The 56372-nt window shown below is 66.4% G+C and carries 49 protein-coding genes, 3 rRNA genes and 2 pseudogenes (1 of these 54 running past the window's edge); 30 read left to right on the top strand and 24 right to left on the bottom strand.

Annotation, left to right across the window (positions count from 1 at the left end; translation table 11 throughout):
• A protein-coding gene (locus tag NKT36_RS15450; protein WP_327053674.1) for a hypothetical protein crosses the window boundary here: on the bottom strand, positions 1-32 show its start. Its footprint begins 250 nt before the window's first position; only the first 32 of its 282 coding nucleotides appear in the window; its start codon is at positions 30-32; its stop codon lies off the left edge, out of view.
• Between the two features lie 66 nt (positions 33-98).
• A complete protein-coding gene (locus tag NKT36_RS15445) occupies positions 99-392 on the bottom strand; it encodes a winged helix-turn-helix transcriptional regulator (protein ID WP_407652247.1) in 294 nt (97 codons plus the stop codon).
• Positions 393-631: 239 nt separating this feature from the next.
• Between NKT36_RS15445 and NKT36_RS15440 the strand changes: the two genes are divergently transcribed.
• On the top strand, positions 632-1654 hold the full coding sequence (locus tag NKT36_RS15440) for an NAD(P)/FAD-dependent oxidoreductase (protein WP_327053673.1): 1023 nt from the start codon (positions 632-634) through the stop codon (positions 1652-1654).
• 6 nt (positions 1655-1660) lie between these two features.
• On the opposite strand, the gene NKT36_RS15435 is transcribed toward NKT36_RS15440, so the two are convergent.
• The 3 genes from NKT36_RS15435 to NKT36_RS15425 all read right to left on the bottom strand — a co-directional run bounded on the left by NKT36_RS15435 (position 1661) and on the right by NKT36_RS15425 (position 5089).
• Positions 1661-2239: a cysteine hydrolase family protein gene (locus tag NKT36_RS15435; RefSeq protein WP_327053672.1), complete on the bottom strand. Its 579-nt coding sequence runs from the start codon at positions 2237-2239 to the stop codon at positions 1661-1663.
• 130 nt (positions 2240-2369) lie between these two features.
• Positions 2370-4580: an LUD domain-containing protein gene (locus NKT36_RS15430; RefSeq protein ID WP_327053671.1), complete on the bottom strand. Its 2211-nt coding sequence runs from the start codon at positions 4578-4580 to the stop codon at positions 2370-2372.
• Positions 4580-5089, bottom strand: coding sequence for a LutC/YkgG family protein (locus NKT36_RS15425; protein WP_327053670.1), 510 nt, complete (start codon positions 5087-5089; stop codon positions 4580-4582). Before NKT36_RS15425 ends, NKT36_RS15430 begins: the two co-directional genes overlap by 1 nt.
• Positions 5090-5471: 382 nt before the next feature.
• Between NKT36_RS15425 and NKT36_RS15420 the strand changes: the two genes are divergently transcribed.
• Positions 5472-6035, top strand: a complete 564-nt coding sequence (locus tag NKT36_RS15420) for a HalX domain-containing protein (RefSeq protein ID WP_327053669.1) — start codon at positions 5472-5474, stop codon at positions 6033-6035.
• A gap of 61 nt (positions 6036-6096) precedes the next feature.
• On the top strand, positions 6097-6729 hold the full coding sequence (locus NKT36_RS15415; protein ID WP_327053668.1) for a hypothetical protein: 633 nt from the start codon (positions 6097-6099) through the stop codon (positions 6727-6729).
• A gap of 110 nt (positions 6730-6839) precedes the next feature.
• Here NKT36_RS15415 and NKT36_RS15410 read toward each other — a convergent pair whose 3' ends face one another.
• The 4 genes from NKT36_RS15410 to NKT36_RS15395 all read right to left on the bottom strand — a co-directional run bounded on the left by NKT36_RS15410 (position 6840) and on the right by NKT36_RS15395 (position 9244).
• A complete protein-coding gene (locus tag NKT36_RS15410) occupies positions 6840-7553 on the bottom strand; it encodes a hypothetical protein (RefSeq protein WP_327053667.1) in 714 nt (237 codons plus the stop codon).
• 34 nt (positions 7554-7587) lie between these two features.
• Positions 7588-8088 carry a GNAT family N-acetyltransferase gene (locus NKT36_RS15405; RefSeq protein WP_327053666.1) on the bottom strand — a complete coding sequence of 167 codons (501 nt, stop codon included), beginning with the start codon at positions 8086-8088 and terminating at the stop codon, positions 7588-7590.
• Between the two features lie 65 nt (positions 8089-8153).
• Positions 8154-8696 (bottom strand): DUF192 domain-containing protein, encoded by a 543-nt coding sequence (locus NKT36_RS15400; protein ID WP_327053665.1) that lies wholly within the window; start codon positions 8694-8696, stop codon positions 8154-8156.
• A 71-nt stretch (positions 8697-8767) separates the two neighbouring features.
• Positions 8768-9244: a DUF456 domain-containing protein gene (locus NKT36_RS15395; protein WP_327053664.1), complete on the bottom strand. Its 477-nt coding sequence runs from the start codon at positions 9242-9244 to the stop codon at positions 8768-8770.
• Between the two features lie 135 nt (positions 9245-9379).
• On the opposite strand from NKT36_RS15395, the gene NKT36_RS15390 reads away from it, so the two are divergent.
• The 3 genes from NKT36_RS15390 to NKT36_RS15380 are packed head-to-tail and all read left to right on the top strand — an operon-like array spanning position 9380 to position 11380.
• The gene (locus tag NKT36_RS15390) at positions 9380-10258 is read left to right on the top strand and encodes an NAD(P)H-binding protein (protein ID WP_327053663.1); all 879 of its coding nucleotides are present in this window, start codon (positions 9380-9382) and stop codon (positions 10256-10258) included.
• Positions 10255-10956, top strand: coding sequence for a DUF7530 family protein (locus NKT36_RS15385; protein ID WP_327053662.1), 702 nt, complete (start codon positions 10255-10257; stop codon positions 10954-10956). The genes NKT36_RS15390 and NKT36_RS15385 overlap by 4 nt, the downstream gene beginning before the upstream one ends.
• Before the next feature lie 37 nt (positions 10957-10993).
• Entirely contained in the window at positions 10994-11380 is a 387-nt protein-coding gene (locus tag NKT36_RS15380) for a hypothetical protein (RefSeq protein WP_327053661.1), read from the top strand.
• Positions 11381-11409: 29 nt separating this feature from the next.
• Here the strand turns inward: NKT36_RS15380 and NKT36_RS15375 are convergent, their stop codons facing one another.
• A complete protein-coding gene (locus NKT36_RS15375) occupies positions 11410-12354 on the bottom strand; it encodes a universal stress protein (RefSeq protein ID WP_327053660.1) in 945 nt (314 codons plus the stop codon).
• Between the two features lie 256 nt (positions 12355-12610).
• Here NKT36_RS15375 and NKT36_RS15370 point away from each other — a divergent pair, with 256 nt between their 5' ends.
• The 4 genes from NKT36_RS15370 to NKT36_RS15355 all read left to right on the top strand — a co-directional run bounded on the left by NKT36_RS15370 (position 12611) and on the right by NKT36_RS15355 (position 18087).
• On the top strand, positions 12611-13537 hold the full coding sequence (locus NKT36_RS15370) for a hypothetical protein (protein ID WP_327053659.1): 927 nt from the start codon (positions 12611-12613) through the stop codon (positions 13535-13537).
• A 113-nt stretch (positions 13538-13650) separates the two neighbouring features.
• Positions 13651-16467 (top strand): cation-translocating P-type ATPase, encoded by a 2817-nt coding sequence (locus NKT36_RS15365; protein WP_327053658.1) that lies wholly within the window; start codon positions 13651-13653, stop codon positions 16465-16467.
• A 101-nt stretch (positions 16468-16568) separates the two neighbouring features.
• Positions 16569-17252 carry an MBL fold metallo-hydrolase gene (locus tag NKT36_RS15360; RefSeq protein ID WP_327053657.1) on the top strand — a complete coding sequence of 228 codons (684 nt, stop codon included), beginning with the start codon at positions 16569-16571 and terminating at the stop codon, positions 17250-17252.
• 121 nt (positions 17253-17373) lie between these two features.
• Entirely contained in the window at positions 17374-18087 is a 714-nt protein-coding gene (locus tag NKT36_RS15355; protein ID WP_327053656.1) for a CPBP family intramembrane glutamic endopeptidase, read from the top strand.
• A 23-nt stretch (positions 18088-18110) separates the two neighbouring features.
• Here the strand turns inward: NKT36_RS15355 and NKT36_RS15350 are convergent, their stop codons facing one another.
• Positions 18111-18389 (bottom strand): hypothetical protein, encoded by a 279-nt coding sequence (locus NKT36_RS15350; RefSeq protein ID WP_327053655.1) that lies wholly within the window; start codon positions 18387-18389, stop codon positions 18111-18113.
• A 55-nt stretch (positions 18390-18444) separates the two neighbouring features.
• Here NKT36_RS15350 and NKT36_RS15345 point away from each other — a divergent pair, with 55 nt between their 5' ends.
• Positions 18445-18711: a hypothetical protein gene (locus NKT36_RS15345; RefSeq protein ID WP_327053654.1), complete on the top strand. Its 267-nt coding sequence runs from the start codon at positions 18445-18447 to the stop codon at positions 18709-18711.
• A 60-nt stretch (positions 18712-18771) separates the two neighbouring features.
• Here NKT36_RS15345 and NKT36_RS15340 read toward each other — a convergent pair whose 3' ends face one another.
• Positions 18772-19398 carry a universal stress protein gene (locus NKT36_RS15340; RefSeq protein WP_327053653.1) on the bottom strand — a complete coding sequence of 209 codons (627 nt, stop codon included), beginning with the start codon at positions 19396-19398 and terminating at the stop codon, positions 18772-18774.
• Between NKT36_RS15340 and NKT36_RS15335 the strand changes: the two genes are divergently transcribed.
• The 4 genes from NKT36_RS15335 to NKT36_RS15320 all read left to right on the top strand — a co-directional run bounded on the left by NKT36_RS15335 (position 19397) and on the right by NKT36_RS15320 (position 21818).
• Positions 19397-19573 (top strand): hypothetical protein, encoded by a 177-nt coding sequence (locus tag NKT36_RS15335; protein ID WP_327053652.1) that lies wholly within the window; start codon positions 19397-19399, stop codon positions 19571-19573. The two genes, NKT36_RS15340 and NKT36_RS15335, sit on opposite strands and share 2 nt — an antisense overlap.
• A 66-nt stretch (positions 19574-19639) precedes the next feature.
• Positions 19640-20752: a M24 family metallopeptidase gene (locus NKT36_RS15330; RefSeq protein WP_327053651.1), complete on the top strand. Its 1113-nt coding sequence runs from the start codon at positions 19640-19642 to the stop codon at positions 20750-20752.
• 45 nt (positions 20753-20797) lie between these two features.
• Positions 20798-21415 carry a molybdenum cofactor guanylyltransferase gene (locus tag NKT36_RS15325; RefSeq protein WP_327053650.1) on the top strand — a complete coding sequence of 206 codons (618 nt, stop codon included), beginning with the start codon at positions 20798-20800 and terminating at the stop codon, positions 21413-21415.
• Between the two features lie 25 nt (positions 21416-21440).
• Positions 21441-21818 carry a hypothetical protein gene (locus NKT36_RS15320; protein WP_327053649.1) on the top strand — a complete coding sequence of 126 codons (378 nt, stop codon included), beginning with the start codon at positions 21441-21443 and terminating at the stop codon, positions 21816-21818.
• Here NKT36_RS15320 and NKT36_RS15315 read toward each other — a convergent pair.
• Complete coding sequence (locus tag NKT36_RS15315) at positions 21796-23193, bottom strand: FAD-binding oxidoreductase (protein WP_327053648.1); 1398 nt, start codon at positions 23191-23193, stop codon at positions 21796-21798. The genes NKT36_RS15320 and NKT36_RS15315 overlap by 23 nt on opposite strands.
• A 185-nt stretch (positions 23194-23378) precedes the next feature.
• Between NKT36_RS15315 and NKT36_RS15310 the strand changes: the two genes are divergently transcribed.
• A complete protein-coding gene (locus NKT36_RS15310; RefSeq protein WP_327053647.1) occupies positions 23379-23798 on the top strand; it encodes a CBS domain-containing protein in 420 nt (139 codons plus the stop codon).
• A gap of 72 nt (positions 23799-23870) precedes the next feature.
• Here NKT36_RS15310 and NKT36_RS15305 read toward each other — a convergent pair whose 3' ends face one another.
• Positions 23871-24407 (bottom strand): Ntn hydrolase family protein, encoded by a 537-nt coding sequence (locus tag NKT36_RS15305; protein ID WP_327053646.1) that lies wholly within the window; start codon positions 24405-24407, stop codon positions 23871-23873.
• 175 nt (positions 24408-24582) lie between these two features.
• Between NKT36_RS15305 and NKT36_RS15300 the strand changes: the two genes are divergently transcribed.
• Positions 24583-25674: a S1C family serine protease gene (locus NKT36_RS15300; protein WP_327053645.1), complete on the top strand. Its 1092-nt coding sequence runs from the start codon at positions 24583-24585 to the stop codon at positions 25672-25674.
• Here the strand turns inward: NKT36_RS15300 and NKT36_RS15295 are convergent.
• Positions 25652-26518, bottom strand: a complete 867-nt coding sequence (locus NKT36_RS15295) for a S1 family peptidase (protein WP_327053644.1) — start codon at positions 26516-26518, stop codon at positions 25652-25654. The two genes, NKT36_RS15300 and NKT36_RS15295, sit on opposite strands and share 23 nt — an antisense overlap.
• A gap of 177 nt (positions 26519-26695) precedes the next feature.
• Here NKT36_RS15295 and NKT36_RS15290 point away from each other — a divergent pair, with 177 nt between their 5' ends.
• Positions 26696-28000 carry a TIGR00341 family protein gene (locus tag NKT36_RS15290; RefSeq protein ID WP_327053643.1) on the top strand — a complete coding sequence of 435 codons (1305 nt, stop codon included), beginning with the start codon at positions 26696-26698 and terminating at the stop codon, positions 27998-28000.
• A 118-nt stretch (positions 28001-28118) separates the two neighbouring features.
• Positions 28119-29369, top strand: a complete 1251-nt coding sequence (locus tag NKT36_RS15285) for an FG-GAP-like repeat-containing protein (RefSeq protein WP_327053642.1) — start codon at positions 28119-28121, stop codon at positions 29367-29369.
• Positions 29370-29394: 25 nt separating this feature from the next.
• On the opposite strand, the gene NKT36_RS15280 is transcribed toward NKT36_RS15285, so the two are convergent.
• Complete coding sequence (locus NKT36_RS15280; RefSeq protein ID WP_327053641.1) at positions 29395-30627, bottom strand: MFS transporter; 1233 nt, start codon at positions 30625-30627, stop codon at positions 29395-29397.
• A complete protein-coding gene (locus NKT36_RS15275) occupies positions 30624-31709 on the bottom strand; it encodes a class I SAM-dependent methyltransferase (protein ID WP_327053640.1) in 1086 nt (361 codons plus the stop codon). Before NKT36_RS15275 ends, NKT36_RS15280 begins: the two co-directional genes overlap by 4 nt.
• Before the next feature lie 229 nt (positions 31710-31938).
• Between NKT36_RS15275 and NKT36_RS15270 the strand changes: the two genes are divergently transcribed.
• The 4 genes from NKT36_RS15270 (at position 31939) to NKT36_RS15255 (ending at position 36832) form a co-directional block, all read left to right on the top strand.
• On the top strand, positions 31939-32913 hold the full coding sequence (locus NKT36_RS15270; protein ID WP_327053639.1) for a DMT family transporter: 975 nt from the start codon (positions 31939-31941) through the stop codon (positions 32911-32913).
• A 161-nt stretch (positions 32914-33074) separates the two neighbouring features.
• Entirely contained in the window at positions 33075-33938 is an 864-nt protein-coding gene (locus tag NKT36_RS15265) for a helix-turn-helix transcriptional regulator (RefSeq protein ID WP_327053638.1), read from the top strand.
• 440 nt (positions 33939-34378) lie between these two features.
• The gene (locus NKT36_RS15260; RefSeq protein WP_327053637.1) at positions 34379-35767 is read left to right on the top strand and encodes a hemolysin family protein; all 1389 of its coding nucleotides are present in this window, start codon (positions 34379-34381) and stop codon (positions 35765-35767) included.
• Between the two features lie 195 nt (positions 35768-35962).
• A complete protein-coding gene (locus NKT36_RS15255) occupies positions 35963-36832 on the top strand; it encodes a universal stress protein (protein ID WP_327053636.1) in 870 nt (289 codons plus the stop codon).
• Positions 36833-36965: 133 nt separating this feature from the next.
• Here the strand turns inward: NKT36_RS15255 and NKT36_RS15250 are convergent, their stop codons facing one another.
• Complete coding sequence (locus NKT36_RS15250) at positions 36966-38048, bottom strand: hemolysin family protein (RefSeq protein ID WP_327053635.1); 1083 nt, start codon at positions 38046-38048, stop codon at positions 36966-36968.
• 414 nt (positions 38049-38462) lie between these two features.
• Positions 38463-40250 carry an ABC transporter ATP-binding protein gene (locus tag NKT36_RS15245; RefSeq protein ID WP_327053634.1) on the bottom strand — a complete coding sequence of 596 codons (1788 nt, stop codon included), beginning with the start codon at positions 40248-40250 and terminating at the stop codon, positions 38463-38465.
• A gap of 165 nt (positions 40251-40415) precedes the next feature.
• Between NKT36_RS15245 and NKT36_RS19280 the strand changes: the two genes are divergently transcribed.
• Positions 40416-40652 (top strand): glycosyltransferase, encoded by a 237-nt coding sequence (locus tag NKT36_RS19280; RefSeq protein WP_407652242.1) that lies wholly within the window; start codon positions 40416-40418, stop codon positions 40650-40652.
• 199 nt (positions 40653-40851) lie between these two features.
• On the opposite strand, the gene NKT36_RS15240 is transcribed toward NKT36_RS19280, so the two are convergent.
• From NKT36_RS15240 to aglF, 3 genes and pseudogenes are all read right to left on the bottom strand, one after another.
• On the bottom strand, positions 40852-41811 hold the full coding sequence (locus NKT36_RS15240; protein WP_327053633.1) for a glycosyltransferase family 2 protein: 960 nt from the start codon (positions 41809-41811) through the stop codon (positions 40852-40854).
• An 81-nt stretch (positions 41812-41892) separates the two neighbouring features.
• Positions 41893-42533: pseudogene (locus NKT36_RS15235) on the bottom strand (IS6 family transposase).
• 99 nt (positions 42534-42632) lie between these two features.
• The gene (gene aglF / locus NKT36_RS15230) at positions 42633-43394 is read right to left on the bottom strand and encodes a UTP--glucose-1-phosphate uridylyltransferase AglF (protein WP_327053632.1); all 762 of its coding nucleotides are present in this window, start codon (positions 43392-43394) and stop codon (positions 42633-42635) included.
• Between the two features lie 115 nt (positions 43395-43509).
• Between aglF and aglM the strand changes: the two genes are divergently transcribed.
• Entirely contained in the window at positions 43510-44814 is a 1305-nt protein-coding gene (gene aglM / locus NKT36_RS15225) for a UDP-glucose 6-dehydrogenase AglM (protein ID WP_327053631.1), read from the top strand.
• 305 nt (positions 44815-45119) lie between these two features.
• Here the strand turns inward: aglM and NKT36_RS15220 are convergent, their stop codons facing one another.
• Together NKT36_RS15220 and NKT36_RS15215 are read right to left on the bottom strand one after the other, a co-directional pair.
• On the bottom strand, positions 45120-48074 hold the full coding sequence (locus NKT36_RS15220) for an ice-binding family protein (RefSeq protein WP_327053630.1): 2955 nt from the start codon (positions 48072-48074) through the stop codon (positions 45120-45122).
• 109 nt (positions 48075-48183) lie between these two features.
• Positions 48184-48405 (bottom strand): hypothetical protein, encoded by a 222-nt coding sequence (locus NKT36_RS15215; RefSeq protein ID WP_407652241.1) that lies wholly within the window; start codon positions 48403-48405, stop codon positions 48184-48186.
• 266 nt (positions 48406-48671) lie between these two features.
• Here NKT36_RS15215 and NKT36_RS15210 point away from each other — a divergent pair, with 266 nt between their 5' ends.
• The 5 genes and pseudogenes from NKT36_RS15210 (at position 48672) to rrf (ending at position 56312) form a co-directional block, all read left to right on the top strand.
• On the top strand, positions 48672-49769 hold the full coding sequence (locus NKT36_RS15210; RefSeq protein WP_327053629.1) for a glycosyltransferase family 4 protein: 1098 nt from the start codon (positions 48672-48674) through the stop codon (positions 49767-49769).
• A gap of 113 nt (positions 49770-49882) precedes the next feature.
• Positions 49883-50281, top strand: a pseudogene (locus tag NKT36_RS15205) (hypothetical protein); the annotation flags it as partial.
• 1036 nt (positions 50282-51317) lie between these two features.
• Positions 51318-52788: ribosomal RNA gene (locus NKT36_RS15200) — 16S ribosomal RNA — on the top strand.
• Between the two features lie 366 nt (positions 52789-53154).
• Positions 53155-56069 (top strand): 23S ribosomal RNA (locus NKT36_RS15195).
• A 121-nt stretch (positions 56070-56190) separates the two neighbouring features.
• Positions 56191-56312, top strand: a 5S ribosomal RNA gene (rrf, locus tag NKT36_RS15190).
• The 16S, 23S and 5S rRNA genes sit together here, the layout of an rRNA operon.
• Positions 56313-56372 lie beyond the last annotated feature (60 nt).

Genomic DNA, 56372 nt, shown 5'->3' with positions numbered 1-56372 from the left:
GTCGTCCGGCCGTCGGTGTCGTCCGGAGACATGGTTCCCGACACGACGCCGAACCGCATGAATCATGTGTGAATCAGCCGAACGACGTGACCGCGCCGCTAGAGGGGCACGTCCTCCGGTTCGTCCACCGGTAGCGGGTCGTACAGGCGCTTGCGGGCGTCCTGGACGTACAGCTTCTCCTCGACGAGTCCGCGCTCTTTCAGTTTCGCCAGCGCGTCCCGGGTCGTCCGGGCGGGCAACAGGGCGTCCTCGCGCAGCTGTCGCTGCGTCATCGGCGCGTCCTCCTGCAACACCCGGTAGACCAGCTTGGCGCTCGGTGGCAGTTCTAGAAGTCGTTCGAACCGCTCGGTCGGGGTCGGTTCACTGCCGCTGCGGTCGGCAAAAGCGACCACTGGTTTCGGACATACCGGTACCGGCTACGCGTCCGCTTCGTTTATTTATTTCGGGTCGCCGCGGGTGCTGGAGAACCGCCGCTCCGGCTGCGCGGTGTCTCCCCTGACGTTCGGGAACCGTCAGCAGGTGGACTCCCGTCGACGCGGGCACGGCCCGGACGTCGACGCGACCACGGCCCGCGCCACGACGCCACTCTCGCTGCCACATAGATTTTGCCGGACGCCGTCGAGGCACGCGTATGGCCGACGAAGACCCTGAGAAAATGGAGTACGATGTCGTCGTCGTGGGCGGCGGTCCCGCTGGACTGTCGGCGGCGCTCTACAGCGTCCGACTCGGACACTCGACGGTACTGGTCGAACGCGGCGGCGGTCGCGCGGCGATGATGGCCAACGTCCACAACGTGGTCGGAACGACCGAGGACGTCTCCGGCAACGAGTTCCTTGAGACCGGCCGCGGGCAGCTCGAGTCGTACGGCTGTGACGTCCGCCGCGACGTCGTGGGCTCCGCCGAGCGCGACGGCGAGCACTTCCGGCTCTCCGGAGACGACGCGGACTACGTCGCCGACGCCGTGGTCCTCGCGACGGGGTTCACCGACGCCCGGCCGGACCCGCCGCTGCCCCGGACCGGGCGCGGTCTGCACTACTGCCTGCACTGCGACGCCCACGTGTTCGTCGACGAACCGGTCTACGTCATGGGGTACGGCGAGACCGCCGCCTACGTCGCGACCATCATGCTGAACTTCACCGACGACGTCGACCTCCTCACCCGTGGCGACGACCCCGAGTGGAGCGACGAGGCCGACGAGATGCTCGCTACCCATCCGGTCGACGTGATCGACGCGGAGGTGACGGGCGTCCGGAACGGCGAGGACGGCTGGCTCGAAGCCCTGGAGTTCGCGGACGGGAACGTCCGGGAGTACAGCGGCGGCTTCGCGATGTACGGCTCGGAGTACAACAACGGTCTGGCCCGGGAACTCGGCTGCGACGTGAACGAGGACGGCACCGTCGCGGTCGACGAGCACGGGCGGACGAACGTCGAGGGCGTCTACGCCGTCGGCGACCTCACGCCCGGCCACAACCAGGTTCCAGTCGCGCTCGGGGAGGGTGCGAAGGCCGGCATCTCCATCCACTGGCTGCTGCGCGAGTTCCCCCGCGACCCCGACCTCGTCAGCGAGGAGGCCCCCGTCCGCTCCGAGGAGGCCCCCGGCATCCCCGACGAACTCCTCGAACGCGCCGCCGAGTCCCACACTTACGACGACTGACGCTGCTCACTCCGACGTCACTTCGGCGGTCTCGCCCCCCGCGGCCGACCGCCACTCGTCGACCAGGTCGTCCGCCGTGGTCAGCGTCGCGCCGTACACCTCGTCGAGGTACTCGATACCGCTCTCGTGGGCTGCCTCGGTGAACGCCTCGACAGCGTCTTCGGGGACGGCGACGTCGTACCCCCGGAAGAACGCGCCAGCCGAGGCGTGGCGGACGCACATGTTCGTGTGGAGGCCGGTCAGCACGACCCGGTCGACGCCGAGGCTCCGGAGGTGGTCGTCGAGGCCCGTCTCGTAGAAGGCGTCGTAGGTTCGCTTCTCGAACACGTGGTCGCCGGGTGCCGGTGCGAGCTCCGGAACGACCTCGGCACCCTCCGTGCCTCGCATGGCGTGTTCCCCCCAGACGTCGAGTTCGAAGTCCGCTTCGCGGTGGGCGTCGTTCGCGTAGACGACCGGTACCCCGTACTCCCGCGCGGCAGTGCGGAGTCGGTCGAGCGCGGGGACGATGCGCTCCGCCCTGTCGGCGGCGATCTTCCCCGTCACGAAGTCGTTCAGCATGTCGATGACGATGATTGCGTCGCTCACGGTTTCTCTCCAACCGTCCCCTGGGGTGGGACGGGCAAAACGCTTCCTGGCGGGACTCGACCGGGGCAACGCGACCGCCGGCGCGCCCCGGCGACGGCGTCCGCCGCACCGTCACGCGGGACGCCGACCGTCACCGCGCAGGGTCGACGAGCTGTACGGGGTGGCGCGTCGGCCGCGACAGCAGCGCGTCGAGCTGTTCGAGACAGGAGGTTCCGCTGGCGACGACGGTCCGGTCGCGTGCCTCGGGGGCGCGGAACTGGTCGCGCAGGTCCTCGCCGACCGCCTGTGCGAGGTCGTAGTACTCGGTCTTGTAGCCGAAGCTGCCCGCCATCCCGCAGCACTCAACGTCGGAGGCGAGCACGTCGTAGCCCAGGTCGTCGAGCACCGCCTCCGTGTGGCCGTCGAGGCCGAGCGTGCGCTGCTGGCAGTGGCTGTGGTAGGCGACGCGCTTCCCGTCGCCGCCCGAGAGCGCGTCGAGCGACGCCCCGTTCGCGGCCAGGCCGTGCACGTACTCCATGACCTCGTAGCTGTTCTCGGCGAGGCGTTCGTGCGACGCGTCGGGGAGCAGGCGTTCGTACTCCCGGTGGAACATCGCGAGGTCGCTCGGCTCCACGACGACGACGTCGCGGCCGGCGTCGACGTGCTCGGCCAGCGCCGCGTACGTCGCGCTCGCGCGGTCGTCCGCCGTCGCGACCATCCCCTGCGAGAGCGGTGCGCGCCCGCTCGGCGGCGCGTCCGGCACCCGGACGTGGACGCCGAGCGCCTCCAGCGTCCGCACGGCGGCCTTCCCGCGCTCCGTGTGGACGTGGTTGGTGTACGCGTCGGGGTAGACGACGACCTCGCGCTCGGCGTCGGCTGCGGCGACGCGCGGCCCCCGCTTCGCGAACCATCTCACGAACGTCTCGCGCTCGAACGACGGGAGCTCCTGTCGGCGGTCGACGCCGAGGACGCGTTCCATGAGCGCCCGGGCGACCCCCGTGTCCGCGAGCCAGTTCGACACCGGTGCGGTCGCGCTCCCGAGCCTGGCGAGCGTCCCGAAGTTGCCGAAGAAGCGCTTCTGCAGGTCGACGCCGCCGGGCTCCTCGTCTGGCATCAGCCCCCGGTAGACGAACTCGAAGTCGTCGTCTCCCGCCGAGCGGTTGAGCCGGTCGCGGACGACCGTGTTGATCCACGGGATGTCTATCTTCACTGGGCACTGGTTCACGCAGCGCGAACAGCCGGTGCAGAGGTCGTTGAACGCCTCCGCGCTGTCCAGCCCCTCGACGCCGGCCTCCCAGCCGGTGGCGATGCCGCCGGAGTAGGTCTCGCCGCCGAAGACGTGGCCGCCGACCTGCTGGAAGTTCGCACAGGAGTTCGCGCACGCCGAACACCGGATGCAGTACAGCGTCTCGCGCAACTGGTCGTCCTCGCGCATCGCCATCCGGCCGTTGTCCAGCAGGACGAGGTGGAACTCGCGGTCGGCCTCGCCGTCCGCCAGCGGACCGTCGTCGTCGAACTCGAAGGTCGGCGAGTCGCCGGGCGGCGAGAACAGCGAGACGTAGGAGGTGATGTCCTGGCCCGTCCCCGACCGCCCGACGAGTTCGACGAACGGGTGGAGGTCGCGGAACTCCGGGACGAGCTTCTCGACGCCCGCGACCGCGACGTGCGTGTCGGTCGCCTGGACGGTCTTGCGGGCGTTGCCCTCGCTGGTGACGAGCGCGACGGTGCCGGTCTCCGCGACGACGAAGTTCGCGCCAGTCATCCCGACCTCGGCCTTGCGGATGCGCTCGCCGAGGTGGTCGCGCGCGAACTGCGTCAGTTCCTCGGCGGTCTCCAGCGGTTCGTCGGGGTCGAAGTGCTCGTTGAACAGGTCGGCGATGCCCTCCCGCGACCGGTGGATGGCCGGCGCGACGAGGTGGCTCGGCGCCTCGTCGGCGACCTGGAGGACGAACTCCCCCAGGTCTGTCTCGACGACGTCGACGCCCGCCGCTTCGAGGTGCTCGTTGACGTCGATCTCCTCGGTCGTCATCGACTTGCTCTTGACGACCGTGTCGGCGTCGCGGTCCTCGACCACCTCGGCGACGTACCGGTTGGCGTCGGCAGCGTCGTCGGCGAGGTAGACCTGACCGCCGTTCGCCTCGACCGTCTCCCGGACCTCCTCGACCAGTTCCGGCAGGCGCTCGATGGCGTCCTCCTTGATGGCTCGCGCCCGGTCCTTCAGCGCCTCGTAGTCGTCGAGCGCCGCGACCGACTCGTACCGTCCGTCGTTGAACCCGCGGGTGTTCTCGGCGACCGCATCACCTTCCTCGGCGAGCACCCGGCGGATGCTCTCGGCTTTCGCCTCGCGGGAGTCGGACCCCATCAGCGGTCCTCCAGGACGACGACGTGCACTTCCTTCGGGCCGTGTGCGCCCTCGACGAGGGCGCCCATGTCCGCCGTCGCGCTCGGCCCGGTCGCGATGATGGCGTCGGCGCGTCCGGCCGCGAACGCCTCCCCCATGCGCTCGAACGCGGTCGGCATGTCGGGGACGACGTCGCTCGCGGCGAGGACGGCCACGTGTCGCTCGGGGTAGAGGCTGACCGGCTCGTGACCCGCCGCCGTGGGGGCGAGGACGACCGACCCGTAGTCGGCGATGCCCATCTCGGCCGGCGTCACCCCCGTCTCGGCGGCGTCGAGCTCTTCTGGCGTCGGGTCCTGCGTGACGACGGTGTCGTCGAGCGACACGCCGTCGAACGGCAGCGGCGTCCCGACCGCGGGCGCCGCCACCGCCTCGTCGACCGTCGCCGCGAACGAGCCGCTGTCCGTCCGCGTCCACGTCATCCCGAGACCGCGCAGCGATGCCTCGAACTCGCTCGTTACCCCTGTGGTCATGTCACATGGTCGCCGTGGCATCCTAATAGTAGTTGGCAACGGATAGTTGGTGACGGAGCGGCCGTCCGCGCAGGGTTCGGGACGGACGTCGACCGGTGTGGCCGACACCGGCGGCTGCTGGCAGTCGACGTCCGGTGCTGTTCGCCGCGTGGGTTGTTCGTCGCGCGCGACGACACACCGCCGGTCGTCGAACCGGTGCGTCTGTACCGTGTGGGGTTCCCCATGAACCCCGCCTGGGACGCCGTGTGCCAGTCTTTCGCGCGGCGGTCGCGTCTCCGTATTTAATCTGTCCGGTAATTCGTAACCAAAAGATATAAGCGAGAATTAGAGAATGATGGACTAACGCGGCTCCCGGACCCGGACGGAAAATGATGGAGAAATTATGACTACGGACGATCCTACGATTCTCGTCGTGGACGACGAGGAAGACGTGACGGACCTCTACGCGACGTGGTTGACGGCCGAGTACGACGTCCGGCGTGCCTACGAGGGCGAGACCGCACTCGACGTCCTCGACGAGAGCGTAGACGTCGTCCTGCTGGACCGGCGCATGCCGGGCCTCTCCGGGGACGAGGTGCTCACCCGGATCCGCGACGAGGACCTCTCCACCCGGGTGGTGATGGTGACCGCCGTCAAGCCCGACTTCGACATCCTCGGCATGGGGTTCGACGACTACCTCGTCAAGCCCGTCTCGAAGGACGAAATACACGAGACCGTCGAGGGGATGCTCACGCGCGTCGACTACGACGAACAGCTCCAGGAGTACTTCGCGCTCGTCTCGAAGAAGGCGGTCCTGGAGGCCGAGAAGGACGCGGGGGAACTCGCCGAGAGCGAGGAGTACCAGTCGCTGCTCGAGGACGTGAACGAACTCCGCGACGAGGTCGACGACGCCCGCGCGAGCCTGAGCGACCACGAGGACTTCGTCGGCGTCTTCAAGAACCTGTAGCGGGCCGAGCTGGAACCGTCCATCCGTAATAGTAAAGCGATAGACTTCACAGGTACGTCACATGAGCGACGAGGACATCGAGGAGATACTGCACACGCTCGGACTGGACGACGAGTCCGGCCTGCCCGCGTCGCCGGAGGAGCGACTCGAACGTCGCCTCGCCTCTGCCGTCGTCGACGCCCGCAGGGAGGGGTTCGACTACTGGGGACTGTTCGAGGTGCTGGAGCGCTACCAGCGCGCCGCCGTCAGGGCGGCGTTCCGCGACGGGGAGTTCGGGGAGGAGTACGTCGGCGACGTCGGGCACGACACGGTGCAGTACTCCCAGATCGTCCACGCGACCGCGCAGGCTATCGGCGATGGCGCTGACAAACGCGACGCGCTCGTCAACCTGGCCAGCGCGTACCGCCTGTTCGAACACGAGTGGTCCGAGGACGAGGAGTGGTCGCCCGGCGGATCCGACGCCGACGACCGCGACGAGGGCGTTCCGGGCGAGAACGCGACCGACGCGGCCGACCGGCGCGAGAACGCGACGCCCGGCCGGGACGGCACCACCGAGCACGCCGCCGACTACGCCACCTCGCCGGGCGGGAACGCACCGCGCGACGGCGATCGACTGTCGGACCACGAGGAATCCTCCGGTGACGACACTGTCAACTGGGAGGAAGCCGGCGAGTGGGGCGGCAGCGACGTCTGATGGCACTCCCGTGCTGCTCCGAAAGAAAGGTTACCTCGTGTACCCCTACCCGAGGTAATCGAAGGAACTGCGACCGACGGTAAATGTCTTGTGTTCTATCGGGGCGTGGATTACTTGAAGTCGGACAGTCGGTGGGTCACCCGTGACGCGTTCGTCGACCCGTCCACCGGGCCGACGGCGCGGATCCGGGCGGTGTAGCTCTCGGGCAACGCCGACGGGTCGACCCGGACGGTCAGCACGCGCGCCCGTTGTGCCTGCCACGTCATGGCGGTGCGCTGGTCGCGTTCGAGGGAGGCGTCGCCGGTCTTGATCTCGCACCAGTACTCGGCGAGCGTCCGCCCGTTCCCCGTCCGGGCGACGGCGCGACAGTCCGGCACCCAGCGCGCACCGTCGTCCGTGACGACGGCGTCGGGGTCGCGGTCGAGTTCGACCCGGACGTCGTCGGCCGCGAGGTCCTCTCGCGCGTAGTACGCGAGGACGGGCGGGTCCCACCGCTGGCAGCAGACGAGCGCCTCGCCGAGGCGGCCGTACTGCGTCGCCGACACGTCGAAGGTCAGCCCCGCGTCGACGGAGCCGTCTGGGTCACGCGTCCGACGGTCGGGGTCGGGAACGAGGTAGGCGTCCGCGTCGCTCCCGTCCTGCGGCGCGGCGGCCTGCACCGCGACCCGGGCGTCCGGCGTCGAGAGGCGCTCCGCGGTCGCTTCGGCGTCGGCACGCGACTCGAAGACGACGGTTCGACCCCGTTCGGCCCGGAACTCCTCGACGGCCCCGCTGTGCTCGGCAGCGGAGTCCTTGACCGCGACCCGGTACTGTCCGTTCGGCATCCGGACCGAACGTCCCACCGCTCGCCGATATGTCTTACCGTACCGGGTCCCGCAGCGACGTCTTGTACACGTTCTCGGTGTATCGCTCGCCGCCGAGCTCCACAACGCCCTCGCTGGTCTTCTCGAACCCCATCTCGCGGTAGAACTCGTTGCCGCTGTCGTTGTCGGCGAGGACCATCGCGTACATCCGGTGCATGTTGAGGTCGCGGAGGTCGTCCCGGAGGTGTTCGTACAGCGCCGTCCCGACCCCCTGTCCCTGGTTGTCCGGTTCGACGTAGAGCCTGAGGACGTAGCCGCTCGCGCCGTCGCAGACGCCGTGACAGAAGCCGGCCTGCCCGCCGTCTACCTCGGCGACCAGGAACGCGGTTCCGGGGCGGTCAAGCGCGTCCGCGAGCGCGTCGTCGGCGTACCACTCCTCGACGGTCTCCTCGATGGTGTCGTCGTCGAGCACCTCGCCGTAGGTCTCGTGCCAGGCGTCGTGGGCGAGTCCGCGCACGGTCGCCGCGTCGTCGATGGTCGCTGGTCGGATCTCCATACGCTCCGTACGTCGTGTGCCTCGGTAACGTTTCTGAAGAACCACTCCAGTTGCTGCAAGGAAAGTCAGCCTTCCGTCGTCGGCGGTCCGCCGTCGAACACGAGTCTCGTACCCGGTTCTACGCCGGTCCGGTTGGCGAACCCCTGCCGCATCTCGACGACGTACTTCGCCGGTGCGCCGCTTTCGTACTGGCGCAGCTCGGAGTCGGCGGCGTTCGGCTCGGGGTCGGCGTGGGCGACGCTGACGACCGTTCCGTTCGCCGAGACGAAGACGATGTCGAGCGGGATTAACGTGTTCTTCATCCAGAACGTCCGCTCGTCGGCGCCGCCGTAGACGAACACCATGCCGTGGTTCCGGGGGAGCGACTGCCGGTACATGAGTCCGCTCTGCCGCTCGCCCGGTTCGTCGGCGACCTCGAGCGTCACCGCCGTCCGGTTGCCGTCGACGACGAACGCTGCGGAGACGTTCTCCTCGACGTCCGTCGTCGTGTGGCTCGTGGTCGTCTGCGTCCCGGTCGTGTCCGTTCCGTTGCCGCCGTTCGGCGTTCCCGTCAGGCACCCGGCGAGCACGACCAGCGCGGCGACCAGCAGGACGGCGCGTCCGTTCATCACTCCGCGACACGACGCCCAGCGGCAAAAGCCCCGGTGGTCGCGGGGGCCGTGGCCCTGCCGCGGCCGCCTCACAACAGCGTCACTGCCAGGAAGGCGACGAGGATGGTCGCCGTCACGAGCACCTGGAACACGACCGAGGCGGCCATGCCCACCGTCGCGTACCCGGCGCTGCGCAGGCCGGACCGGGCGTCGCGCGTCCGAGCGACCTCCACCGCGAAGACGGACCCGGCGACGGCGACCAGCATCCCGACCGGACCGGTGACGACCAGCGCGACGACGCCGGCGACCGCCGCGACGACCGCCGCCCACCTGGACGCGCCGCTGGCGCGCGCGGCCGCCGCCCCTCCGACGTAGTCCGCCGCGAACGCCGCGACGCCGACGACGGTGACGGTCGCGACGAACAGGACGCCGGGAGTCTCGAACCCCGTCGACCACCAGTAGAGGTAGACGCCCGCGAGCGACAGCGGAACGCCGGGCACCATCGGTGCGACGCTCCCTGCCACGCCGAGCACGAGCAACCCGACGGCGACGAGGTAGAACTCCATGAGATGTCTGGGGACGCCAGGACACTTGACGACTGGGGAGGGTGCGTCGACGGCCGGTCCTCGCCGCGCGGACGGGGACGCGAACGTCCATCTCTCCCGACAGCTTTTGGCCGCTCGGCGCCGAGAGACAGGCGGATGAACGTACTCGTTGCGGGCGCGACGGGGTTCGTCGGCGGGCACCTCGTCCCGGCGCTGGCCGCGGCGGGCCACGACGTGGTGGCGCTGGTCCGCGACGCGTCGCGCTACGACCCGCCCGACGGCGTCGGGGTCGTCGAGGCCGACCTGCTCGACCGCGAGAGCCTCGACGGCGTCTTCGCCGACGTCGACGCCGTCTACTACCTCGTCCACTCGATGGGTGGCGAGGGGGACTTCGCGAGGCGCGACCGCCTCGCCGCGCGGAACGTCGTCGCGGCGACGCGCGACGCGGACGTCGAGCGCGTCGTCTACCTGAGCGGTCTCGGCGGTCACCGCGCGACGCTCTCGGAGCACCTGCTGTCGCGCCGCGAGGTCGAGTCCGTCCTCGGGACCGGCGACTACGACCTCACCGTGCTTCGGGCGGCCATCGTCCTCGGCGCGGAGAGCACCAGCTTCCGCATCGTCCGTCAGCTCGCCGCGCGGTTGCCGCTGATGATAACGCCGCGCTGGGTGCACACCGAGTGTCAGCCCATCGCCGTCGACGACGTGGTCGCCTACCTGGTCGGCACCCTCGACGCGCCGGCGACGGCGGGCGGGACGTACGAGATCGGCGGCCCCGACGTACTCACCTACGGCGAGATGGTGCTCCAGACCGGCGACGTCCTGGGACGTCAGACCTGGATGATACCGGTGCCCGTCCTGACGCCGCGGCTGTCGGCCTACTGGGTGGGGCTCGTGACGGACGTCCCCAGCGACGTCGCCCACCCGCTCATCCTCGGGCTGAAGACGCGTACCGTCGTCGAGGACGACCGCATCCGGTCGCTCGTCCCGGTCGAACTGACCCCGTTCGACGACGCCGTCCGGCAGGCGGTCGCATGACCGACGCCGGGCCGGACGCGCTGTGGACCTACGAGAGCATCGTCGACGCCGTCCCGGGCGTCGACCTCCCGGACTGGATGGCGCTCGCCGTCCAGTTCGCGCTCTTCGAGGGGGCCGTCCTCGCGCTGGCGGTGGCGTACGACCTCTGGGCTGCGGTGCCGGCCGGGACGGCCGCTGTCGTCGTCGCGACGGCGGGCAGCGCGCTGATGCTCACGCTCGGCCGCCGCTTCCGGCGGCTCTCCACCCCGCCCACGTACCGCAAGCTGCTGTTCGGGTCGAGCATCGAGGTCGTGCTCGGCGTGCTGGCGTTCGTCGCGCTCGTCACCTACCTGTTCGCCTACGACCCCCGGCAGGCGCGGACGCCGCTGCTCGTCGCGCTCCTCGGCCCCCGTCCGCCCGTGCCGGCCGTCTTCGTCACCCTGCTGGTCCTGTGGGACGTCTGTTACCGCATCGGCACCGCGTGGTGGGCCAGCGTCGTCGGTCTCCTCGTCGCCGTCCGCTACCCCGACGACCCTGCCGGCGACGCGTTCCGTCGCATCGACCTCCTCGTCGTCGCGTTCGCCGCCCTCCAGCTCGTCCTCGTCCCGTTCGTCTGGGGGTACTGGCTGCTCGTCGTCGCGCTCGTCGGCCACGTCGCAGCCGTCCTGCTCGTCTCCGGGACGGCGATTTTCGTCCGGACCCGGGGCGGAACTTTTTAACGGAGAAGGGCATACCCAGGTACGTCACGGGCCTGCCATGACCGACCAGGAACCGTCGTTCGCGATCCCGCACCGTCCGGAGCGGCGCTATCCCCGCGACGGCGGCGTCCGGTACGAGGGCGAGACCATCTTCCGCATCTCGCCCGACGCCGACCTGGACGAGGCCGCGCTCGTCGACCTCGTCGAGAGCGTGCTCGCCGAAGACGGGTACACGTTCGGCGACTGGTTCGACCTGCCCGCGCCCGTCTACCTGGTTCACGACGACGAGCGCGACACCACCTTCACGGTCGTCGTCCGGTACGAGACGGTCGAGTTGCACGTCCTCCCGGAGACGAACTCCGCGGGCCTCCTCGCGTTCTACCGCCGGCTGACCGACCGCTCCGACGCCACGTGGTCGGTCACCTGCGAGTCCACGCCGTCGTGACGAACTATCGTCGTCGCCTCCGCTCGCGCTCACTCCTCGACGTCCGCCCGCCGGACGGTGAGCACGGGCTGGTCGGCGTGGCGCAGCACGCTCTCTGTGACGCTGCCCACGAGGTAGCGCTCCAGCCCCGAGCGGCCGTGGGTTCCCATCGCGATGACGTCCGCATCGCGCTCGTCGGCGACGTCGAGGATGGTCCGCGCCGGGACGCCCTCCTCGACGGCAGCCGTCACCTCGACGCCGCGCTCGCTGCCGGCGCGCACCACGGCGTCGGTGGCCCGCTGGCCGAGGTCCGAAAGCGCCTCCATCGCCGTCACGTTCGCCCGGGTGAACGGGCCGTACTCCTCGTCGACGAGCACGTTCCGCACGTCGACGACGAACAGGGCGTGCACCGTCGCGTCGTACCGCTCGGCGACGGTCAGGGCGTGCTCGACCGCCGGGCCGACCCCCTCGCGCCCGTCGGTGGCGACGAGGACGTCCTCGTACGCCGTCGGCGTCGTCGCCTCGGCGTCGCGCAGGTTGAGCACCGGCACTGTCGCGTGCCGCAGGACGCGCTCCGCGACGCTGCCGAGCACGACGCGCTCGAACCCAGTGCGTCCGTGCGTCCCCATGGCGACGAGGTCGATGTCGTTGTCGTCGACGTAGTCGAGGATGCCCTCGAAGGGGACGTCCGTCACGACCTCTGTCACCGTCTCCACGTCCGCCTCGTCGGCCAGTTCCGCGACGCTCGCGACCGCGTCCTCGCCGACCTCCTTCAGCCTTCCCTCCTGCTCGCGGGCGACCGCGTCCGCGTCGGCGATGTGTGAACTGTACTGTCGCTCGTCGACGACGTGAAGCGCGTGCAGCGTCGCGTCGAACTGTGCCGCCAGTCCGACGCCGTGTCGCGCGGCCCGCCCGGCGGGGTCGCTGCCGTCCGTCGGGACGAGGATGCTGTCGTACGTTCCGTCGGTCGTTTCGTAGTCGAATGCGTCGGTCATGGTGGTGGAGTGGGGTCGTCCGCGGTTCGGTCGGCCGTCTCCCGTCGCGTCGACGGCGTGCGGTCGGGTCTACCTTGGTCGCCCGGGAAGGTATAAGCTCCCGACGGTTCCCGTCGCGCGGCAATCCGGCCACCGCTCGCGTGTCGTCCTCGCCGCGCACGTGTCGGTGGTCGTCGTCCGGGGTCGCGGCCCGTTCGCCGCGTCGTCGCCCGCGTTCGCCGCAGGTCATTTGGTAGTCGGCGTCGTGGGAGTCGTCGTGCAACTCGCCCGCGAACTCGGCGACGTCCAGACGTTCGTCGCCCTCGACGCGGCGTCCGCGCTGGAGAGCGGTCGCCGCGGCGCGAGCGTCCAGCTCGACGACGCCTACTACGGGACGACGCTGTCCGTGACCGACGACCCGGACCGGACCGAGACGCTGCAGCGGTCGCGCGAGCGATGGCGGAACGACCGTCCCGAGGTCGCAGGGGGCGACGAGGCCTCGCTCCGGCGCGCCTCGGACGAACTGCAGGCGCTCGTGGACGACCTCCCGGAGGTGGCGTTCCTCGCGGACAGCTTCCCCGGGACGTGCTTCGGCGTCCCGGAGTGGTTGCGGTCCGGCGACCAGCTCCAGTACGGCGTTCGCGTCTACTTCTTCGCGGACGACGCACCGTCGCCGAACGAGATCGTCGAGCGGAACGTCGAGGACGCCGTCGCCGACCGCCAGCGGGCGTTCGAGGCGTACAAGGGTCGGCTCCACGGCTACCCCGAATGCTGCGTCGAGGCGTTCGGCGACCGTCGGCCGGACGCCCCGGCCCCGGAGTGGCGGTCGGTCGCGCCGCTCGCCGACCGCATCGACGACGAGGAGTTCGGACCCGACGCGTCGGTGGACGCGGTCGTGCCGGGGTTCTTCGAAGACGGTGCGGGCGACGCCTTCTTCGCCCGGGAGTTCTTCCCGGAACCGGGCTGCGACGCGGCGGCGACGCTGGGACGCGAGATACGCGAGGCGCTCGGCGCGGCGACCGACGAGACGCTCGCTCGCGACTACTTCCGGTGCAACTACCTCCACGACTACGTCCTGACGCGGTCGCTGCTCGGCGGCCGCGCCGGACGTCGGCCAGCGCCGGGCGCGCTCGGCCGGGAACACCGCTACCAGTTCCTGCCGCTGGGCGAGACGCTGTCCCGGTCGCGGTACGGTGGCGAGTGAGCGCAGAGTTCGCTGCCCGGTAGTTCCTTGAGCGTGGCGAGAGATGCACCTGACGACGCAGCGACCCCGTCTCCCGTCGCACTCTCGCCGTGACGGGCCGACGAACCTGGACCATGAACCGCCTCGACGCCGCCGACCGTGCGGACGAGCGTCCTCCCTGGCACAGCGCCCCGCTCGACGACGTCTACGAGCAGCTCGGGACCGACGAGAGTGGCCTGAGCACGGCCGAGGCGGAGCGGCGTCGCGAGGAGTACGGCCGCAACGAGATACGGCGCGGGGAGTCGGTCTCGCCGCTCGCCATCTTCGTCGAGCAGTTCCAGGACTTCCTCATCTACCTCCTCTTTCTCGCGGCGCTGCTGTCGCTGGGCGTCGGCCTGCTGCCGGGCGAGGAGCCGAACTACGTCGACGCGGCGCTCATCACCATCATCCTCGTCGCCAACGGCGTGTTCGGGTTCGTCCAGGACTACCGGGCGGAGAAGTCGATGGAGGCGCTCCGGGAACTGTCCTCGCCGGACGCCACCGTCCTGCGCGACGGCGAGAAGGTCACCGTCGACTCGACCGAGGTCGTGCCGGGCGACGTGGTGTTCGTCGACCAGGGCGACGCCGTGCCGGCCGACGCTCGACTCGTCGAGTCGTCGAGCCTCGAGACCGACGAGTCCGCGCTGACCGGCGAGAGCGCCTCCGTCCCGAAGGAGCCGGGGACCGTCGACCCGGAGACGCCGCTGGCCGAGCGGCCCAACCTCCTGTTCATGAACACGAACGCGGTCTCGGGACGGGGGACGGCGGTCGTCGTCGAGACGGGGATGGCGACCGAGGTCGGCGCTATCGCCTCTCGGCTCACCGAGGCGGAGGAGACGGTGACGCCGTTCCAGGAGGAGGTCGACCGCCTCGGCCGCCGCATCGGCTACGGCGTCGTCGCGCTCATCCTGCTCGTCACGCTCGTCCAGGTCCTGTTCACCGCCGCCGACCTCCTCACCGTGCTGCTCACCGGCATCACGCTGGCCGTCGCGGCCGTCCCGGAGGGCCTGCCGGCGGTGGTGACGCTGACGCTCGCGCTCGGCTCCCGGAAGATGCTGGACCGGAACGCGCTCGTCCGCCGACTGCCGGTCGTCGAGAGCCTCGGCTCCGTCGACACCATCGTCACCGACAAGACCGGGACGCTCACCGAGAGCCAGATGACGGTCACCCGAATCCGCACCGGCGGCGAGACGTACGAGGTCACCGGCACGGGGACCGAACCGGAGGGCGAGTTCCGCTACGACGGCGTCGAGACCGACGTCGAGCGTCTGACGCCGCTGCTGCGCTGCGGCGCGGTCTGCAACAACGCCGAGCGCGCGCCGCCGTCGGAGGACCGGGACTACTACGGCGACCCGACGGAGGTGGCGGTGCTCGTCGCCGCCGTCAAGGCGGGCGTCGACCCCGACCACGACCGCCTCCGGGAGATACCGTTCTCCTCCGAGCGCAAGCGGATGACGGTCGTCGCCGACGAACCGACGCCGTTGCCGGGGCGCGAGCGAGAATCCGCCGCGGTCGCGGGCGACGGGGACGCGGCCATCCGCCCCGCCGCCGGGGCGACCGAGGGCGACGCGACGGCGTACGTGAAGGGCGCTCCGGAGGTCGTCCTCGACCGGTGCGACCGCATCCTGACGGAGTCGGGCGTGCAGGAGCTCACCGACGACCGCCGCGAGTCCGTGCTCGAACGGAACCGCGAGTTCGCGGGGGACGCCCTCCGCGTCCTCGGGTTCGCGACCCGCAGCGTCGCCGACCCGGAGGCCGACCCCGACGACGTCGAGTCCGGCCTCGCGTTCCTCGGTCTCCAGGGGATGATCGATCCGCCGCGCGCCGAGGTGGCCGACGCGGTCGCCGACTGCCGCGACGCCGGCATCCGCGTCGTGATGGTGACCGGGGACAACGAGGCGACCGCGAAGGCCGTCGGCGAGACGGTCGGCTTCGACCCCGGAGGGGCGATGACCGGCGCGGACGTCGAGGCGCTCTCGGACCAGCGACTGCGCGAGGTGGTCGAGGAGGTGGAGGTGTTCGCCCGCGTCGACCCCGAGCACAAGGTGCGGATACTGCGCGCCCTGCAGGCGAACGGCCACCGGGCCGCGATGACCGGCGACGGTGTCAACGACGCGCCCGCGCTCCGCAACGCCGACGTCGGCATTTCCATGGGAATTCGGGGGACCGACGTGGCGAAGCAGGCCTCCGACATGGTGCTGCAGGACGACAACTTCGCGACCATCCGGGACGCCATCGCGGAGGGGCGCGGCATCTTCGACAACATCCGCAAGTTCGTCAACTACCTCCTGTCGGCGAACGCCGGCGAGGTCCTCGTCGTCTTCGTCGGCGTGCTCGTCGGGGCTACCTTCTTCCCACAGGCGTTCGCCAACAGGTCGGAGGCGCTGGTACTGACGCCCGTCATGCTGCTGTGGATCAACCTCGTCACGGACGGCCTCCCGGCGCTGGCGCTCGGTGCCGATCCGAAGGCCGAGGACGTGATGGACCGCGAACCGCGCGGCGAGGGCGACCCCGTCATCGACACCCGGATGCTACTCTCCATCCTGACCATCGGCGCGCTGATGACGGCGACCGGCCTCTCGCTGTTCTTCTTCGGCCTGACGGAGACGCGGCGGGTCGTCGTCGCCCAGTCGCTCCTCTTCACGTTCCTCGTCACCATCGAGATGGTGCGCATCCAGACCATCCGGGCGCGGTACGACCAGAGCATCCTCTCGAACGGGTGGCTCGTCGTCGCGATACTGGTGACGCTCGCGCTCCAGTTGCTCGTCCTCTACACGCCCCTGAACCAGCTGTTCGAGGTCGTCGCCGTCTCGCTCACGGGCTGGATCTGGATCGGCGTCGCCTTCCTCGCCTTCCTCGTCGCCCAGGCGCTCCTCGTGTCCCTGTACGACCGGGCGTTCGAAGGTCGGTGACTGACGGCGACGGTCGTCCCGTCGCGGGCGCAGGCCGAACTGTCTCGCTCGCCTCGCGCGAGGGTCCCGGAGTTAAGCCGCCGGCCGCCGTACGGCCGAGTATGGCCGACCGACTCGCGGACGGCGTCTGGCTGCTGGACCTCGACCGTGTGCCCGTGTTCGGGGCGAACGCCTTCCTGGTCGACGACGGCGAGGTGACGCTGGTCGACGCGGGACTGCCGCGAGCGGGACTTGGCGACGAACTCGCCGCGGCGGGTTACGCGCCGGCTGACGTCGACCGCGTCCTCCTCACGCACTACGACCTCGACCACGTGGGCGGCCTCGGCGACCTCGCGCTCGACGCACCGGCGTACGCCGGTGCCCGCGACGCCGCGCTCGCGACTGGCGCCTACGACCCGCCGTGGCTCCACCACAAGGGCGCGTTCCACCGGCTCGCCCGCCGGCTCTGGTCGCTCCCGGCCGACCTCGAACTGCGGTCGGTCGACGACGGCCAGCGCGTCGGCGCGTTCACGGTGTACCACACGCCCGGCCACAACCCTGGCCACGTCGCGTACGTCCACGACGGCCTCGACGTCGGCCTGCTCGGCGACCTCGTCTGGGAGGTAGACGGCGACCTCACCCCGCCGGAGTGGTGGGACTCCTACGACGTCGCTCGACTCCACGAGAGCATCCGGACGTTCGCGGGGGCCGCCCCGTCGCTGTCGGTGCTCTGCCCGGGGCACGGCGACCCCATCGTCGGCGGTGGGTCCGCGCGGCTGACGGACCTCGCGACCCGGCTCGCATAGCAGTCTCGTCACGCGCGCCCCTCGTCCGCGGGTCGTGGGGGGACGTGGCCGACAGGGTTTACTTGTTGGGAGGCCGAAATGTACGACGATGACTGCCCGCTCGAACCAACGCCCTCGTGCGATGCTAGCGGCGATCGGCCTCGGCGTCGGCGGCCTCGCGTTCGCCGCAGTGGTCGTGCTGCTGGCGACGATCCCGTTCTTTGCGGCCGGCATCCCCATCAGCGACGAGCCGTTGCTGACCACCGCGCTTTCGGTGGTGATGGGCCAGGGCGTCGGGTTCGGTCTGTTCGCGCTGCTGTACCTCCGGTACACGGACCGAGGCGTGGACTACATCTCGGTCCGCGTCCCGACGCTGCGGGACCTCGCGTGGACGCTCGGGGGGTTCCTCGTGTTCTACGGCGGTCTCGTCGTCGTCTCGTTCGTGCTCACGTCGCTCGGCATCCAGTCCGCACAGAACGACATCGCCCAGATCGGCGAGCAGGACCCCCGGGTGTTCCTCCTCCTTATCCCCCTCTCCTTCCTCCTCATCGGGCCCGGGGAGGAACTGCTGTACAGGGGGGTCGTCCAGGACCGACTCCGCGAGGCGTACGGCCGCTGGGTCGCCATCGCCGCCGCGAGCCTCATCTTCTCGATCGTCCACGTCTTCTCGCTGCAGGGCGGCCTGGAGGGGAAGCTCGCCTACCTCGCCATCCTGTTCGTCCTCTCGCCCATCCTCGGCGCGACGTACGAGTACACCCGGAACCTCGTCGTCCCGTCGCTCATCCACGGCGCGTTCAACGCCGTCCAGTTCGCCATCGCCTACCTCTCGGTCACCGGCCAGCTCCCCAGCGCCTGACGCTCCTCCCCGACCTCGAACGGTCACCCCGTCCGCCACCGCCTGATCTGGAACTCCGCGTAGCCGCCGTACGCGAGCTCGAGCGCACCCATCCACCAGTTCCACCGCTCGGGGAGCGAGTGGCCGGCGGGCGCGTCCTGCAGGTTGTCGACCATCGCAGCTGCCGTCAGGTCGACGCCGGCGTCGTCGTAGTACGCGCCCGAATCCGCGAGGTCGCGCGCCTGTCGGACGACCACCCGGCGCTCGTCCGCCGGCGCGTCGAACGCCTCGCGGAGCCGGCGGTCGAGTTCCGTCTCGTCCATAGTGATTTACTCGTCGCTCCGCGTAGTAACTGCTATGCCTCCCCGACGACCGACCGTGTTCGAAGTCGACGAGTACGAAGCCCAGGAGTTCGACGGCGTCCTCGTACAGGAGAACGCCGTCGTCTGTCTCGACGCGGGCGAGAACGTCCGCGTCGTTCCGATGGACAAGGTGAACCACGTCGACGCCGACCCCGACCTCCTGCTCACCGGCGCGGAGGTCCCCGATTCGTTCTTCGGCGGCGCGGAGTACGCGTTCGTCGACGTGTCGAAGTTCGACCAGCTCCAGGAGCACCTCGAGGATCTCCGGCGCGAGAACTACTGACAGTCGCGACGTCGCGGCCGGTCGCGGCGAGTCGTCTCTCGCCGGTCGCGACGGCGGCGGTCAGTCCCGATTGCGGATGCGGGCGACGCTCGTCTCGCCCGTCGACGGGTCGACGTGGACGTTGAACGCCTCCTCGTCGTTCTCGGCGCGGACGATCCACGTGTTCGCGGCGCGGTACGGCTCTTCGGTGACCGAGACGTCGTCGTGGCCCTCCGTCGCCAGCGCCTCACGAGCGACCGTGATGGCCCCGTCGGCGGTCCCGACCGTGCGCTCGCCGGTGGCCCGGACCGCCATCACGGGCACCTCGGACCGCCGGATGACGCGCTCGGCGACGCTGCCGAGCAGGACGCGACCGACGCCGGTCCGCCCGTGCGTCCCCATGACGACGAGGTCGACGTCGTTGTCGTCGACGTACTCGAAGATGCGGTCCGACGGACGACCCTCCTCGATGGCCGTGACGAACTCCACGCCCTCGTCGCCGGCGCGCTCGGCGATGGCCTCGGTCGCCTCCCGGCCCTCGGCTTCGAGTTCGTCCCGTGACGACCCGGCCCGCTCCAGACGGTCGGTCCCGACGACGTAGAGTGCGTGCACCGTCGCGTCGTACTTGCCCGCCACGTCTATCGCGTGCTTCGCCGCCTCTCGGGTCGCCGTGCCACCGTCGGTCGGAACGAGGATCCGGTCGTACATGGACCGCGATACGTATCGAATCGACAAAGTGGTTGTCCTCGTGCGTCGTTCCACGCAGCCCCGACGTCCGCAGCCGGGCCAGGAGCCGGTAGCGGTGCTCGGGCCGGCGTCGCTCGACGACCTGCTCGCGACCGACGAGTCGCCGTTCAGGCAGGCGGCGTTCGCTTCGAGGTGACCGACCGGAACCGGGCCGGCGCGCGACGACGGGAGCTTTTAGCCCCCTCCGTCCGTGGATGCCGGTATGACCGAGGTCTTCGAGGAACGCACCCGTCGCTGTCAGCAGCGACTCCAGGCGGTCGACGCCGACGGCGTCGTCTGCTTCCCGAGCACGAACCTCTACTACCTCTCCGGCTTCCGCGAGGAGCCCGGCGAGCGCCACCTCCTCCTCTTCGTCCCCGCCGCGGGCGACCCCGCGTTCGTCGCCCCGGAGATGTACGACGAGCAACTCGCCGAGGAATCGTGGGTGGCTGACGTGCGGACGTGGAGCGACGGCGACGACCCGCTCGACCTCGTCCGCGACGTCGCTGCCGACCTGGACCTCGCCGGTGGCCGCCTCCTGCTCGACGACCGCATGTGGGCGCTGTTCACCCAGGACCTCCGTGCCGCCCTGCCCGATGCCGGGTTCGGCCTCGCGAGCGAGGTGCTCGAACCGCTCCGGACGCGCAAGGACGACGCCGAAGTAGCGGCGCTGCGACGCGCCGCGGCCGTCGCGGACGACGTCAGCGTCGCCGTCCGCGAACTCGGCGCGGACGCCGTCGGGATGACCGAGGCGGAACTCGCCCGCGAGATAGAGTCGCGACTCGCCGACGCCGGCGGCGAGGAACCGGCGTTCGAGACCATCGTCGGTGCCGGGCCGAACGGCGCGAAACCCCACCACGGCCACGGTGACCGCGAGATCGAACCGGGCGACCCCGTGGTTCTCGACTTCGGCGCGTTCGTCGACGGCTACCCCGGCGACCAGACGCGGACGGTCGTCTTCGACGGGTCGCCGCCCGAGGAGTTCGACCGCGCCCACCGCGCGGTCCGCGAGGCGCTCCGGGCGGGTATCGAGGCGGTCGAACCCGGCGTCACCGCGGAGTCGGTCGACCGCGCCGCCCGCGAGGTCGTCGAGTCGTACGGCTACGGCGAGCGGTTCGTCCACCGCACCGGTCACGGCGTCGGCCTCGACGTCCACGAGGGGCCGTACATCGTCGAGGGCAACGAGACGGAACTGGAACCCGGGATGGTGTTCAGCGTCGAACCCGGCGTCTACCTGCCGGGCGAGTTCGGCGTCCGCATCGAGGACCTCGTCGTCGTCACCGGGGACGGCTGCGAGCGCCTCAACGACTCGCCGCGGACGTGGCAACCGCTCTGAGACCCACCCACACTTTCTTGCCCCCGCCGCGCCTACCCGCGACACGTGTCAACGGGAGTCGTGATCGCCGGCGGTCGGTCGACGCGGTTCGGCGACGCTGACAAGGCGGTCGCCGACCTGGCCGGGACGCCGATGGTCCGCCGGGTCGCCGACCGCCTCGGGCCCGCCGTCGAATCGCTCGTGGTGAACTGCCGCGAGGACCAGCACGACGCGATAGCCATCGCGCTGGACGACTACGACCTGCCGGTGGCGTTCGCGCTCGACGAGGACCCCGACGAGGGCCCGATGGCCGGCATCAGGACCGGCCTGCGCGCGGTCGAGACGGAGTACGCCTTCGTCGCTGCCTGCGACATGCCGTTCGTCGACCCCGACCTCGTCGCCTACCTGCTGGAGCGCGCGGAGGGCTTCGACGCCGCCGTCCCGCGGCCCGACGAGTGGTTCGAGACCACCCACGCCGCCTACCGCGCCGACGCGATGGCCGACGCCTGCGACAAGGCGCTCGAACGCGGCGACAGGAAGATAATCGCACCGCTGTTCGACCTCGACTATGTCACCGTCGGCGTCGAGGAACTCCGCGAGCGAGGCAGCCTCGACAGCTTCGACAGCCTCGACACCCGCGCGGCGTTCCACGCGGCCGCCGACCGCCTCCGCCGGCAGGACTAATTCCCGGTCCGCCGTCGGCCCAACCGTGACGCTCTCTTCCGACGACCGACCGTCCCCGGTGCCCGAGACGATAGCCGTGCTCGTGGAGTCGCTGGACGCCGTCCGCGAGGGTCGCGACGCCGTCGCCCAGAGCGTGCCCGTCGCCAGGGAACGCGTCGCGACGCTCGAACGCCGCGCTGCGGGCGTCGAGCGTGCGCTGGACCTGCTTGTCCGCGACCGTAGCGGTGCCGACCTGCGCGTCCTGTTGCCCGCGCTCGACGGTCATCCTGGCGTCGGCGAGTCGGACGGCGAGCGGACGCCCCGGCGTCGGCGAGACGTCGACCCCGACGGTACCGAACCTGCCCGGACGTCCCGGCAGTCGTCCCCGTCGTGCCGCTCGCCTACGTCGCGGCGCTCGGCCTGACGTTCGCGTTGTGTCGGAACCGGTTCTGCGGGTCGTAGCGCGCCTTCACCGCGGCCAGCCGCTCCGCGTTCCGGCCGAACGACGCTCGTTCCGCCTCGGCGTCGAACATGGCGAAGTTGGCGTACTCCTCGCCGGTCGAGTGCGGCTCCATGGCGTCCCAGAACGACTGGACCCACTCGACGTTTTCCTCGTCGTCGGCCGGGTCCGACCACGTGCCGTCGATGCTGAGCAGGAACGGCGCCGTCCGCTCGCCGAACGCCGTCGCCCCTGGCGCGACGTCGGCGATGGCCCCGCCGCGCGACCGGATGGGAATCGTCGACCGCGGCGACGGTCGCTCCCGCGCGTAGTCGACGACGGTCGCGATGGCCTCGTCGTCGAGTTCCGGCAGGTAGTGGGACTTCCAGTAGTAGCGGTCCCCGTTCGGGAACTCGGCGTCGAGCATGGACTGCACCGCGACGTACGGCATCGGTCCGCTCATGTCGAGCATCGGGGTCGCCAGTTCGCGCATCGGCGCCAGCGCCTTCTCGCCCTCCTCGACCGGGCCGGCGTACATGCCCATCATGCCGACGAACGGCTCGCCGTGGAGGTCCTCCGGGAACGTCGGCTCCGCCGGAACGCTCCACAGTACCGCGTCCACGGTCACCGCCTCGGGTGCGTCAGGCGCGAACTCCCGCCACGCTCGCAACACCGCCTCGCCGTCGTCAAGCGGATAGAGCGCGCCACAGAGGTACACCTCCGGCCCGAGCTCGTGGGCGTCGAACTCGAAGGACGTGACGACGCCGAAGTTGCCGCCACCGCCGCGCAGCGCCCAGAACAGGTCCTCGTGCTCCGTCGCGCTGGCGGTGACGACGTCGCCGTCGGCCGTGACCACCTCCGTCGAGCGCAGGCTGTCGCAGGTCAGCCCCCACTTCCGGCGGGTCCAGCCGTAGCCGCCGCCGAGCGTCAGGCCCGCGACGCCGGTCGTGGAGACCACGCCGCCCGGCACGACGAGGCCGTAGGGCCGGGTCTCGTGGTCCACGTCGCCCCACGTCGCGCCGCCCTGGACGCGGACGGTCCCCTCCTCCCGGTTCACGAATACGCTGGCCATCCCCGAGAGGTCGACCACGAGGCTGTCGTCGGCGACCGCTGTCCCCGCGACGCCGTGCCCACCCCCTCGGACCGCGATCGGCACGTCGGCGTCGCCGGCGACGTCCACCGCGATGCGGACGTCGGCGACGCCCGTCGGCCGTGTGATGACGGCCGGCCGCTCGTCTATCATCCCGTTCCACACCTCCCGGGCGCTCTCGTACGCCGGGTCGTCCGGTCGGAGCACCGTCCCCCGGAACTCTGTCTCGAGTCGTTCGAGGTCTGCTTCCGCGAGTACGTTCGTTCCCATCGTCTCTCTCCCATGTGGATTGTCAACGTACATCGCGATAGCGTTGCCGGCCTTGCGACGGTCTGCCGGACTTCGGCGCGCAGCCGTCGTTGTCGACCGGCGGTTCGAACCGGTGACGCCGAGTCTCGGCCGCCCGTACAGTTTTACCGCTGACCGTCGTCGACTGGTGCGGGGGTAACCGGACAATGCCAATCCAGGACATCGCTCGAACTGAGGTAATGACCGCCGGCCGGGACCAGTCGGCAGGTAATCTCGCGACCGTCATGGCGGAGGAGAAGGTCGGCAGCGTGGTCATCGAGGAGGACGACGACCCCGTCGGCATCGTCACCGACCGCGACCTGGCGATCCAGGTGCTCGAACCGCGCGAGGACCCGACGGAGGTGACCGCCGAGGAGATCATGACCGAGACGCCCGTCACGGTGGACGCCGACCAGGGGATCTTCGAGGCGACGGCGACCATGGCCGACGAGGGCGTCAGGCGGATGCCCGTCGTCGACGACGGGAACCTCTCCGGCATCTTCACGCTCGACGACCTCGTCGTGTTGCTCACCGACGAGATGACCAACCTCGCCGGGGTCATCGAGACCGAATCGCCGCCGTACTGAACCTCTCTCGCCGTCCCGTTTCTCGTCGCCTGCTCCGCGCGTAGCGCGTCGGCCCGTCAGCCCTCGGGCCCGTCAGCTCTCGGACGCGAGCAGGTACGTGTCGCTCTCCGGTCCCGTCTCCGTGTCTCTCTCAGCCACGGTCGCCATCGTGTCGCGCGCGAACGCGGCGACCGCGTCCAGGTCGTCGTCCGCGACGTCGCTCTCCAGGCGCCCGAACGCTATCGGCGCGCCGCTGCCGAGCGCGCTCCGCTCCGTGTGGACGAGGCTACCGTCCTGCCCGAGCTCCCGCAGCCCGGCGCTACCGTCGTCGGCGCGGGCCGCGACGAGCGCGTCGACGCCGGCGTCGGACGCGAGGTCCCCGGCCACGTGCGCGACGCGGTCGAGCGACATCGGCTCGCCGTGCTCGGTCTCGTACGCGCGGAGGTCGGCCTCGAGCCGCGACGCGAACGAGCGAATCGCGCCCGGGTCGCCGACCGCTGCCGCGCCAACCCGCCCGAAGTCGTGGACCCGCTGGACGCCGTCGCTCGTCACCGTCGACCCCTTCGCGTGCCGTCGGTCGCCGGCGAGCACGACACCCGCGGGCGTCGCGATACCGAGTATCGTTCCCATGTCGGGTACGTCGCCACCGAGCGGCAAGAGCGTTGTTCCCGGACCGCTTCACGCCGGTCGCCCCGTCCGTTCGTCGTCTCTCCCCCGCGGTTTCCCGCTCCCGTGGCCGCCGTCCTGTGTCCTCGCACGAACGTGGCGAAAGAAGGATAGGTGCGTCGTCGAATACACGAACAGGATGGCTACAGACCCATCGTCTCGACGACGGTTCCTGCAGTTGGCGGGCGCGGGACTGGCCGCCGGCCTTGCTGGATGTAACTCCGGTAGCAATCCGTCCACGGCCGACACGTCGTCGACGACCAGGACGACGACCGCCGCCGCGGACGATGCGACCGACGCCGCCGGCGCGGCCGAGAGCGTCTACGCGCAGGTCTACCAGCAGACCATCGGCTCGGTCGTGCTCGTCCGGACCGAAACCGGACGCGGTACCGGCTTCGTCTACGACGACGGCCACGTCGTCACCAACGCCCACGTCGTCGGAACCGCCGACGAGGCCGAGGTCCGGTTCCGCGAGGGCGAGTGGCGCACCGGCGCGGTCGTCGGCAGCGACGCTCACAGCGACCTGGCCGCAATCGCCGTCGACGACCGACCGAAGTACGCGCGACCGCTGGCCTTCGTCGACGACGAACCGGTCGTCGGCCAGGAGGTCGTCGTCATCGGCAACCCGTTCGGCCTCGACGGCACCGTCACCGCGGGCATCGTCAGCGGCGTGAACCGCTCGATACCGAGCCCGGCGGGGTACAGCATCCCCGACGCCGTCCAGACCGACGCTGCGGTCAACCCCGGCAACAGCGGCGGCCCCATCGTCTCCCTGGACGGCGAGGTCGTCGCCGTCATCAACTCCGGCGGCGGCGACAACGTCGCCTTCGGCATCTCGGCGGCGCTCACCCGGCGCGTCGTCCCGGAACTCATCGCGGACGGCGAGTACGACCACGCCTACATGGGCGTCCTGTTCGCCTCGGTGACCCCGAGCGTCGCGGAGGCGAACGGCCTCGACGAGCCGCGCGGCGTCATCGTCGAGGAGGTCATGGACGACGGCCCCTCGGACGGCGTCCTCCAGTCGAGCGACGACGACGAGTTCGTCGACGGCGAACTGGTCCCCGTCGGCGGTGACGTCATCACCGCCATGGACGACACCGAGGTGAAGACGATGGAGGACCTGTCGAGCTTCCTCGCCCTGAAGACGAGTCCCGGGAAGACCATCGAACTGACCGTCGTGCGGGACGGCACCGAGCAGACCGTCGACCTTACGCTCGGGAAGCGCCCGTAGCCCGCTCCCCGTTCAGCCACCGCGACGTCCACCTTCTCACCGTCTCCGCCGGGACCGCCGTCGTCAGTCGTCCGCGGGGGAACGATTCGTAGACCGCCGCCGGTCGGTCCAGTCGCTCCCGCTCGTCGTCGCGCCCGGTCGTCCCCTTGACGCACCCCACCACGTCCCCGTCGAGCGTCGCGAGCGGCGACCCGCTGCTCCCGCTCGCCACCGGGACGTCGGCCAGCAGCCACCCGGTCCGCTCCTCGTAGTCGACGTACCGCCCCAGGCTCGCCACCCAGTCGCCGACCCCGTGGGGATGGCCCACGACCAGCACGGGGTCGTCCCTCGATACGCTCGCCCTGGCCGTCGTCGGGAGTGGTGGCGGCGCGTCGAGGTCCGTCTCCAGCAGCGCGACGTCGGGTACCCTGCCTGCCCGGTACCCGACGCGGACCGCCGTCCCGGAGCGGCCGTCGAACGTCTCGACGTCGAACCGTCCCGTTTCGGCGACGACGTGTGCGTTGGTGACGACGTGGCCGTCGTCGACGACCCACCCGGTGGCGACCGCGTCGCCCGCCGTCAGCTTCACCACGGACCGCCGGACCTCGTGGGCGGCCCGCCGCGCCCGCTCCCGGACGGCCGGCGGCAGGTCGCCGTCGGCGCGTCCCGTTCCGACTCCGTTCTCGCTCCGTTCGCTCCCCTCGCCGCTGGACGGCCCGGTTTCGTCGTCTCGCCCGCCGCCCGCGGCTGCCCCATTCGCCTCGCCCGCGCTGTCCCCGCTCGCTCGCCCCACCAGCGACGCCGGCGCGAGCGCGGCGAGGGAGGCGGTGCGGAGGAACCGCCGTCGACTCCCCGTGTCGGTCATCCGTCGTTCTCGCCTCGACGGACGCACGACCGTCGCCTCCAAAAGTCCCGGCCCGCGTCCCGTCCGGCGACCACGATGGTATTGCGCCGCGCGCAGGTGGACGGAAGGGAGCGTCCGCGTCGCCGGAACCGTTAGCTGGGCGACCAGTTCTTGGTCGTGGCCGTCGATGGCGGTACCATGCGCTTCGTCGAGGTGCTCGTCCCGACGGGGAAACGGGGGGCCGTGCTCGAACTGCTCGACGCGGAGGGGGTCGACTACGCCGTCACGCCCGAGACCGGCCGACCGGAGTACGTGGCCGTCGTCACCTTCCCGGTCGCGACCGACGCCCTGCCGGACGTCCTCGACGAACTCAACGCCGTCGGCGTCGACGAGACCGCCTACACCGTCGTGACCGAACCCGAGACCGTCATCTCGGGGAAGGCGACGGGCGTCGACCGCCGCTCCGGGAGCGACGCCATCTCGCGCGAGGAGATGGCCGCGCGCGCCAACGAGCTGGCACCGGCGCTCTCGACGTTCGTCGTCATGACGCTGGTGAGCACGGTCGTCGCGACCGCAGGCCTGTTCCTGAACTCCTCGGCCGTCATCATCGGCGCGATGATCATCGCGCCCGTCATGGGTCCCGCCGTCAGCACCGCCGTCGGCACGGTCACCGCCGAGAGCGCCCTCCACCGTCGCGGCATCGCACTGCAACTCCTCGGCGTCTTCCTCTCCATCGCCGGCGCGGCCGTCTTCGCGTGGATAGCGCACCAGAGCTTCCTCGTCTCGCCCGGTCTGGACGTGCGCGAGATACCGGCCGTCCAGCAGCGACTCGTCCCCGACCTGCTCTCGCTGGTCATCGCGCTCGGGGCGGGCGTCGCGGCCGTCGTCAGCGTCACCCGCGACGTGGGCCAGGCGCTCGTCGGCGCGCTCATCGCCGTCGCGCTGATTCCGCCGGCCGCGACGACCGGCATCATGCTCGCGTGGAACTACCCCCTCTCCGCGCTCGGGGCCTTCCTGCTGACCGTCGTCAACCTGCTCGCCATCAACTTCGTCGCGCTGGCGCTGCTGTGGGCGAGCGGGTACCGCCCGTTCGAGGCGGACCTGACCGACGTCGCGCGGCGACTGACCGTGCTGCGCATCGCCGGTCTCGTCGCCATCCTCGTCGTCCTCTCGCTGATTCTCACCGGCGTCAGCATCATCTCCTACGGGTCGGTGGCGATACAGGACCAGATGCACGAGGAGGTGGCGTCCACGCTCGACTCGCCGCAGTACGACGACGTCCGCCTCGTCGAGACCCGGTCGAACGACCTCCAGGACGCGCTCTACTTCGGCGAGACGTTCGAGCTCACCGTCGTCGTCGACGCCGCCGGTCCGCGGGACGACCTCGCCGCGGACCTCCGCGACCGCCTCGAAGCGCGATTCGCCATCCCCGTCGCTGTCGAGGTGGAGTACGTCGAGTACGCCCCACCGACCGAGCAACCGCCCACCATCCCCGGCACGTGACCGCCCAGTCGCTACTGAGGGGACCGGCGCCGTCGCGAACGGCGACCGCCTGTGGTTCGACTCTCGAATCCGCACCTCCTGACGGCATCCTTTTCAGCGGCGGTTCGGAAGTCCGACCATGCGCCCCCGTACCGTCGTCGTCCTCGGCGGCGTCGTCGCGCTACTGGGGTCCCTCCTCGTCTTCGGCGTCGCGACGTCGCCCTCCGGCGGTGGCCTCGACGAGGCCTGGGTGAGCGACACGCCGCGGGACAACGAGGTCAACCATCACGCCGTCGGCGTCGGCCCCGCCGCGGACGTCGTCGTCGCCCCCGTCGCCGAGGTGCCGAACAGCGACGTCCGCCTGACCGACCAGTCCTGTACCCTCGTCGGCCTCGCGCCCGAGAACGGGTCGGCGACGTGGCGCGCGGGGCTCGCTGCGGAGGACTGCTTCACCCACTCGCTCACCGAACCCGCCATCGGCGACGTGGACGGGGACGGCGACCCCGAGGCGGTCGTCGGGACCACGGAGAACGCGCTCGTCGCGTACGACGCCCGCAGCGGCGTCGAGGAGTGGCGCGTCCCGCTGGCGACGTACGGTTACGGGCGTCCGACGATCGCAAACGTCACCTCCGCACCCGGTCCCGAGGTCGTGACGAGCGACATCGACGGGAACGTCGTCGTCGTCCGCGGCAACGGGTCCGTCGCGTGGCGGTTCCGGGCGAACGAGACGCGGTGGAACAGTCCGGCGGTGTGGGACGCCCCCGTCGTCGACGACGTGGACGGCGACGGTCGTCCGGAGGTCCTCGTCGGGAGCAACAAGGGAGCGCTCTTGCTGAGCGCGCGCGGCACCGTCGAGTGGCACCGCGACGAGTCGGCGTCGTACGTCGCTGCGACGCAGGCCGACGACGACGCCGCCACCGAGGTGTTCGCTGCCGGGACGTCTGCTCTCAGGGCCTACGACGGGGCGTCCGGCGACCGCGAGTGGACGCGCTCGCTCTCGAACGCGCGCGTCCGCACGACCGGGGACGCCGACGGGGACGGGACGACGGAGCTGTACGTCGGCACCGTCGACGGGGAAGTCCTCGCGCTCGACGCCCGTACGGGCGAGACGGAGTGGTCCGCGACCGTCTCGACCGCCAGCGACGACACCGTCCCGCCGCCGGTGCTCGGCGACGTGAACGGCGACGGTCGGCGCGAGGTCGTCGGCGTCACCCACGTCGGCGAGGTCGTCGTCCTCGCCCCCGGGTCGGGGACAGAACTGGCCCGCTACGAGCGCAACGTCCCGGTCTGGACGTTCGCGACGCCGGCCGACGTCGACGACGACGACCGGGCGGAGATCCTCGTCCGCTACGGCGACGGTCGCGTCGTCGCGCTCGACTACGCCGCCTGACTGCGTCCCGTCTCCTGACTGCGTCTCACGCCTCCGTCGCGACCTCCTCCAGGTCCGGCCGGCCGGTGGCGTCCCTCCCCGGCGCGAACACGGCCACGGGCCCGCTCGCGAGCGCGACGACGGCGGCGGCGAGCAGCAGCGTGTGGTAGTCGGTCGCCACGGCGAGTCCGGCGAACAGCACCGGCCCGACCGAGCGGCCGAGGAATGTCGTGCTGTTGCGGATGCTCAGCGCGCCGGCGCGGTGGCGGGCGGAGACCACGTCGCTGATGGCCGCGTCGACCGCCGGCATGCTCAGGCCCAGTCCGGCTCCGACGACGAGCGTCGCCAGGCCGACGAACAGCGGCGACGGCGCGAGCCACATCCCGAGCAGTCCGACGCCGTTGCAGGTGAACCCGAGCGCGATGAGGCCGTGGTTGGAGGCGTGTTTCGCGAACCGGCCGTTCATCGCCGAGACGACGACCGACGACCCCTCCCCGGCCGCCAGCACGAGGCCGATGGCCGCCGGCGACAGCCCGTAGGAGGCCGTCAGCAGGAACGGCAGCACCGTCAGCACCGGGCCGAACAGCAGGACCTCGGTCATGAAGGCGGCCCCATACAGCACGGCCGCCTGGCTCCCCGCGAGGGCCGTCGCCGCCCCGCGGAGGTACGCGACCCCGGCCGTCTCGCGCTCGCCCTCGGGTTCCTCGAGGTACCGGACGGCGAGCAGGCCGAGCGGCACGCCCAGGAGGTACGACGCGAACGGCGCGTTCCAGGAGATGGCCACGAGCGCGCCGCCGAGCACGGGGAACGCGGCCGCGCCCGCGGACAGCACCGCGTTGTTCACGCCGAGGACGGCGTTCCGCTGGGTCCCCTCGAAGGCGTCGCCGACGATGGTGACCGTCGTGATGAAGATGCCCGCCGCGGCGACGCCCTGGACCACGCGGACGGCCAGCACCGTCTCGAAGTTCGGCGCGAGGACGAGCGGAATCCCCGAGACCCCGAACACCAGGAGGCTCGACACGAGCACGCGATTGCGACCGACGCGGTCGGCGACCATGCCGATGAACGGCGAGAGGACGATGCCCGCGACGAAGTACGTGCTGATGAGCAGGCTGGCCTGCGCGTCGGTCAGCGCGAACGTGTCGCGGATGACCGGCAGCGTCGGGGCGACGAGTGGCACGCCGAGCGGCGCCAGCAGGGTGCTCGCGAGCACGACCTGCACCGTCGACGAGCGCCACGGCACCCGCGCGGAGCGGTCCCCGGACTCGTCGGTCGTCATCGCCGTCCCTCCAGGCGGTAGAACCGCCAGAAGTCGTTCTCGATCGGTAACACCTCGACGGCGTCGAACCCGGCCGCGTCGGCGTACGCCGCCAGCGTGTCCGCGCGCATCACGGTCCCCGTCGCCGTGGTGGGCTGCTCCGCCATCCCCACGGGGAGGCAGTGCAGCAGGCTGAACCCGTAGAGCAGTCCCTCGACGTCGCTCGGGTCGGCGAAGGAGTCGCCGGTCCGCTCGTCCATGACGACGACTGTGCCGTCGTCGCCGGCCGCGCGGCGCATCGCCCGGAGGACGCCCACCGGGTCGGCCACGTCGTGGATGCACTCGAAGGCGGTCACGAGGTCGTACTCGCCGGTGACGTCCGCCGCGTCACGGCGGTGGACGGCCACGCGGTCCTCCAGGCCGGCCTCGGCGACGTTGTCCCGCGCCGCCGCCACCGACGCGGCGTCGAGGTCGAACCCGTCGACGTGGACGGTCGGGTACGCGCGGGCCATCCCGATGGCGGAGTGGCCGTGTCCGCACCCGACGTCCGCGACGCGCGCCCCGACCCGCCTGAGGCGAGCGTCCACGTCCGGGATGGCGGAGAGCCACTCCTCGCCGAGCAGGTGGTAGAACGACGGGCGGTTCGCCCGCGCCACGCCCTCGTGGACGTCGTTCCCGTAGTCGGCGTACGGGACGCCGCCGCCCGTCCCGAACGCCTCGACGACCTGCTCGATGGGGGTGGCCGCACCCACGGCCAACTGGGCGAACGGCGCGAGGAAGTGCAGGCTCTCCTCGTCCGTGAGCACCTCGACGTGTGCCTCCGGGAGGGAGTAGCGGCGGCGCTCGGGCGTTGTCGCCGGGTCGTCGACCGCCAGGATGCCCGTCACCGTCTGCTGTTCGCACCACTCCCTGACGTAGCGCTCGTGGGTGTCGGTCGCCGCGGCGAGTTCGTCGGTCGTCTGCGGTCCCCTCTCGGCGAGCGCCGCGTAGAGTCCGAGCCTGTCGCCGAGATAGATGCTGTACACGTCGTTCACGCCGCCGACGGCGTCGAGGACGCGTTCGGCGAACGCGTCGCGTTCGGTCTGGATGACGTCGGTTGCCATGCTAGTACGGAGGCCGACAGCCCGCGTATAGTTACCTCGAGAGACTGAAACGTCCGCGAGAGCGCGGTCTCACCACGTGAGACGCGGTTCCGACTGGGAGCCCACTCAGCGCCTCCGCTGCGAGACGTCTCACGGCGTGAGACTCCTGCCCGCCGGGGCGACCCGTCTCGTTTATCGCAACGACGGTCTCCGGGTAATTATACCACCGCGACGGTCGTACCGTCGTCACATGACCCGGACGACCGACATCGCGACGGTTCGGGCACTCCGCGGCAGGTACGCGTTCGGCCTCGGGTCGCGTGCCGGGACCGCGTCGCTGTTCGTCCTGGTCGCCGTCGTCATGGGCGGCGGCTACGTCTCCATCCGCGTCGGCGTCGAGTCCGTTCCGCCGTTGCTGTTCGCTGCCCTCCGGTTCTACCTCACGGCCGCCGTCCTCTTGGTGGCCGCGGCAACGACTGGCGGCACCTGGTGGCCGCGGACGCGTGCGGACTGGGCCGCCGTCGCTGTCCTCGGCCTGCTGGTGTTCGCCGGTGCCATCGGGTTCCTGTTCGTCGGTCAGCAGTACACGACCGCGTCCGTCGCGGCGGTCGTGATGTGCCTCGGTCCCGTCCTGACGTGCCTGTTCGCCCGCGTGCTGCTGCCTGACGAACGGCTCACCCGTCGACGGACGATGGGCGTCGCGTTCGGACTGCTCGGTGCGGTCGTCGTCGTCCGACCGACCGCCGGGGGCCTGGACGTCGGCGGCGGAGCGGGGGCCCTGGTCGTGCTCTGTGCGGCCGCGAGCGGCAGTCTCGGCAGCGTCCTGCTCGGTCGTCTCAGGACGACGGCGTCGGCGACGACCCAGGCCGCCTGGGGTGCGCTGCTCGGCGGTCTCGTCCTGCACGCGGCGAGCGTCGGCCTCGGCGAACCGGCGGGAAGCGTCGCGTGGACCCCGACGCTGCTCGGACTGCTGGCGTACCTCTCGGTGATGGTCGGCGGCGTCGGGTACGTCGCATTCCTCGTCCTCATCCGGACGGTCGGACCGACCCGGACGAGCCTCACGTCCTACGCGAGCCCCGTCGTCGCCATCGTCCTCGGGTCGCTGGTGCTGCACGAACCGCTGACGGTCGGGACGGTCGTCGGCTTCGTCTCCATCGCCGTCGGCTTCGCACTGTCGAGCGGCGTCGGGGACACCGCCGCGGTGCAGGGTCTCCGGGCGGAGTAGCGCGCGAGGGGCGCGGTCCTCCCGTCGCGTCTACCCCGCTCCTCGTTCGGCGACGTCCGCTCTCCGTCACGGTGCCGAAAAGGGCAGTCTCGACCCCTGCGATACGCTTATGCTGGCTCGTCGCGTCCTGTACAGCGACCGGCGCCCGTCGGCTGATACTGATGACAGATACCGTACTCGATGAGATACTCGAGACGACGACGGAACTCATCGGCAAGGAGCGTTCCGCCGACGTCCCGCCCGCCCAGTTGAGCACCGCCGAACTCCACGACGTCGTCCAGCACCGCGAGCTACTGGCGGTGCTCGTCGAGGAACCGCTGCACCGCCACGAGATACAGGAGCGCCTCGACGTCTCCCGCGCGACCAGCCACCGGTTCACCCGCTGGCTCCGCGACCACGAACTCGCCGAGCGGGTCGACGGCCGGTTCCAGCTGACGGGGAAAGGAGCCACGTTCGCCGACGAGGTGCTCCGCTTCGAGCGGAACCTGCGAACGGCGACGGCGATAGCGCCGCTGCTGGACTCCATCTGCGACTACCACCAGGAGTTCGTCGTCACGCCGTTCGCCGACGCGACCGTGACGACGGCGACGCTGGAGGACCCCTACCGGCCGGTGTCGCGCTTCGTCTCCCTGCTCCAGGAGAGCTCGACGTTCCAGGGGTTCAACACGACCCACATGGTCCCGCCGACGCTCGCCGACGTCTACGACCACCTCTTCGACGGCGTCGAGACCGAACTCGTCTACCTCCCCGACGTCGTCGACAACCTGTTCGAGACGTACCCCGACCGCATCCGGACGGCTATCGACGACGGTCACCTGGAACTCCGGACGCGCGAGGCGCTGCCGTACGGGCTCGCCATCTTCGACGACCGGGTCGGCATCGCCGGCTTCGACGAGGACACCGGGACGATGCACGTGTTCGTCGACTCCGACTCCGCCATCGCCCGCGCGTGGGCCGAACGCGTCTTCGAGATCTACCGCGACAACTCCGACCGGATCGAACCGCCGGTGCGGTCGGCCGAGTAGCGGTGCTCCGGCGTGGTCGGTGCCGACCTGCCGACGCTCGAGACCGACGTTCGAGATGCGACTGCTACTGACAGGTCTGCACCTCCACCGCCGTCGTCCCGACCACTAAGCCGTGTCGACGTTGGCTTCACGCCGATGGCGACCGCGAACGACCAGACCCGGGTCAGCGATGGCGCGAAGCGGGAGCCAGACCGTCGTCGCCGAGAGGGTGAGAGGTCACCACGCTCTCCACAGGTGGTCGTTGACGTGGTCGCGTCCGCACGGGCAGGCGCAGCGATCAGCGTCCGGTGCACTCCTGCCGTAGAACTTCACACCGGTCCACGCAGGGCACAGGCGAACGACAAATGCACATCAGCGATCCGTTCTCCATGTGCGTTCGTCGTAAAACATTGCTCCGTTCCACAAGAGTTAATCTTCTGCTCAGGTAATGGTCGGGATTGATGGGGTTATCCGTGCTCACAGTAGCATCTGAGGCCAGTACCAACCTGTACACTGTGCCGATCGTCGGTCTCGAACTCGGGCAGACGGAGGTTACCGTGATCGGCATCCTCATGATCCTGTTTCTCATCATGGGGTCCGGGTTCTTTTCGTCGTCAGAGATCGCGTTGTTCTCCCTGCCGTCCCACCAGATCGACGCGATGATCGATGAGGGAAAGCGTGGCGCACGGGTGGTCAAGTCCCTCAAGGATGACCCCCACCGCCTGCTCGTGACGATCCTCGTCGGAAACAACATGGTCAACATCACGATGTCCTCTATCTCGACCACCATCGTCGGCTTCTACTTCGACGCGGGCACGGCAGTGCTCGTGTCGTCGTTCGGTATCACGTCGATGGTCCTGCTGTTCGGCGAGAGCGCACCCAAGTCCTACGCCGTCGAGAACACCGACTCGTGGGCACGGACCGTCGCTCCCCCACTGAAGGTGTTCGGGAAAGTGGCGTGGCCGCTCATCACCCTGTTCTACTATCTGACGAGCGCCGTCAACAAGATCACCGGCGGCAGCTCGTCCATCGAGTCGTCGTACGTCACTCGCGACGAGATCCGGAACATGATAAAGACGGGCGAGCGCGAGGGCATCCTCGACGAGGAGGAGCGCCAGATGCTCCAGCGCACCCTGCGGTTCACCAACGCCACCGCCAAGGAGGTGATGACCCCCCGTCTCGACATGGACGCCGTCTCCAAAGACGCGACCGTCGAGGAGGCCATCGAGGAATGCATCCGGTCGGGGCACGCCCGCCTACCGGCCTACGCGGACTCGCTGGACAACGTTATCGGCGTCTTCGACATCCGTGACCTGGACGATTCCAACTACTGCGCCGCCACCGACCTCGAGGTGGAGGACGTGGTCACCCCGACGCTCCACGTCCCCGAGTCGAAGAACGTCGACGACCTCCTCTCGGAGATGCGCGAGAACCGGATGCACATGGTCATGGTCATCGACGAGTTCGGCGCCACCGAGGGCCTCATCACGATGGAGGACGTGCTCGAGGAGATCGTCGGGGAGATCCTGGTCGGCGACGAGGAACACCCGATCGAGTCCGTCGACGACGACACCGTCCTGGTGAACGGCTCGGTCAACATCGAGGAGGTCAACGAGGCTCTCGGCATCGTACTGCCCGAGGGCGAGGAGTTCGAGACCATCGCGGGGTTCCTCTTCAGCCGCGCGGGTCGCCTCGTCGAGCAGGGCGAGGAGTTCGACTACGAGAACGTGACGCTGCGGGCAGAACAGGTGGAAGACACCCGCATCCAGAAGGTCCGGGTGGCCGTCGACCGCGACGCCCCCGATCCGGTCGAGGAGGAGTCGCCGGCCGGCGAAGGCGAACGCGAATGACCGGCGACGTCTCCCCGGCTACGTCGTAGGGTACTCCCCTCGGTGGCTCCGTTCCGAAGCCGAGACTGGCTCCCGATACGTGGGGACGCAGGACCGTGCGACCGTCACGGCCATCTCCCGCGGTCGGGAGCCGTTACCCGAGAGGGAGGTGAAAACCATTAGGGGGCCAGTGAACGTACCTCGTCCTATCGAGTCATGTACGACAACATCCTCCTCCCATACGACGGCAGCGAGGGCGCAGCCGAGGTGCTCCATCACGCCAGCGAAATCGCGCACTGGGCCGACGCGACCATCCAGGTGCTCTACGTTGCCGACACGACGCGCGACAGCGTCACCGTCGTCGAGGGTCACACTGTCGATGTACTCGCACAACAGGGGGAGAAGGCCGTCGACGAGGCCGCGAAGACGCTGGACACGCTCGGAGTCTCGTACGACACCGACGTCGTCCAGGGCAATCCGGCCCCGACGATCGTCGAGTACGCCGAGCGGTACGACCAGGACCTGGTCGTGATGCCAACCCACGGCCGCGAAGGAGTCTCGCGATACTTCGTCGGAAGTGTCTCCGAGAAGGTCGTCCGGCTTTCCTCGGTCCCCGTGCTCACGGTCCGCATGCAGCCCGATGAGAAACTGACGTTCCCCTACGAGAACGTCCTCATCCCGACGGACGGGAGTTCCGCTGCGACGTACGCTGCCGACCATCTCGTCGAGCTGTCGGCGTCGCTCGATGCAACCGTGCACGTCCTGTCCGTCGTGGAAGACGCTGGACTCGGGCCGGATGTCCGGTCGACGACTTCCGGACAGGAAAGTGAACGGGCCGCGAACGACGCCGTCGAGACCGTCGTCTCGGAGGCCGAAACGCGTGGCGTCGACGATATCGTCCGCCACGTCGAACACGGAACGCCTGTCGAGGAGATCCGCGACTGTATCGAATCGAACGACATACACGCCGTCGGGATGGGGACGACGGGGAGACGTGGCACGGACCGTATCCTGCTCGGTAGCGTCGCCGAAGAGACCGTGCGCTCGGCACCGGTCCCCGTCGTGACCGTCGCGGAACCGGAGTAGGTCCTGTCGGTCGGCATGAGTCGGGTCGCCCCCGTCTGTCGCAATGCGGATCTCGTCGCACGGCCGACGGACGTCGGTGTCGATCCGGAAAAAGCGGGACCGGTGAACGGCTGGTAACGCGGGTGCCGGCCTCTCAGGCGCCCCCGTCTGCTGCGATGTACTCGACGTCGATCGGGTCTTCGATGTCGCCCATCACCGATTCGAGCAGGTCCGTGACGGTCACCATCCCGACGACGTCGCCGTCTTCGAGGACGAGCGCGAGTTCCTGGTTCTCCGCCTGGAACTGGTCGATCGCGTCACTGACGTCGACGTCAGGGGACAGCGTCATCGGCGGTGCTGCCAGTTCGGCGAAGTCGATGTCGCCCGTGGCGAGCTCCCCGCGACGTCTCGCCAGGATGGGGAAGTAGACGATCCCCTCGAAGTCGGTCAACCCGTCGCCGATCAGCGGGTACCGAGTGTGTGGCTGCTCCTCCATGCGCCGGAAGTTCTCCTCGGAATCCACCGCCGTCGACAGCGCCACGACGTCCTCGGCCGGGACCAACACCTCGCGTATCGGCTGTTCCCCGATGTCGAGAGCGTTCATCACCTCGTCGCGCCGCTCCTCGGACAGCCCCCCTTCGTCGAGCATCGACCCGAGCCGGTTCCGCAGGTCGGCTCGCGATTCGATGACGTCCTCCTCGGTTTCGAGCCACGCTCCCGTCATCTCGACGCCGAACAGTCTGAGCGTCCACTTCGCGACCCCGTCGCCGAGCTTGATGAGGGGAGTGATCGCGTAGTGGAACCAGTACAGCGGCGTCGCGCCGTAGCGACACACCATCCGGGACCGTTCGACGCCCAGGTACGTCGGCGTCTGTTCGCCGTGCGTCAGGTGGACGAGGTTGATGATGAGGAACGCGATGAGCGCTCCAGCACCCACGCCCGCGAGTCTGGAGTCCGCGAACAGCGGCTCGAAGATGGCCGCCAGTGCCGGCTCGGCGACGATCCCGACTGCGATACTCGAGGCGGTGATGCCGACCTGGCAGGTCGTGAGGTACAGTTCCAGGTTCTGCGTCATCTCCCACGCGCGTTCGAGGGCGGGATGTCCGTCACCGACGAACTCCTTCTCGGTGAACTGGCGGGCTCGCGTCAGCGCGAACTCGATGGCGACGAAAAATCCGTTGGTCAAGATGAGGAGTACCCCTGCTATGAGGCGGATCCAGAGTTCGACTGCGTTCATCAGTCGACTGGTTGATATCCGAGAGACAAATGGCTGATGGACCTTGCTGGCTGTGAACTCACGTTAGCTTCTCGAATGGAAACAGTAGACCAGGCTCGATGCTCCGGTGGAGTGGTGGGAAGTCGGTCGTCGCCCGATTCGTGGCGGCAGCAACTGTTTCGACGGGAACTGACGGTCACAGTCGATACTGTCGTACTCGGCGAACGCATCGTACCGACAGCCATCGCGGATGAGCAAGTCGTCTCGCTCCTCGTCGAAGACGTTCGTCGGTGATTTCCCGGTCAGCGCTCGGTGAACCACACTGTGATACCACCGCCCACGCAGTCGAAGGCTGTGTCGCACTCGGTCGACGACCAGCGTCGGATTGCCGAGCGCCCGTCGAACGTCACGGAGGGCTGGACGGTCACCATTGGTTTACTGTGTGGCGTAGAGTTGCGCGTACATCCCCTCGTCGTCTACCAGCTCTTCGTGTTCACCTTGCTCGATGATGTAGCCGTCGTCGAGCGTGTAGATACGGTCGGCACTTCGAACGGTCGAGAGACGGTGGGCAATCGCGATAATCGCGTAATTGCGGTCCATCTGTTCGATCTCGCGCTGGACGTTGGACTCGATGCCGGTGTCGAGGTCGCTCGTCGCCTCGTCGAGGACGAGAACGTCGGCGTCTTTCAGCAGGGCTCGCGCGAGCGCGATTCGCTGCCGTTGGCCACCCGAGAGACGGACGCCGTCGTCGCCGAGTACCGTCTCGTAGCCTTCGGGAAGCTCGTCCAGAAATTCCGTGACCTGTGCGATCTCACAGACGCGCTCGATCTCCTCCTGTGTCGCCTCCCTGTTTCCGATAGTGAGGTTGTACTCGACGGATGCATTGAAAATGAAGGGGTCCTGGCGGACGACGGCGACGCGTCCGCGCCACTCTCCAGGGTCGAACTCGCCGATGGAAACGCCGTCGGCAGTTATCTGTCCCTCGTCGGGCTCGTACATCCGTGCGAGCAGGTTCGCGATGGTCGACTTTCCGGCTCCCGACTGGCCCACGAACGCGACGAACTCCTCGCCGTGTACCTCGAAGGAGACGTCGTGCAGGACCGCTTCGTCGTCGTAGGCGAACGACACGTCTTCGAAGGCGATCGGCGTCGAATCCTGCGGGACGGGACGAGTGTCATCGTTCGGCTCCTCGTTTCGTTTCAGTTCCTCGATAAACTGCTGGGTCCGGACGAGGTGTGGAAGCCGTCCCTCGAATTTGTAGAAGCGGTGGTTCATCGAACTCACCCGCGGGCCGAGACGAAACATCGCGAAGAGAAACACACCGAGGGCGCTGAGGCTCATCCCTGTGAAGGTAACCGCTCCGTAAATCATCACGAACACCATCACCGCGGTCAGCAGATTGTAGAAGTTCTCTATCGCCGCCTCGTTGCGACCGAGGTGAATCGACGCTTCGGTGTACTGGTCGATGTGTCCCGAGAACCTCGAGAACAACTCGTCGCCCATCCTGAACAGCTTCACGTCCCGGATGGCCTGCGTTCCGGCCTGGACGCTCCGTTGAATCCGTTCGTTTGCGTCGGCCACCTGGTCTCCGATAGCGTAGCCGGGTTCGAGTGCATTTCTGAAGACGTAGGTCAGCCCCCCGAGCATCACCGCTGCGAACACTGTCAGTTCCCACGCCAGATAGAGCGCGATTCCGAGATACATCAGCGACAACAGGAGTTGCTGGAAGAATCTCACGAAATCACGAACGACTTCCCCAGCGTACTCTGCCTGCGTGACGATTGCGTTCATCACGTCGTCCGAGCCCTCCTCGTCGAAGTACGCGACCCGAGCGTCGAGTGCGTGGCTGAACGCCTCGGTCTGGAGATGTCGAACGTAGTACGTCTTCAGCGCCACCTGGAGCCACGTGACGGTGAAACTAGCCGTGAACCGTGCCACCATCACGAGTGTGACTCCAGCGACCAACGCGCCGATACTGAAGGGGACGCCGAGAAAATCGTAGAGTCGGACGAACATCAGCGCGTACCCGCTGCCCGTCTCACTCGGATCCCCGGACGCCTGGGCGACTTCGATAATCGGAACGATGAAGCTAATCCCGATGCCTTCCAGTACCGCGGCAAAGAAGCTGAAGATGATAATAAACGTCGTCAGAGCCGGACGATACGTCGCTACCCGGTAGAGTCCACGGAGTTTTTCCCGGCGAGTGATGTCCGCCTCGTCCATGCGACCCGAAGCATCGAAACCCGCTTGTATTGTTATGCACCTCGTAACCACCGTGTGATCGTCGGGCCAGCACACCGATGGCAGGGTGTGCATTCGGTTTCGAAGTAGGGTCATCAGTACTACTCCCTCGAATGACGATCGACTGTCGTACGCTCTGTCGCATCGATGACGGCCGATACGTATCCGTCCGTCTCCATCGTCGTCCCGGTCTACAACGACCCTGACGGTCTTCGAGAGACTGTCCGCTCGCTCGTCGAACAGACATGTCCGTCGGACCGGTACGAGATCGCCGTCGACAACGCCCCACCGATTCCACGCTCCACGTCGTCCGGTCCGTTGCCACTACTTACCCTGACCTCGTCCGTGTCGAATGCGAGACTGACGTACAGGGCTCCAACGTAGCGCAGAACACGGACATCGAGGTGAGTGATGGCGAGCTACTCGGCTCCGTCGACGCGGATGTCGTTGCCGACGCCGAGTGGGACCGCCTCTCGGTTTCGATATAGATCGGGACGGACACTGTCGGCTATCTCGTCCATCTCGCTAGGACGACTGGCCGGGCAATCGAACGTGCCGAAACCGGGTTACAAACCTGGTAGCGTCAGTCGAGCGCTCGTTTGAGTCGGATACCCGTTCTGTATGTGTATCGCCCTCCCAGCGCCAGAGCCAGATAGACGTACGCCGTCTTGATTCTGGGGTCGATTTTGATTGCATTCGCCGCGAATCGACGGGCGTCGTGATAATATGCGTTTGTGAGCGCCGAAGTAGCCATACCCAGCGAGAGGCGTGCTTTGAACCGCTGTTCGACGTCGTGTTCGGCGGCGAGTTCGGTGTACTTTTCGAGAAACAGCGGATACGTGATGTCCCGTCTCGGCTCGAACAAGTCACTAATCTGCTCGTACTCACCGGTTTGTCTGATGACGAGTGGTCGCTTGACAGCGGCAAAATCGCAGTGACAGGAGAGACGAATGAGCCACTCGCGGTCCTGCCACGCGGGGAGCCGTTCGTCCGGGAGGCCGGCCTTTTCGACGACTTCCCGACGGACTGCGATAGTCGAAAACGCCCCTGCGACGGCACCTGTCAGCAGGTCCTGCGTTGCAGATCCATCGATGTTCGGAACGCGGGTCGTCGTGTCTTTGCCCCCGTCGACGAACTGTTGGCCGACCACGACGACACCGACGTCGTCCTGCTCACGAAACACCGAAACCTGTGCATCTAGCTTCTCCGGAAGCCACCTGTCGTCGTCATCGAGAAAGGCGAGTATCTCCCCGTTGGCAGTCTCGATACCAGTGTTTCGCGCAGCGTTCGCTCCCTGATTGTCGTCGTGACGAAGGCAGCGCCACCGAAGCTCCGGTGGTGCGACATCCGCAACAACTGGTTCGATTGGTGTCGGTGACGCGTCGTCGACGATGACTAGTTCGACCTTCGGGTACTGCTGTGCGGAGACACTTTTGACTGCGTCAGCGAGTTTCTCTGGCCGGTCGTACGTGGGAAGAACCACACTCACGAGAGGTTTCTCCCTCTCCTCTTCGGATTCCGCTTCTTGCTCCCGGGGGTCCATAGTGAGTGTGTTTTTCTATCACGTGTTTAGTATGGATTTACTAACATCTGTTACGAGATGGCTAATCCGCACAGGTACCGTCTAGTTCGGTTCCTCCGTCGGCGTTTTCCCGGTGAGCGATTGATCCGGTCGGTGCTGATTGTAACAGCGTTATAACTGTTGACACCAGTCGGTGACGGCCGGCCGACTGCCCACCCAACTCGTATGGAAGTGGTCGGTGCGCTGTTTGGACGCGTGAAACCACGTTTCGATGTGGTTTCGGTCGCTGTATTCGACCCGACCGCTCAGTCCGGCTCGAGACAGAGCGGTCCGATAGCCGTACCCATCGATCAAGAACTCAGTCTCGGAGACATCATCGTTCTCTGTGAGTCCGTGCAGCAACGCCGCCGCTGGATCGGTTCCGTGGCAGTTGAACGCCGCGATATCCAGCAGATACAGCGAGTCGCGGTCGGCCGCCGCATACACCCAGTACCACTCGGCTCCGATCCGGACAGCGGTCTCGTCGACTGCGACCCGCGACGGCGAAGTCGTCGTCGGGTCCGACGCGCTGTCGGCCGGCTGATGCGCCCACTGCCAGACCGCACCGTGCGAACGGTAAATACCCAGGAGTTCGTGACAGCCACCGTCTCCCTGATCGACAGCCCCACCGTGTGGAGACGCAGCCCGAACTGCCGGGCGGGTATAAGGGCGCGCTCGTTCTCCCTAACGTCTTGGCTGTTCACCTCGACGTCTTTCCGAGCGGTCTGCGAGTTGCATGCACACTTCTCTCTACGACTATCTCGCTTCCCAAACTCCCTCAACTAGACAGCGCCGCACTGGCCTTACTCGGCTGTGGTCGTTGCTACTTCCTCCTCGGCTTCGTTAGACACTGGCGTGTTCTGCAGCCGTTTCTCGGCTTTCTCGCGGTCCTCTGGATAGCCAACGTCAACACGCCACCCATCCATCCGGATTGCGTCAATCGTTCGTCCCGAATGCAAGAGCAGATCAATAGCGTCACTAATCTCGTACTCTCCCCGGTCGGAAGGCTGGATCAGATGACAGGCGTGGAAGACCGCAGGCGTGAACGTGTAGAAGCCTGTCATCACGAGGTTCGACGGTGGGTCTTCAGGTTTCTCGACCACTTCCAACGTCTCGCCGTACTCGTTGGTGTCACACACGCCGTATCGGCTCGCCTCGTCCCACGGCACTTCTTCGACGAGAAACGCGGCGTCAGCACGGTCTTCGTGCTGTCGATCGATGACGTCTTGCAAATTCGCGTCGAAGATATTGTCCCCGAGCATCAGCATAAAGTCGTCCTCGATGTTATCCTCAGCTGTCAAGAGCGCGTGGGCAAGCCCCTTTTGCTCGCGTTGATGCGCATACGTGATCGGGACTCCGTCGAACTCGTCGCCGTAGTACTCGATGATCGCCTCTTTTCGATATCCAACGACGACGTAGAGTTCATCGGCACCAAGACCGATTAGCTGCTCGAAGCAGTGTGTGAGAATTGGTCTGTCTGCGACTTCGACCATCCCCTTCGGTTTGTCCTCGGTCAGGGGACGCAGTCGCGTCCCCTCACCGGCGGCGAGCACGACAGCTTGCATAGCATCGTTGTAGGTTGTACGATACAAAATACTTCGTGGTGGTTTCCTACACAAGAATCCCCGTCCGGTCCGCAGTCCAAATGTTCAAGCGTTGCGGCAGGTTATTTCTTTTTAAATGAAGGTAAGTATCGTGGGGAGTGGATATGTCGGCACCACCGTTGCGGCCTGTCTGGCCGACAGTGGTCACGAGGTGGTCAACATCGACGTCGACGAAGACGTTGTCGAAAATCTCAACGACGGCCTATCATCGATCCACGAACCCGGATTGGACAAACTCATCGAGAAACACGGCGGCGACCAGCTGCGCGGAACGACTGACTACGGTGCGATCCGCGACACGGACGTCACGTTTCTTGCACTCCCGACACCAAGCACCGACGACGGGAGTATTGACCTCTCGGTACTGAAAGCCGGTGCGCGGTCAGTCGGCGAGGCACTCGCCGAGAAAGATAACTACCATCTCGTGGTGGTCAAAAGCACGGTCATCCCGGGGACCGCAGAAGACGTCCTCGTGCCGCTTCTCGGAGACGCATCGAACAGCATCGAAAGACGCGATTTTAGTATTGCCTCGAACCCAGAATTCCTCCGTGAAGGATCGGCCGTCACGGACTTTCTCGACCCTGACAAGATTGTTTTCGGTACGGACGGCGACGAGCGCGCACTCGACCGTCTTCACGATGTGTATCACCCGATCATCGAAGAGACCGACGCCGCAGTCGTTGAGACTGGGCGCCGCGAAGCTGAAATGATCAAGTACGCGAACAACGCGTTCCTCGCAGCGAAGATCAGCCTAATCAACGACATCGGGAATATCTGCAAAGAATTCGGCGTCGATGCCTACGACGTCGCGGATGCGATGGGGCTTGATGATCGCATCGGCGAGAGATTCCTTCGAAGCGGCGTGGGGTGGGGGGGCAGTTGCCTCCCGAAAGACGTCGCCGCACTCTGCGCGGCCGCCCGGACACAAGACTATGAACCGGCGCTTCTCCATGCCGCTGTCGAAATCAACGAGCGTCAACCTGAGAACATGCTCGCCTTGCTAGACGACCACGCTGATGTGTCCGACAAACGCATCGCCGTCCTGGGCCTCGCCTTCAAACCCGGTACTGATGACGTCCGGAACTCTCGTGCAATCCCCATCATCGAAGGGTTACGCAAGCGCGGGGCCGTTGTTGTGGCCTACGATCCAGTCGCAACGGAGAACATGCGAGCGCAATTCCCAGGTATCGACTACGCCAAGTCTGCAACCGGAGCCCTGGAAAATTCACACGGCGCCCTCGTTGTCACAGGTTGGGACGAATTCACGGCGCTTTCCCACGAATTCGAACGTATGGCTGATCCGATCGTCGTTGACGGTCGGCGCGTCATTAACCCCAAGGTGCTACCTGATGGCGCAACGTATGAAGGGCTGACCTGGTAGTCTCGACGGAATCAAATCAGCTGACGGCGCAAGCAATCGGCGTCAAACTAGAACGTATGCGTATTCCCCAGTCAACGTGGTATCAAACCTCAAACGAATGGTGGTTTGAATCGGATAATTCGTGATGACGCGGATCGAGCAGGGTTGCGAGAGGTTGTGGGCGAATAACGGACTCCTGACGATCGGAAGAGTACGGTGGAAGCAGTAGGTCAAACTCGCACGTGGTACCGTGTGACGCCACTACGCTCCGGCACTCATTCATTACGCTGATCGAAACGAGGAGAACCAACTCGTGGTGGGGCTACCTACGCTGTCGGCAACGAAAGCGTCAGCGTGCCAGTGTCGCCACCACGGTACTCGTCACTCGTCTCGTCGAAGAGTTCCTGTTGGTCGACCTCGTCCGGATCGTACGGCCCTGGCAGGATGAAGACCGCCAGATGGAGGAACCGCGATTCACCACCCTCGTCGACAGTAAACGTGATCGAGACTTCGGTTGGTTCGTCATCATCGTCGAACTGGAACGCGTAGTCCTGGATGGTCACGTCCCCGAGCTGGCCCGGTTTCTCGGTGCGTCCAAAGGACGGGTTCTCCTCTACTCCCTCGTTCGTACCGAGAGCGGCGAAGCCATCGTCAGGCCAGTACGTGGGCGGATTCGGTACGTTCTTCCCCTCACCAAAGTCGACTTGCCAGTGCACCAGATCCGGCTTTGGTTCCTTCGTGAATTCCAGAATATCGCCGTAGACAACCGTGTCACCCTTCTGGGCGACCGCTTGGAACTCGTACGTTGTGCCGGTCTCGAGGTCCGTGGCCGTCGCGCTGAACGGCCCGGGTTCGGTGAGGATCGCTTCGTCCGTAAACATCCACACCTTCGTCCCCTTGACGCGGTATAGGAAGTAGACGGAAGCCTCCTCTGCATTGCGAAGCTTGAGCAGTTTGCCATTGAGCGTCGCGGTCGATCCGTTGACCTCGGTCGCCGGCTTCGTCTTGACCTTCAAGTCATCCGGCGCCAGTTTGGTGAACGAGAGTGTGGCTCCGAGGAACCGTTCGTCGTTCGCCATCATGACTGCCCGGAATTCGTACGTGTTTCCGGGTTCGAGGCCTTCGATCTCGGCGCTGAAGACGCCGGGCGCGTCGAGCGTCTGGGGTTCGGTGGCGATCCACTCGTCTGCGCCGAGTTCGCGCCACTCGAAGAAGACGTCGACCGTGTCGAAGTCGCCGAGATCGATCAGTTCGCCGTTGAGCGTGGCGGTCGATCCGTTGATCTCCGTCGCCGGCCGTGTCTCGACGCTGGGGACGCCCGCCTCAGCTTTGGTGAACTCGACGATGGTCCCTTCTTCACGCGTGCCATTGGCCACTACGACTGCCCGGAATTCGTACGTGTTTCCGGGTTCGAGGCCTTCGATCTCGGCGCTGAAGACGCCGGGCGCGTCGAGCGTCTGGGGTTCGGTGGCGATCCACTCGTCTGCGCCGAGTTCGCGCCACTCGAAGAAGACGTCGACCGTGTCGAAGTCGCCGAGATCGAGCAGTTCGCCGTTGAGCGTGGCGGTCGATCCGTTGATCTCCGTCGCCATCTGGGTCTCGACGATTGGTGCTCCGGGTTCGTCTTTGGTGAACGAGAGAATGGCCCCTTCGTCGCGCGTGTCGTCGGTCACTGCGACTGCCCGGAATTCGTACGTGTTTCCGGGTTCGAGGCCGGCGATTTCGGCGTCGAAGTCGCCGGGCGCGTCGAGCGTCTGGGGTTCGGTGGTGATCCACTCGTCCGCGCCGAGTTCGCGCCACTCGAAGAAGACGTCGACCGTGTCGAAGTCGCCGAGATCGATCAGTTCGCCGTTGAGCGTGGCCGTCGAGCCGTTGACCTCCGTCGCCGGCGACGTGATGACCTCCGGTACACCTGGCACCGTCTTGATAATGCGAAGCGTGGCCCCTTCCACCCGTTCGCCGTCCGCCACCCCGACCGCCCGGAATTCGTACGTGTTTCCGGGTTCGAGGCCGGCGATTTCGGCGTCGAAGTCGCCGGGCGCGTCGAGCGTCTGGGGTTCGGTGGCGATCCACTCGTCTGCGCCGAGTTCGCGCCACTCGAAGAAGACGTCGACCTCGGTGGAGTCGCCGAGATCGGTCAACTCACCGTTGAGCGTGGCCGTCGAGCCGTTGACCTCCGTCGCCGGCGTCGTTACGACGTCAGGGATGCCCGAATCGCAACTGATGTCGAGCGTCGTGATGTCGAGACCGATTGCGATATTGTCGGTCTCGAGCGAATACGTTCCATCCGCGAGATTTTCCCACGTCGCCGAACCGCCGGCGGGAACCTCCATCGTCTCCTCGTACGCATCGGGTCCGGTGATGGTTACCATCACCGAGACGTCGTTGGGGTTCGTTACCGTGATCTCCCCTTCCTCGTCTTCACACGCCGAGTCCACTTGCAGGTCTACGAGATCGCAGTCACACCCGGTAACCGTCGCCATCTGAAGGTTGACGTCGGTTTGGGCGTACAAACAGCCGTTCACCGTTGCGTTGGTGAGTACGTTGATCCCCGTCTGGGCCAGCACGACCCCCGCAAAGTCCGCGTCCGTTCCGATCTCGACGCCAGCACCGCCAGCGACCACCCAGACGATGTTTTCGGCCTGCGCGCCACCTTCCAGATTGACGGTCACCCCGCTCGCGGCGGTTAGATCTCCCGCGACCTGGAAGATCCAGGTGTCGTCCGGGCCTCCGTCGATGGTGATATCGTCGTCGATCAGGACGTCCGTACTCCAGTTGTAGACGCCCGGGGTAAGCGTCTCCCCGCCGATATTGCCGCCGCCTAACTCCGTAAAGTCCGGCGGGACGCGGCCGTACGCATCGGTGAACGCGGTTTCCATATCGCTCACGGCTGTGGTCAATCTGGACGGTGTTGGCTCCGAATAATCGGCTGCGTACACCCGTCCACCAACCTGCGTCGATGTCGAGTAGACGCCGGTTGCATCCAGGGTCAAATCAAACCCGGTTATGGCAGTCGACGCAATCGGGCTCACGCCAATGTCCCCTGCTACGTCGGAGTTAGGAACACTCGATATCCCGGATTTCGCCAGGATCGAAAAGTCACAGGCTGTCCCGAGATCGACCGGTGCTGGACCGTCTTGTTGGATTTGGAAGGAACCGCTGTCTTGTTGGGTTTGAGGGGAACCGTTATTTTCTTTCGCGGTGCCTATACAGCCGGCGAGACCAGCTGTGAGAAGCCCACTCGATGCAATGAATGTCCTTCGGGTTGACTTGTAACCCATATCCTGAGATTACCACAGAAGGCCATTGTTATGGGCCACATGAGGCCGTGTTAATATTTGCCTGAATTCACAAAATTATACATTGCTTGGTCTTGTCTAGAGGCGGTGTTCAGATTAGCTGATTCCATACGAAGGCGAAGGTTTGTAACCAGCCTTCGGTGGAGCGGTGCGTGGCGTGGCGGAAATGATTGGCAAACTGGTTGGTGCGGCGTTCGACTTCTTTGAAGGCACGTTCGACGCGGTTCCGATTTCCGTAGGTGACATACTGAAATCGGAGGTTTTCCTCGAAGAACGCGGCTTGCAACCAGGGTCTGCCATCGACGAGAATCAACGCGTCGCCGGGCGGTGTTTCTCTTGCAGCTCAGTGTTTGAGCGACTTCGCCGTGCCGCACACGACGTGAAAGCGGTGCATAGCCGTTCGTGAGCATCGAGTACTGTCGACAGAGACCGTCTCAGAGTGCCGAACGCTATATTTCCGTTTGACGGAAACTATGTCCCAACCTTCGAGGGATTTCTATTCGTCCACTAGTTCTCCGTTTCATCGATAGTGTCTGGACACGAAACTTATTGTACGACCAAATCCAACAGATTGGTGTGATGGATGCGGCGATCGGGGGTCAATCCGAACAGGACGAGGACTCGTCCGCAGATGCGGGGATAACCGTAGTGATGTATCCGGATTACAGGGAGGCGAACCCGTACCAGCGGGCTCTCAGAGATAGTCTCGACGAGAGAGGAATCGACGTCCAGTTCGCCAGCAGGCATCGATACGTACCGCTACTCGGTTCGGTCGTCGAGTGCGGGAACCCGGACGTCCTCCACGTCCACTGGCTGAGCTCGTTCACGGTGACGGATAGCTCTCTCATCTCCGCTCTCCTCGGTGTTCGGACGGTGTTCGAACTGTTGTTACTCCGGCTATTCGGTATCGACGTCGTCTGGACGGTCCACAACCGGTTCGACCACGAGAAGAAGTCGCCGAGAGTGGAACTCGTCACACGGCACCTCGTAGCCCGTCTGGTCGACAGAATGACCGTCCACTGCGACGCCGCCAGAGCTGTGCTACTGGAGGCGTATCGGCTCCCGGATCGCTTCCGAGACCGAATCACCGTGATTCCGCACGGACACTTCAGGGACGTCTACTCGAACGAAGCGAGCCGGGAAACGGCTCGGCAGCGATTTGGCCTCGGGGACGAGACTGTGTTTCTCTACTTCGGACGCATCCGTCGCTACAAGAACGTGCCGGAACTGCTATCGACGTTTTCGCAACTGGACGGCGAGGCGAAATTACTCGTCGTCGGAAAGCCGTGGGACGAGACGGTTGCGGAGACGGTTCGCGACCCGGACGACCCCCGGATCGAGACGCGATTCGAGTTCGTGGAGGAGGACGAGATACAGTGGTACATGAACGCGGTCGACGCCGTCGTACTCCCGTACGAAGCGGTGCTCACATCCGGAGCAGCCATTCTGGCGATGTCGTTCGGTCGCCCGGTAATCGGACCCGACATCGGCTGCCTCGGGGAGCTACTGAACTACGGGGGGATCAGCTACGATCCCGACGCACCGAACGGGCTCGACCGGGCGCTCCGAACAGCTCTCGTCTCGGACCTCTCCGAGCGAGGAGACCGGTGCGCCGATTTCGTGGAGCGATTGACGTGGGATGGACCTGCACGCAGGTTGCGGCGACTGTACGACTGATTTAGGTCACAGGTTCCCCGCTAGGATGAACGTATGTTCGACCAACTTCTGCTTCCCGTGGACCCCAGCGAGGCGAGCCAGCGTGACAGCAATACGCGCAGGTATTCGCGAACAACGAGCGGCGTCAGACGACGGTGATTTACCGCCGGAAAGAGGACGCCGAGCACGACGACCACCGGCGGTACTCGGTGTTCATGACGAATCGCGGGAGTGGCCACCTCTCGGAAAACGGATATCGCTGGAAAATCGAGAGCGGCTATCGGTCGATCGAGCGATTCATGGCTGCCACCACGTCGAGAAAATTCCGTGCTGCGGTTCTTCTACTTCGCGCTCACCTGTCTGTTGTACTCGATCTGGCGAGTAGTCGATCTGCTGATACAGGTCGAGTTGACAGGTGAGTACGACATTCGTCGCTGATTACAGCGGACAACACGCTGTCGCTGCTGAAGTCTCAAAAACCCATTCATCTAGTTGGTAGTGTAACACGAATGGCCGTTTGGAGAGCGGTCTGAGCCAGTTTCCGCTGAACGAATCGGTCAAATTCACGTATCATAGGTCCGCTAAACCTGCTGTAGTCCCAACTTCCCCAATGGCGTATTTGATATAGCGGTATCTGATTTAATAAGCTGCCGCCTCGCTCCCGTCTTGCGATTATCGCCGCCCGGCGAAGAACGCTGACACTTCCGCTTAGGGCCGTAAACGGAAGTGAAATACGGTGGGTCACCGCCCTCGGGGACGCACGAACGCTGTCCCGGGCGCTCCCGGGGCCTTCCCTCCCTCGAGCTGGCCGTTCCGAGTACTTCTGCGCCCGTCGCCACGTTGCCTACGGACCCGGCGCGTTGGTGCGAACGGACGTCTTCACTCTGTCCGCGCTCGCCACGTACGTTCTGTTCACCACGTTACGGACGTACAACGTTCGCCACGTTTTGCACGTGCCATCTCACATACGCGCATACGCGCGCCCAAACAAAAACTTAGTATCATCTGATACCTCCCACGATCGCGACTCCACGATGCCTGCGGTCACGGCCACGTCGAGGGGTTGCGTCGGCACGACCGCACTTCTGCGGCTGCCGTGACGGTGGCCGTCGACTCGTGCAGTCGAGGGTCGCGGTGACATGGGGTTCTGTACCATTTCCCCGCCGGATTTTAATTTATCATCCAACAATCTGAGTCGATTTCGATGTGCTTAAACCTATCCGGCCATTCCGAAGTAATGTGAACGCCGTCGCGGGCTTCGACCCGGCCCTGACGGGCCTGGTTCGAAGGCCTTATATGTAGACGGGCCTTCGCTTGGAATGCGAAGGGCGAGGCCGGCTCCCCCGGTCTCGTCATGCGAACGCCAAGGTGAGCACGCCCGGTTTCGGGCGACATTCTGCTCGCCGATGACGGCGTCGTTCCAATATGAGGACTCCACCCCTGCGGTCCGCCGTACACGATGGGGTCTGACGTGAGCCCTGACAGCCGATAGTCTGTGACGACACTATACGACGACACGAACGACGTGTCAGTCTCCGCCAGAACCCACTGAGTATTGTACTCAGGACCATTCCGGTTGATCCTGCCGGAGGCCATTGCTATCGGAGTTCGATTTAGCCATGCTAGTTGCACGAGTTCAGACTCGTAGCAGATAGCTCAGTAACACGTGGCCAAACTACCCTATGGACGCGGACAATCTCGGGAAACTGAGGGTAATCCGCGATATCGCTTCGACCCTTGAACGGGTGAAGCAGGAAACGCTACGGTGCCATAGGATGTGGCTGCGGCCGATTAGGTAGACGGTGGGGTAACGGCCCACCGTGCCGATAATCGGTACGGGTTGTGAGAGCAAGAGCCCGGAGACGGAATCTGAGACAAGATTCCGGGCCCTACGGGGCGCAGCAGGCGCGAAAACTTTACACTGCACGACAGTGCGATAAGGGAACTCCGAGTGCGAGGGCATATAGTCCTCGCTTTTGTACACCGTAAGGTGGTGTACGAATAAGGGCTGGGCAAGACCGGTGCCAGCCGCCGCGGTAATACCGGCAGCCCGAGTGATGGCCGCTATTATTGGGCCTAAAGCGTCCGTAGCCTGCCAGATCGGTCCGTCGGGAAATCTGCTCGCCTAACGAGCAGGCGTCCGGCGGATACCAGCTGGCTTGGGGCCGGAAGACCCAAGGGGTACGTCTGGGGTAGGAGTGAAATCCCGTAATCCTGGACGGACCACCAATGGCGAAAGCACCTTGGGAGGACGGACCCGACGGTGAGGGACGAAAGCTAGGGTCACGAACCGGATTAGATACCCGGGTAGTCCTAGCTGTAAACGATGCTCGCTAAGTGTAGCACACGCTACGAGCGTGTGCTTCGCTGCAGCGAAGGCGTAAGCGAGCCGCCTGGGAAGTACGTCTGCAAGGATGAAACTTAAAGGAATTGGCGGGGGAGCACTACAACCGGAGGAGCCTGCGGTTTAATTGGACTCAACGCCGGACATCTCACCAGCTCCGACAGTAGCAGTGACGGTCAGGTTGATGATCTTACCTGAGCTACTGAGAGGAGGTGCATGGCCGCCGTCAGCTCGTACCGTGAGGCATCCTGTTAAGTCAGGCAACGAGCGAGACCCGCGCTCCTAATTGCCAGCAGTACCCTTGTGGTAGCTGGGTACATTAGGAGGACTGCCAGTGCCAAACTGGAGGAAGGAACGGGCAACGGTAGGTCAGTATGCCCCGAATGAGCTGGGCTACACGCGGGCTACAATGATCGAGACAGTGGGACGCAACGCCGAAAGGCGGCGCTAATCTCCTAAACTCGGTCGTAGTTCGGATTGAGGGCTGAAACTCGCCCTCATGAAGCTGGATTCGGTAGTAATCGCGCTTCAGAAGAGCGCGGTGAATACGTCCCTGCTCCTTGCACACACCGCCCGTCAAAGCACCCGAGTGAGGTCCGGATGAGGCCACCATGCGGTGGTCGAATCTGGGCTTCGCAAGGGGGCTTAAGTCGTAACAAGGTAGCCGTAGGGGAATCTGCGGCTGGATCACCTCCTAACGAACGGGACCAGGCCGTCGCGCCTGGCCCACTTTCGGAGGCCTCGGCTGTCAGGGCTCTTCTCCTCGCGAGAGGAGCTTTGGCCTGTCGCCCACTGGGGGCGAACTCCACACGGAGTGACCGGGTTCGAATCCCGGGAGGCCACTAACACCGGACGAACGAATCGTTTCCCTTAAGTGGGTGAACGAGAAACGTTCAGGTCCGGATCAACGACCGATGCACCATCCCGTGAAAGCGCGGATGGGAAGGGTTCAAACACGCTCCCCCTACCACCGGGACGTGTGATGACGACCGTATGTACGTGCAATCCAGGCGTCCACTGGACCCGTTCAGCGGGTACCAGTACCGACGAATGCGAATCCACACAACGTGGCTACTGTGCCAACTGGTGGATGGCTCGGCTCGAGCGCCGACGACGGACGTGCCAAGCTGCGATAAGCCTGAGGGAGCCGCACGGAGGCAGAGAACTCAGGATCTCCGAATGGGAATCCCCACCGCAATTGCCTCGCGCAATGGGGAACGCCGGGAATTGAAACATCTCAGTACCGGCAGGAACAGAAAGCAAACGCGATGTCGTCAGTAACGGCGAGTGAACGCGACCCAGTCCAAACCGAAGCCTTCGGGCAATGTGGTGTACGGACTGACACTCAGCACCGGAACCGTCTCACGAAGTCTCTTGGAACAGAGCGCGACACAGGGCGACAGCCCCGTAGTGAGAATCAGTATGGTGTGCGTCAGCTCCAGAGTAGCGGGGGTCGGATATCCCTCGTGAAGGTAGCGGGCATCGACCGCTAAGACTGAATACGACTCGAGACCGATAGCGAACAAGTAGCGTGAGCGAACGCTGAAAAGCACCCCGAAAAGGGAGGTGCAATAGGGCCTGAAATCAGTTGGCGATGGAGCGACAGGGCACAAAAGGCCTGCTGGAAAACGACACGAGCGCGAGCTCGCAGTAGGACCCAGCAGGAGCCGGTGTTCTGTCGTACGTTTTGAAAAACGAGCCAGGGAGTGTATTTGTTTGGCAAGCCTAACTCGTGTATCGAGGTAGGCAGAGGGAAACCAACATGGCCGCAGTCTTACGACCAGGGCCGCCGTCTTCAAGGGCGGGGAGTCAAACAGATACGACCCGAAACCGGATGATCTACGCGTGGGCAAGGTGAAGCGTGGCGAAAGCCACGTGGAAGCCTGTTAGGGATGGTGTCCTACAATACCCTCCCGTGACCTGCGTGTAGGGGTGAAAGGCCCATCGAATCCGGCAACAGCTGGTTCCAACCGAAACATGTCGAAGCATGACCTCTGCCGAGGTAGTTCGTGGGGTAGAGCGACCGATTGGGAGATCCGCCTCCGAGAGGAGTCGGCCTCCCTGTCGAACTCCAAACCTACGAACACCGCTGACGCAGGGAATCCGGTGTGCGGGGTAAGCCTGTGCACCAGGAGGGAGACAACCCAGAGCTGGGTTAAGGTCCCCAAGTGCGGACTAAGTGCGATCGAAGGTGGTCCCGAGCCCTAGACAGCCGGGAGGTGAGCTTAGAAGCAGCTACCCTCTAAGAAAAGCGTAACAGCTTACCGGCCGAGGTTTGGGGCGCCGAAAATGATCGGGGCTCAAGTCCGCCACCGAGACCTGGCGGCACCAGTAACATGGTGATCCAGTAGGTTGGCGTTCTGTCCGGGTGGAAGCACGGCCGAGAGGTCGCGTGGACCGTCCAGAAACGAAAATCCTGGCCATAGTAGCAGCGTTAGTCGGGTTAGACCCCCGACGGCCTCATGAGTAAGGGTTCCTCGGCAATGCCAATCAGCCGAGGGTTAGCCGGTCCTAAGTCTCGTCGCAATTCGAGCGAGACAACAGGGAAACAGGTTAATATTCCTGTGCCGCTATGCATCGAAACCGACGCTTTGGGGTAGACTGAACCGGGCTTTCGCCCGGTCGAACCGTCCAACTCCGTGGAAGCCGTAATGGCAGGAAGCGGACGAACGGCGGGACAGCGCAAGTCAGTTCAACCTAGAGCCCGTGAAAAGGGAGCATAGCGTCCGTACCGAGATCCGACACAGGTACTCTGGCGGCGAAAGCCAAGGCCTGTCGGGAGCAACCGACGTTAGGGAATTCGGCAAGTTAGTCCCGTAAGTTCGCGATAAGGGATGCCTGCTCCGGATAGGAGCAGGTCGCAGTGACTCGGGCGCTCCGACTGTCTAGTAACAACATAGGTGACCGCAAATCCGCAAGGACTCGTACGGTCACTGAATCCTGCCCAGTGCGGGTATCTGAACACCCAGTACAATGGGACGAAGGACCCGTTAACGGCGGGGGTAACTATGACCCTCTTAAGGTAGCGTAGTACCTTGCCGCTTCAGTAGCGGCTTGCATGAATGGATCAACGAGAGCGCCACTGTCCCAACGTTGGGCCCGGTGAACTGTACGTTCCAGTGCGGAGTCTGGAGACCCCCAAGGGGAAGCGAAGACCCTATAGAGCTTTACTGCAGGCTGTCGCTGGGACACGGTCGCTAATGTGCAGCATAGGTAGGAGCCACCACACAGGTACCCGCGCTAGCGGGCCACCGAGGCAGCATTGAAATACTACCCGTTAGTGACTGTGACCCTCACTCCTGGCGGAGGACACCGGTAGCCGGGCAGTTTGACTGGGGCGGTACACGCTCGAAAAGATATCGAGCGTGCCCCAAGATTTCCTCAGTCGCGTCGGAGACGCGACGAAGAGCGCAAGAGCACAAGGAAGTCTGACAGTGTCCTACACAACGAGGGACGCTGACGCGAAAGCGTGGTCTAGCGAACCAACCAGCCTGCTTGATGCGGGCGGTTGCTGACAGAAAAGCTACCTTAGGGATAACAGAGTCGTCACTCGCAAGAGCACATATCGACCGAGTGGCTTGCTACCTCGATGTCGGTTCCCTCCATCCTGCCCGTGCAGAAGCGGGCAAGGGTGAGGTTGTTCGCCTATTAAAGGAGGTCGTGAGCTGGGTTTAGACCGTCGTGAGACAGGTCGGCTGCTATCTATTGGGGGTGTCACGGTATCTGACGTGAACGTTCGTATAGTACGAGAGGAACTACGAATGGTTGCCACTGGTGTACCGGTCGTCCGGAAGGGCGCGTGCCGGGCAGCCACGCAACACGGGGTAAGAGCTGAATGCATCTAAGCTCGAAACCCACATGGAAAAGAGATACCACTGAGATCACTCGTAGAAGACGAGTTCGATAGACTCGGGGTGTACGCGCCGAGGCAACGAGGCGTTCAGCCCGCGAGCACTAACAGATCGATGCCACACATTCATACCGCATTAGAACTGGTCCCACCGAACGGGTCCAGGCGCTAACTGGATTGCACTACATACGGTCAGTTTGGACCACCGACACTGGCGATGATCGCGGTTCGATTCCGCGAGTCGGCGTTAAGGCGGCCACAGCGGCGGGGTTCCTCCCGTACCCATCCCGAACACGGCAGATAAGCCCGCCTGCGTTCCGGCGAGTACTGGAGTGCGCGAGCCTCTGGGAAATCCGGTTCGCCGCCCCCACTCATATCACCGCTTTCAGAGCCCACGGCCCATCCCGGGTCGTGGGCTTTCTTCATTTAT

The organism is Halomicrococcus gelatinilyticus (genome assembly GCA_024227995.1).
Classification (GTDB): domain Archaea; phylum Halobacteriota; class Halobacteria; order Halobacteriales; family Haladaptataceae; genus Halomicrococcus; species Halomicrococcus gelatinilyticus.
Note: the sequence above shows the minus strand (reverse complement) of the source record. Positions and strands in the feature narration are given on the sequence as shown.

Excerpts from the sequence above, each read along its gene's own strand:
- NKT36_RS15440 (WP_327053673.1), top strand. The coding sequence starts at position 632 with ATGGCCGACGAAGACCCTGAGAAAATGGAGTACGATGTCGTCGTCGTG.
- NKT36_RS15430 (WP_327053671.1), bottom strand. The coding sequence starts at position 4,580 with ATGGGGTCCGACTCCCGCGAGGCGAAAGCCGAGAGCATCCGCCGGGTG.
- NKT36_RS15425 (WP_327053670.1), bottom strand. The coding sequence starts at position 5,089 with ATGACCACAGGGGTAACGAGCGAGTTCGAGGCATCGCTGCGCGGTCTC.
- NKT36_RS15420 (WP_327053669.1), top strand. The coding sequence starts at position 5,472 with ATGACTACGGACGATCCTACGATTCTCGTCGTGGACGACGAGGAAGAC.
- NKT36_RS15415 (WP_327053668.1), top strand. The coding sequence starts at position 6,097 with ATGAGCGACGAGGACATCGAGGAGATACTGCACACGCTCGGACTGGAC.
- NKT36_RS15410 (WP_327053667.1), bottom strand. The coding sequence starts at position 7,553 with ATGCCGAACGGACAGTACCGGGTCGCGGTCAAGGACTCCGCTGCCGAG.
- NKT36_RS15405 (WP_327053666.1), bottom strand. The coding sequence starts at position 8,088 with ATGGAGATCCGACCAGCGACCATCGACGACGCGGCGACCGTGCGCGGA.
- NKT36_RS15400 (WP_327053665.1), bottom strand. The coding sequence starts at position 8,696 with ATGAACGGACGCGCCGTCCTGCTGGTCGCCGCGCTGGTCGTGCTCGCC.
- NKT36_RS15395 (WP_327053664.1), bottom strand. The coding sequence starts at position 9,244 with ATGGAGTTCTACCTCGTCGCCGTCGGGTTGCTCGTGCTCGGCGTGGCA.
- NKT36_RS15390 (WP_327053663.1), top strand. The coding sequence starts at position 9,380 with ATGAACGTACTCGTTGCGGGCGCGACGGGGTTCGTCGGCGGGCACCTC.
- NKT36_RS15385 (WP_327053662.1), top strand. The coding sequence starts at position 10,255 with ATGACCGACGCCGGGCCGGACGCGCTGTGGACCTACGAGAGCATCGTC.
- NKT36_RS15380 (WP_327053661.1), top strand. The coding sequence starts at position 10,994 with ATGACCGACCAGGAACCGTCGTTCGCGATCCCGCACCGTCCGGAGCGG.
- NKT36_RS15375 (WP_327053660.1), bottom strand. The coding sequence starts at position 12,354 with ATGACCGACGCATTCGACTACGAAACGACCGACGGAACGTACGACAGC.
- NKT36_RS15365 (WP_327053658.1), top strand. The coding sequence starts at position 13,651 with ATGAACCGCCTCGACGCCGCCGACCGTGCGGACGAGCGTCCTCCCTGG.
- NKT36_RS15360 (WP_327053657.1), top strand. The coding sequence starts at position 16,569 with ATGGCCGACCGACTCGCGGACGGCGTCTGGCTGCTGGACCTCGACCGT.
- NKT36_RS15355 (WP_327053656.1), top strand. The coding sequence starts at position 17,374 with ATGCTAGCGGCGATCGGCCTCGGCGTCGGCGGCCTCGCGTTCGCCGCA.
- NKT36_RS15350 (WP_327053655.1), bottom strand. The coding sequence starts at position 18,389 with ATGGACGAGACGGAACTCGACCGCCGGCTCCGCGAGGCGTTCGACGCG.
- NKT36_RS15335 (WP_327053652.1), top strand. The coding sequence starts at position 19,397 with ATGGACCGCGATACGTATCGAATCGACAAAGTGGTTGTCCTCGTGCGT.
- NKT36_RS15340 (WP_327053653.1), bottom strand. The coding sequence starts at position 19,398 with ATGTACGACCGGATCCTCGTTCCGACCGACGGTGGCACGGCGACCCGA.
- NKT36_RS15330 (WP_327053651.1), top strand. The coding sequence starts at position 19,640 with ATGACCGAGGTCTTCGAGGAACGCACCCGTCGCTGTCAGCAGCGACTC.
- NKT36_RS15315 (WP_327053648.1), bottom strand. The coding sequence starts at position 23,193 with ATGGGAACGAACGTACTCGCGGAAGCAGACCTCGAACGACTCGAGACA.
- NKT36_RS15310 (WP_327053647.1), top strand. The coding sequence starts at position 23,379 with ATGCCAATCCAGGACATCGCTCGAACTGAGGTAATGACCGCCGGCCGG.
- NKT36_RS15305 (WP_327053646.1), bottom strand. The coding sequence starts at position 24,407 with ATGGGAACGATACTCGGTATCGCGACGCCCGCGGGTGTCGTGCTCGCC.
- NKT36_RS15300 (WP_327053645.1), top strand. The coding sequence starts at position 24,583 with ATGGCTACAGACCCATCGTCTCGACGACGGTTCCTGCAGTTGGCGGGC.
- NKT36_RS15295 (WP_327053644.1), bottom strand. The coding sequence starts at position 26,518 with ATGACCGACACGGGGAGTCGACGGCGGTTCCTCCGCACCGCCTCCCTC.
- NKT36_RS15290 (WP_327053643.1), top strand. The coding sequence starts at position 26,696 with ATGCGCTTCGTCGAGGTGCTCGTCCCGACGGGGAAACGGGGGGCCGTG.
- NKT36_RS15285 (WP_327053642.1), top strand. The coding sequence starts at position 28,119 with ATGCGCCCCCGTACCGTCGTCGTCCTCGGCGGCGTCGTCGCGCTACTG.
- NKT36_RS15280 (WP_327053641.1), bottom strand. The coding sequence starts at position 30,627 with ATGACGACCGACGAGTCCGGGGACCGCTCCGCGCGGGTGCCGTGGCGC.
- NKT36_RS15275 (WP_327053640.1), bottom strand. The coding sequence starts at position 31,709 with ATGGCAACCGACGTCATCCAGACCGAACGCGACGCGTTCGCCGAACGC.
- NKT36_RS15270 (WP_327053639.1), top strand. The coding sequence starts at position 31,939 with ATGACCCGGACGACCGACATCGCGACGGTTCGGGCACTCCGCGGCAGG.
- NKT36_RS15265 (WP_327053638.1), top strand. The coding sequence starts at position 33,075 with ATGACAGATACCGTACTCGATGAGATACTCGAGACGACGACGGAACTC.
- NKT36_RS15260 (WP_327053637.1), top strand. The coding sequence starts at position 34,379 with ATGGGGTTATCCGTGCTCACAGTAGCATCTGAGGCCAGTACCAACCTG.
- NKT36_RS15255 (WP_327053636.1), top strand. The coding sequence starts at position 35,963 with ATGTACGACAACATCCTCCTCCCATACGACGGCAGCGAGGGCGCAGCC.
- NKT36_RS15250 (WP_327053635.1), bottom strand. The coding sequence starts at position 38,048 with ATGAACGCAGTCGAACTCTGGATCCGCCTCATAGCAGGGGTACTCCTC.
- NKT36_RS15245 (WP_327053634.1), bottom strand. The coding sequence starts at position 40,250 with ATGGACGAGGCGGACATCACTCGCCGGGAAAAACTCCGTGGACTCTAC.
- NKT36_RS19280 (WP_407652242.1), top strand. The coding sequence starts at position 40,416 with ATGACGGCCGATACGTATCCGTCCGTCTCCATCGTCGTCCCGGTCTAC.
- NKT36_RS15240 (WP_327053633.1), bottom strand. The coding sequence starts at position 41,811 with ATGGACCCCCGGGAGCAAGAAGCGGAATCCGAAGAGGAGAGGGAGAAA.
- aglF (WP_327053632.1), bottom strand. The coding sequence starts at position 43,394 with ATGCAAGCTGTCGTGCTCGCCGCCGGTGAGGGGACGCGACTGCGTCCC.
- aglM (WP_327053631.1), top strand. The coding sequence starts at position 43,510 with ATGAAGGTAAGTATCGTGGGGAGTGGATATGTCGGCACCACCGTTGCG.
- NKT36_RS15220 (WP_327053630.1), bottom strand. The coding sequence starts at position 48,074 with ATGGGTTACAAGTCAACCCGAAGGACATTCATTGCATCGAGTGGGCTT.
- NKT36_RS15210 (WP_327053629.1), top strand. The coding sequence starts at position 48,672 with ATGGATGCGGCGATCGGGGGTCAATCCGAACAGGACGAGGACTCGTCC.